At 62.3% G+C, this 55,701-nt stretch carries 53 protein-coding genes and 3 pseudogenes (1 of these 56 only partly in view); 25 read left to right on the top strand and 31 right to left on the bottom strand.

The genetic code is table 11. The annotated features are described in order from the left end of the window. The 3 genes and pseudogenes from GU927_RS17710 to GU927_RS17720 all read right to left on the bottom strand — a co-directional run. A pseudogene (locus tag GU927_RS17710) lies at positions 1-237 on the bottom strand (YHS domain-containing protein); the annotation flags it as partial. A 114-nt stretch (positions 238-351) separates the two neighbouring features. Next, a complete protein-coding gene (locus GU927_RS17715; RefSeq protein ID WP_125327890.1) occupies positions 352-738 on the bottom strand; it encodes a DUF302 domain-containing protein in 387 nt (128 codons plus the stop codon). A 207-nt stretch (positions 739-945) separates the two neighbouring features. Further along, positions 946-1,449 carry an EF-hand domain-containing protein gene (locus GU927_RS17720; RefSeq protein ID WP_125327889.1) on the bottom strand — a complete coding sequence of 168 codons (504 nt, stop codon included), beginning with the start codon at positions 1,447-1,449 and terminating at the stop codon, positions 946-948. A 184-nt stretch (positions 1,450-1,633) separates the two neighbouring features. Between GU927_RS17720 and GU927_RS17725 the strand changes: the two genes are divergently transcribed. Beyond that, a complete protein-coding gene (locus tag GU927_RS17725; protein WP_125327888.1) occupies positions 1,634-2,356 on the top strand; it encodes a response regulator in 723 nt (240 codons plus the stop codon). After that, entirely contained in the window at positions 2,353-3,756 is a 1,404-nt protein-coding gene (locus GU927_RS17730; RefSeq protein WP_232489264.1) for an ATP-binding protein, read from the top strand. The genes GU927_RS17725 and GU927_RS17730 overlap by 4 nt, the downstream gene beginning before the upstream one ends. A 77-nt stretch (positions 3,757-3,833) precedes the next feature. On the opposite strand, the gene GU927_RS17735 is transcribed toward GU927_RS17730, so the two are convergent. Further along, the gene (locus GU927_RS17735) at positions 3,834-4,901 is read right to left on the bottom strand and encodes a hypothetical protein (RefSeq protein WP_161763792.1); all 1,068 of its coding nucleotides are present in this window, start codon (positions 4,899-4,901) and stop codon (positions 3,834-3,836) included. 226 nt (positions 4,902-5,127) lie between these two features. On the opposite strand from GU927_RS17735, the gene GU927_RS17740 reads away from it, so the two are divergent. The 7 genes from GU927_RS17740 (at position 5,128) to GU927_RS17770 (ending at position 13,112) form a co-directional block, all read left to right on the top strand. After that, positions 5,128-6,012 (top strand): recombinase family protein, encoded by an 885-nt coding sequence (locus GU927_RS17740; RefSeq protein ID WP_161763793.1) that lies wholly within the window; start codon positions 5,128-5,130, stop codon positions 6,010-6,012. A gap of 293 nt (positions 6,013-6,305) precedes the next feature. Further along, positions 6,306-7,451, top strand: coding sequence for a plasmid partitioning protein RepA (gene repA, locus GU927_RS17745; RefSeq protein WP_161763794.1), 1,146 nt, complete (start codon positions 6,306-6,308; stop codon positions 7,449-7,451). Then, positions 7,441-8,370, top strand: a complete 930-nt coding sequence (locus tag GU927_RS17750) for a ParB/RepB/Spo0J family partition protein (RefSeq protein ID WP_161763795.1) — start codon at positions 7,441-7,443, stop codon at positions 8,368-8,370. The genes repA and GU927_RS17750 overlap by 11 nt, the downstream gene beginning before the upstream one ends. A 203-nt stretch (positions 8,371-8,573) precedes the next feature. Then, complete coding sequence (locus GU927_RS17755; protein WP_217765719.1) at positions 8,574-9,686, top strand: helix-turn-helix domain-containing protein; 1,113 nt, start codon at positions 8,574-8,576, stop codon at positions 9,684-9,686. A gap of 126 nt (positions 9,687-9,812) precedes the next feature. After that, on the top strand, positions 9,813-11,984 hold the full coding sequence (locus tag GU927_RS17760) for a ParB/RepB/Spo0J family partition protein (RefSeq protein WP_161763797.1): 2,172 nt from the start codon (positions 9,813-9,815) through the stop codon (positions 11,982-11,984). A gap of 99 nt (positions 11,985-12,083) precedes the next feature. Continuing rightward, positions 12,084-12,557: a hypothetical protein gene (locus tag GU927_RS17765; protein ID WP_161763798.1), complete on the top strand. Its 474-nt coding sequence runs from the start codon at positions 12,084-12,086 to the stop codon at positions 12,555-12,557. 390 nt (positions 12,558-12,947) lie between these two features. Next, on the top strand, positions 12,948-13,112 hold the full coding sequence (locus GU927_RS17770) for a hypothetical protein (RefSeq protein ID WP_189382791.1): 165 nt from the start codon (positions 12,948-12,950) through the stop codon (positions 13,110-13,112). A gap of 644 nt (positions 13,113-13,756) precedes the next feature. Here GU927_RS17770 and pcaF read toward each other — a convergent pair. From pcaF to GU927_RS17810, 8 genes are all read right to left on the bottom strand, one after another. Further along, complete coding sequence (gene pcaF / locus GU927_RS17775; RefSeq protein WP_161763799.1) at positions 13,757-14,956, bottom strand: 3-oxoadipyl-CoA thiolase; 1,200 nt, start codon at positions 14,954-14,956, stop codon at positions 13,757-13,759. 23 nt (positions 14,957-14,979) lie between these two features. Then, on the bottom strand, positions 14,980-15,906 hold the full coding sequence (locus GU927_RS17780; protein ID WP_161763800.1) for an electron transfer flavoprotein subunit alpha/FixB family protein: 927 nt from the start codon (positions 15,904-15,906) through the stop codon (positions 14,980-14,982). A 1-nt stretch (position 15,907) separates the two neighbouring features. Continuing rightward, positions 15,908-16,669, bottom strand: coding sequence for an electron transfer flavoprotein subunit beta/FixA family protein (locus tag GU927_RS17785; protein WP_161763801.1), 762 nt, complete (start codon positions 16,667-16,669; stop codon positions 15,908-15,910). Between the two features lie 68 nt (positions 16,670-16,737). Then, on the bottom strand, positions 16,738-17,493 hold the full coding sequence (locus GU927_RS17790) for an SDR family NAD(P)-dependent oxidoreductase (protein WP_161763802.1): 756 nt from the start codon (positions 17,491-17,493) through the stop codon (positions 16,738-16,740). An 87-nt stretch (positions 17,494-17,580) separates the two neighbouring features. Beyond that, positions 17,581-19,218, bottom strand: a complete 1,638-nt coding sequence (locus GU927_RS17795) for a flavin-containing monooxygenase (protein ID WP_161763803.1) — start codon at positions 19,216-19,218, stop codon at positions 17,581-17,583. Between the two features lie 114 nt (positions 19,219-19,332). Beyond that, positions 19,333-20,235, bottom strand: coding sequence for an alpha/beta hydrolase (locus tag GU927_RS17800; protein ID WP_161763804.1), 903 nt, complete (start codon positions 20,233-20,235; stop codon positions 19,333-19,335). A gap of 207 nt (positions 20,236-20,442) precedes the next feature. Further along, complete coding sequence (locus GU927_RS17805; RefSeq protein ID WP_161763805.1) at positions 20,443-22,518, bottom strand: 3-hydroxyacyl-CoA dehydrogenase NAD-binding domain-containing protein; 2,076 nt, start codon at positions 22,516-22,518, stop codon at positions 20,443-20,445. 8 nt (positions 22,519-22,526) lie between these two features. After that, complete coding sequence (locus GU927_RS17810) at positions 22,527-24,023, bottom strand: NAD-dependent succinate-semialdehyde dehydrogenase (RefSeq protein WP_232489265.1); 1,497 nt, start codon at positions 24,021-24,023, stop codon at positions 22,527-22,529. Positions 24,024-24,156: 133 nt separating this feature from the next. Here GU927_RS17810 and GU927_RS17815 point away from each other — a divergent pair, with 133 nt between their 5' ends. The 6 genes and pseudogenes from GU927_RS17815 to GU927_RS17840 form a co-directional block, all read left to right on the top strand. Further along, positions 24,157-24,948 carry an IclR family transcriptional regulator gene (locus tag GU927_RS17815; RefSeq protein ID WP_161763806.1) on the top strand — a complete coding sequence of 264 codons (792 nt, stop codon included), beginning with the start codon at positions 24,157-24,159 and terminating at the stop codon, positions 24,946-24,948. Between the two features lie 14 nt (positions 24,949-24,962). Beyond that, complete coding sequence (locus GU927_RS17820) at positions 24,963-26,126, top strand: acyl-CoA dehydrogenase family protein (protein ID WP_161763807.1); 1,164 nt, start codon at positions 24,963-24,965, stop codon at positions 26,124-26,126. Between the two features lie 17 nt (positions 26,127-26,143). Further along, positions 26,144-27,298 (top strand): iron-containing alcohol dehydrogenase, encoded by a 1,155-nt coding sequence (locus GU927_RS17825; protein ID WP_161763808.1) that lies wholly within the window; start codon positions 26,144-26,146, stop codon positions 27,296-27,298. Then, positions 27,298-28,500, top strand: a complete 1,203-nt coding sequence (locus tag GU927_RS17830; protein ID WP_161763809.1) for a CaiB/BaiF CoA transferase family protein — start codon at positions 27,298-27,300, stop codon at positions 28,498-28,500. Before GU927_RS17825 ends, GU927_RS17830 begins: the two co-directional genes overlap by 1 nt. 53 nt (positions 28,501-28,553) lie before the next feature. After that, a complete protein-coding gene (locus GU927_RS17835) occupies positions 28,554-29,435 on the top strand; it encodes a helix-turn-helix domain-containing protein (protein ID WP_229825873.1) in 882 nt (293 codons plus the stop codon). Positions 29,436-29,588: 153 nt separating this feature from the next. After that, positions 29,589-29,729, top strand: a pseudogene (locus GU927_RS17840) (IS5/IS1182 family transposase); the annotation flags it as partial. A gap of 104 nt (positions 29,730-29,833) precedes the next feature. Here the strand turns inward: GU927_RS17840 and GU927_RS17845 are convergent. Further along, positions 29,834-30,154 (bottom strand): H-NS histone family protein, encoded by a 321-nt coding sequence (locus GU927_RS17845; protein WP_161763810.1) that lies wholly within the window; start codon positions 30,152-30,154, stop codon positions 29,834-29,836. A gap of 425 nt (positions 30,155-30,579) precedes the next feature. Between GU927_RS17845 and GU927_RS17850 the strand changes: the two genes are divergently transcribed. Beyond that, positions 30,580-30,984 carry a single-stranded DNA-binding protein gene (locus GU927_RS17850; protein WP_161763811.1) on the top strand — a complete coding sequence of 135 codons (405 nt, stop codon included), beginning with the start codon at positions 30,580-30,582 and terminating at the stop codon, positions 30,982-30,984. 55 nt (positions 30,985-31,039) lie between these two features. Here the strand turns inward: GU927_RS17850 and GU927_RS17855 are convergent, their stop codons facing one another. Continuing rightward, positions 31,040-31,636, bottom strand: coding sequence for a hypothetical protein (locus GU927_RS17855; RefSeq protein ID WP_161763812.1), 597 nt, complete (start codon positions 31,634-31,636; stop codon positions 31,040-31,042). Between the two features lie 39 nt (positions 31,637-31,675). Here GU927_RS17855 and GU927_RS17860 point away from each other — a divergent pair, with 39 nt between their 5' ends. The 4 genes and pseudogenes from GU927_RS17860 (at position 31,676) to GU927_RS17875 (ending at position 35,801) form a co-directional block, all read left to right on the top strand. Next, complete coding sequence (locus tag GU927_RS17860; RefSeq protein WP_161763813.1) at positions 31,676-32,581, top strand: hypothetical protein; 906 nt, start codon at positions 31,676-31,678, stop codon at positions 32,579-32,581. Positions 32,582-32,718: 137 nt separating this feature from the next. Further along, positions 32,719-33,918, top strand: coding sequence for a DUF932 domain-containing protein (locus GU927_RS17865; protein WP_161763814.1), 1,200 nt, complete (start codon positions 32,719-32,721; stop codon positions 33,916-33,918). Positions 33,919-34,044: 126 nt separating this feature from the next. Continuing rightward, positions 34,045-34,386 (top strand): annotated as a pseudogene (locus GU927_RS17870) (JAB domain-containing protein); the annotation flags it as partial. A 63-nt stretch (positions 34,387-34,449) separates the two neighbouring features. After that, positions 34,450-35,801 (top strand): IS3 family transposase gene (locus GU927_RS17875; RefSeq protein WP_161763815.1). Its coding sequence is split into 2 segments (ribosomal slippage): positions 34,450-34,786 and positions 34,786-35,801, totalling 1,353 coding nucleotides; the frame shifts between segments, so codons are not numbered across the junction. 36 nt (positions 35,802-35,837) lie between these two features. On the opposite strand, the gene GU927_RS17880 is transcribed toward GU927_RS17875, so the two are convergent. From GU927_RS17880 to GU927_RS17890, 3 genes are all read right to left on the bottom strand, one after another. Beyond that, a complete protein-coding gene (locus tag GU927_RS17880; protein ID WP_232489267.1) occupies positions 35,838-37,088 on the bottom strand; it encodes an AAA family ATPase in 1,251 nt (416 codons plus the stop codon). A 403-nt stretch (positions 37,089-37,491) separates the two neighbouring features. Continuing rightward, on the bottom strand, positions 37,492-37,824 hold the full coding sequence (locus GU927_RS17885) for a type II toxin-antitoxin system RelE/ParE family toxin (protein ID WP_140847785.1): 333 nt from the start codon (positions 37,822-37,824) through the stop codon (positions 37,492-37,494). After that, positions 37,824-38,114 carry a hypothetical protein gene (locus GU927_RS17890; RefSeq protein ID WP_140847803.1) on the bottom strand — a complete coding sequence of 97 codons (291 nt, stop codon included), beginning with the start codon at positions 38,112-38,114 and terminating at the stop codon, positions 37,824-37,826. Before GU927_RS17890 ends, GU927_RS17885 begins: the two co-directional genes overlap by 1 nt. Before the next feature lie 274 nt (positions 38,115-38,388). On the opposite strand from GU927_RS17890, the gene GU927_RS17895 reads away from it, so the two are divergent. Further along, positions 38,389-38,751, top strand: coding sequence for a bactofilin family protein (locus GU927_RS17895; RefSeq protein WP_112312858.1), 363 nt, complete (start codon positions 38,389-38,391; stop codon positions 38,749-38,751). A 6-nt stretch (positions 38,752-38,757) separates the two neighbouring features. On the opposite strand, the gene GU927_RS17900 is transcribed toward GU927_RS17895, so the two are convergent. Both GU927_RS17900 and GU927_RS17905 read right to left on the bottom strand, forming a co-directional pair. Next, positions 38,758-39,072 carry a WGR domain-containing protein gene (locus tag GU927_RS17900; RefSeq protein WP_112312860.1) on the bottom strand — a complete coding sequence of 105 codons (315 nt, stop codon included), beginning with the start codon at positions 39,070-39,072 and terminating at the stop codon, positions 38,758-38,760. A gap of 42 nt (positions 39,073-39,114) precedes the next feature. Then, the gene (locus GU927_RS17905) at positions 39,115-39,324 is read right to left on the bottom strand and encodes a hypothetical protein (RefSeq protein ID WP_126976287.1); all 210 of its coding nucleotides are present in this window, start codon (positions 39,322-39,324) and stop codon (positions 39,115-39,117) included. Positions 39,325-39,448: 124 nt separating this feature from the next. Between GU927_RS17905 and GU927_RS17910 the strand changes: the two genes are divergently transcribed. After that, a complete protein-coding gene (locus GU927_RS17910) occupies positions 39,449-39,874 on the top strand; it encodes a hypothetical protein (protein ID WP_112312862.1) in 426 nt (141 codons plus the stop codon). Between the two features lie 39 nt (positions 39,875-39,913). Here the strand turns inward: GU927_RS17910 and GU927_RS17915 are convergent, their stop codons facing one another. Continuing rightward, positions 39,914-40,588, bottom strand: coding sequence for a hypothetical protein (locus tag GU927_RS17915; protein ID WP_126976285.1), 675 nt, complete (start codon positions 40,586-40,588; stop codon positions 39,914-39,916). Then, complete coding sequence (locus tag GU927_RS17920) at positions 40,585-41,349, bottom strand: ParA family protein (RefSeq protein ID WP_161763816.1); 765 nt, start codon at positions 41,347-41,349, stop codon at positions 40,585-40,587. The genes GU927_RS17915 and GU927_RS17920 overlap by 4 nt, the downstream gene beginning before the upstream one ends. 1,057 nt (positions 41,350-42,406) lie before the next feature. Between GU927_RS17920 and GU927_RS17925 the strand changes: the two genes are divergently transcribed. Genes GU927_RS17925 through GU927_RS17935 form a run of 3 tightly spaced genes read left to right on the top strand, consistent with a single transcriptional unit; the run spans position 42,407 to position 46,612 of the window. Further along, positions 42,407-42,880: a plasmid mobilization protein gene (locus GU927_RS17925; protein ID WP_161763817.1), complete on the top strand. Its 474-nt coding sequence runs from the start codon at positions 42,407-42,409 to the stop codon at positions 42,878-42,880. Beyond that, on the top strand, positions 42,877-44,754 hold the full coding sequence (locus tag GU927_RS17930) for a relaxase/mobilization nuclease domain-containing protein (protein ID WP_125327845.1): 1,878 nt from the start codon (positions 42,877-42,879) through the stop codon (positions 44,752-44,754). The genes GU927_RS17925 and GU927_RS17930 overlap by 4 nt, the downstream gene beginning before the upstream one ends. Positions 44,755-44,764: 10 nt before the next feature. Then, positions 44,765-46,612 (top strand): type IV secretory system conjugative DNA transfer family protein, encoded by a 1,848-nt coding sequence (locus GU927_RS17935; protein ID WP_161763818.1) that lies wholly within the window; start codon positions 44,765-44,767, stop codon positions 46,610-46,612. Between the two features lie 195 nt (positions 46,613-46,807). Here the strand turns inward: GU927_RS17935 and purU are convergent, their stop codons facing one another. From purU to GU927_RS17985, 10 genes are all read right to left on the bottom strand, one after another. Beyond that, entirely contained in the window at positions 46,808-47,704 is an 897-nt protein-coding gene (gene purU, locus GU927_RS17940) for a formyltetrahydrofolate deformylase (protein WP_161763819.1), read from the bottom strand. A gap of 14 nt (positions 47,705-47,718) precedes the next feature. Continuing rightward, positions 47,719-48,591, bottom strand: coding sequence for a bifunctional methylenetetrahydrofolate dehydrogenase/methenyltetrahydrofolate cyclohydrolase FolD (folD, locus tag GU927_RS17945; RefSeq protein ID WP_161763820.1), 873 nt, complete (start codon positions 48,589-48,591; stop codon positions 47,719-47,721). Between the two features lie 202 nt (positions 48,592-48,793). Continuing rightward, entirely contained in the window at positions 48,794-49,855 is a 1,062-nt protein-coding gene (locus tag GU927_RS17950; protein ID WP_161763821.1) for a Gfo/Idh/MocA family protein, read from the bottom strand. Positions 49,856-49,858: 3 nt separating this feature from the next. Then, positions 49,859-50,677, bottom strand: a complete 819-nt coding sequence (locus GU927_RS17955) for a 3-methyl-2-oxobutanoate hydroxymethyltransferase (protein ID WP_161763822.1) — start codon at positions 50,675-50,677, stop codon at positions 49,859-49,861. A gap of 18 nt (positions 50,678-50,695) precedes the next feature. Further along, positions 50,696-51,877 (bottom strand): NAD(P)/FAD-dependent oxidoreductase, encoded by a 1,182-nt coding sequence (locus tag GU927_RS17960; RefSeq protein WP_161763823.1) that lies wholly within the window; start codon positions 51,875-51,877, stop codon positions 50,696-50,698. A gap of 3 nt (positions 51,878-51,880) precedes the next feature. Next, entirely contained in the window at positions 51,881-52,654 is a 774-nt protein-coding gene (locus tag GU927_RS17965) for a TIM barrel protein (RefSeq protein ID WP_161763824.1), read from the bottom strand. 1 nt (position 52,655) lies between these two features. Beyond that, positions 52,656-52,964, bottom strand: a complete 309-nt coding sequence (locus tag GU927_RS17970; RefSeq protein WP_161763825.1) for a MocE family 2Fe-2S type ferredoxin — start codon at positions 52,962-52,964, stop codon at positions 52,656-52,658. Between the two features lie 10 nt (positions 52,965-52,974). Next, the gene (locus tag GU927_RS17975; RefSeq protein WP_161763826.1) at positions 52,975-53,934 is read right to left on the bottom strand and encodes a sugar phosphate isomerase/epimerase family protein; all 960 of its coding nucleotides are present in this window, start codon (positions 53,932-53,934) and stop codon (positions 52,975-52,977) included. Further along, complete coding sequence (locus tag GU927_RS17980; protein WP_232489268.1) at positions 53,931-54,953, bottom strand: Gfo/Idh/MocA family protein; 1,023 nt, start codon at positions 54,951-54,953, stop codon at positions 53,931-53,933. Before GU927_RS17980 ends, GU927_RS17975 begins: the two co-directional genes overlap by 4 nt. Before the next feature lie 90 nt (positions 54,954-55,043). Further along, positions 55,044-55,701, bottom strand: the 3' portion of a protein-coding gene (locus tag GU927_RS17985) for an ATP-binding cassette domain-containing protein (RefSeq protein ID WP_161763827.1). Its footprint extends 161 nt past the window's final position; 658 of the gene's 819 nt are visible here — the last part of the coding sequence; the start codon falls outside the window, past its right edge — the gene reads right to left on this strand; the stop codon is at positions 55,044-55,046.

Below are 55,701 nucleotides of genomic sequence, written 5' to 3' on the forward strand. Positions count from 1 at the left end.
ACGGCCGGAGGCGTAGAACCACGGATCGGCCTGAAACTTCGTCTGACATTTGCTAGAGCAGAAATGGAAGTCCTTGCTGCCAAACGCCTCGGTCCGCGTGTCAGGTTTCAACGTGACGGTCATGCCGCAGACTGGGTCGATGGAAGTTGGCCCAGTTCCACTTTGTGGGGCGTCTTGGCTTTCAGGCATGTCGGGGTCGGGATGGGCATGGCTGCCGTGCGGATCGGTGGATTTCATAGCGTTCTCCTGTCGCGGTCAGCGCCGCGCGAAGGCAGATGCAAAGGCCTACCGACTCACGATGCGCCTTCCCATCATTGGAAGGTCAAGCGAAGATTGCAGTTGCGGGTGCAATCAAATTGCCGCAACAACTTTGGCCAGTAGGTCGCGCACCTGACCAGCGACAGCATGCAAGGCGGGATTGTCGATGGCCTGCATCGACGCCACCGGATCAATAGCACTCACCTCGACACCGTCTTTGACCTCGCGCAGGATAACGTTGCAGGGCAGCATGGCACCGACGCGCGGTTCCATCCCGATGGCTTCCAGTGCCATCTTCGGGTTGCATGCCCCAAAAATGCGGTAGGCTGGCATATCCACGTCCAGCTTCTTTTTCATCGTTGCCTTGACGTCGATTTCGGTCAGTACACCAAAGCCGTTTTCGGACAGCGCGGCACGGGTTCTGGCGTCGACCACGTCAAAATCAGCACCTGTGATCAGGCGGTTGATCGTATAGTCCATCAGGTTTCCTTTGAGCTATCTACGCAGGTATTTGACCAGCGCCGCAATCGCGAGGCCGACCAGCACAAGGGTGACGATCATCCAGAGCCAGCCGAAGCCCATTCCAAATCCCATACCGTAGCCGTTCATCTTCGTGGCCTCCTGATCTGTGTTGGGATTCCTCCCGCTAACCGGAGATTTGCCCAGTTAGCGGGAGAATAAAGCGCGTCAGTCGTTGTCCATCATCCCATGACCCATGCCCGGCATGTTGCCCTCCTGCCCGCCCATGTGGCTTTGCATCATGTCTGCCATGGCGGCCATTTCAGCCTCCGTCACTTGCGCATCCCCATCGGCGTCATGCATCTGGAAGGCACGCACGGTCATTGGTCGGGTATGGGCCGCATGCATCACCGCGAATTCCTCCAGCGACAAAGTACCGTTGGCGTCGGTGTCGTAGGTCTTGATTTCAGCCTGAATTCCGGCTGTCATTTCCTCGGGGCTGAGCGTGCCGTCTTTGTTGGTATCGAATGTGGCCATCGCATAGCTCTGGCCGCCGGCCATCATTCCCATGGCGCCACCCATCATACCGCCATGCTGGCCCATCATGCCCATGCCTCCGTCCATCATGCCATCATGCTGCATCTGACCCTGCTGGGCGACGACCGGTACGGCGACAGCGGCCACGCCAAGGGCGGCAACGGTAGCGAGGGCGAATTTTGTCGAACGTTTCATTCTGTCTCTCCTGGATCAGATTGCGATGGGTCCAATCTGGGAGTGAGGTGTCCCACAGGTTTGTCAGCGCGACGCCTGTTTTGTATCAAACTGTCGCAAGCGAAGGTCCTGAGAGAGGTTTGCGACAATCTTCTGTCCGCAGCACCACCGCGTTCAGCTAGGGTCGACATCAGGAGACAATAAAATGACCCAGCCGCCGCGTATTCTGATCGTCGATGACCACCGCGATATCCGCGATGCCCTGGTGAAGTATCTGGAAAAGAACGGCATGCGCGCGACTTCTGCCGCCAATGCCGTCGCAATGGATGCGGCGATGAAGGTGGGTCAATTCGATCTGATCGTGCTGGATGTGATGATGCCGGGCGAAGATGGCCTCTCGGTCTGCCGACGTTTGCGTGCGCAGGGGGCCATTCCGATCTTGATGCTGACAGCCCTGGGTGATGAAACTGACCGTATCGTGGGGTTGGAGGTCGGGGCCGACGACTATCTGCCCAAACCCTTCAATCCGCGTGAGTTGCTGGCCCGGATCAAGGCGATCCTGCGCCGATCCGACCGGGGGGGCGTCGTTGGTGGCAGCCTTGCCGGGCACAGATTGGCCTTCGACCGATGGGTGCTTGATACCGACCGCCGGACCCTGACCGACGACGATGGCATCGAGGTCGCACTCACAACTGCAGAATTCCGTCTGCTGACGGTGTTTCTGGAACGGCCGCGCTTCGTGCTCAGCCGCGAACAACTGCTCGATCTTACATCGGGTCGCGCCGCACAGGTGTTCGATCGCACCATCGACAACCAGATTAGCCGCCTGCGCCGCAAGATCGAGGCCGATCCGGCCAAGCCTGTGCTGATCGCAACTGTCTGGGGTGGTGGCTACAGCCTTGCCGCAGACGTGAGTGCAATGCCGTGAGCGCGCGCTTCTCGATGTTGCGCAAGCTCTTCCCGCAATCTCTTGGCGGGCAGTTGCTGATCATGTTGCTTTTGGCGTTGGCCATCACACAGGGGCTTGGCCTGTTGCTGCTGACAGACGAGCGGAACCGGGCGGTCCGTGCAGCCCTCGGGCTCGAGGCGGCAGGGCGTGCCGCGAATGTTGTCTTGCTTCTGGATGGCGCCCCCACCGATCTGCGCATGTCGATACTCCGCGCGGCAAATTCTCCGCTTGTCCGGTTTGAAGTCGGGCCCGAGCCTGCAGCGTCCCACAACAGCGCCGAGGCGGACATGGTTCTGCGTCAGATCCGCCAGATCCTTGGCGAGCCGGAACGGGAAGTTCGCGCCGATGTTCATGCGCTGTCCCTCGCGTCCCTGCCATTGCCAGAGGGAGTACCTGCGTCCATGCGCCCGATGCATGAGGCGATGATGGCGGGGCGGACCGACCCCATTGAGCTGACGCTGTCGATCCGTCTTGCGGCGGGCGACTGGCTGAACGTGCGCACGATGTTTTACCGCCCTGCCCTCCAGTTGACTCCGCAGGCTCTGCTGCCGGTGGTGTTGATGGCAGTCGCGGTAGCTTTGGTGGCCTGGTGGACTGCGCGGCGCGTCGTCGGCCCGATGCGTGCTCTTGCTGTTGGTGCGGACCGCTTGGGCCGTGGGCTTGATGCCGATCCGCTGCCGATGACGGGACCATCCGAGGTGCGCGAGACCACGCAGGCCTTCAACCGGATGAAGGCCCGACTGACCCGCTTCGTGAACGAGCGCACGCACATGCTCGCCGCCCTGAGTCATGATTTGCGCTCACCGCTTACAGCAATGCGGCTCAGGATCGAAATGCTGGACGAAACCGAGGATAGCGTACGCCTGAAGGCATTGGTCGAGGAAATGCAGGCCATGGTCGAGGCGACCCTGGAATTCGCACGCGGGGTTGCGCGGACAGAACCCGCCGCTGAAGTCGATCTTGCCGTCCTGCTGGCTGATCTGGTCAACGATGTAGGGGGAGAACGAGCCAATCTTGCCCCGTCGTCGCCTCTGCCCATCACCGTCCGCCCGCACGCCTTGAACCGCGCTCTAAGGAACCTGATCGACAATGCTGTCCGCTATGGCGGGGTGGCGATGGTAAAGCTGGACCGAACGCCGGGATTGGCCGTCATCACCATCGCGGACAAGGGCCAGGGATTGCCCGAAGACCAGCTTGAAGCGGTCTTTGAGCCGTTCGTACGCTTGGAAGGGTCTCGCAGCCGAGATACCGGCGGCGTTGGCCTCGGCCTGGCAATCGCCCGCACGATCATTCAGGCACACGGCGGAACAGTCGTGCTCCGCAATGTGCTGGCAGGTGGACTGGAAGCAGTTGTATGTTTGCCTATAGGTGATGCGTGATCTCATCTAACAAGATCGCCCAACATTCTTGGGCTATCGAAGCCAACCCACAAAAAAGCTGTGGTCAAATCTGGCATCTAAACCGCTGCACGCCACATCCTGAAACGCCCTTGGCCAGTCACCTCGCAGATCAGCCCGTGCGCCTCCATCCAAGCCAGGTTTCGCTGAACAGCCGCACGACTGGCGCCGCTCAGAGTCTCGGCCATCGGCGCAGAGACCAAGGGCCATTCGGTCAATACAGCGCGCAAAGCCGGAGGCGTACGGCCAGACAAAACTGACATAGCCGTCTCCACCCGAGTGGACCATATTTCGAGATCGTCGAGGTGCCGCATCGCTGCGAGGCATGCGTTGTCCATTCCGTCCAGCCAGCGGATCAACCGCTCTGCCGGAGGTCCGCCGGCCCGAAGCCCCCCTGCCCCACCCATTGCTACCGGTGCGAAGATTCCACCCTTCCCTTCTGCTGCAGCAATCCGGCCTGCCGTGACCGCAGCCTCCATCCGGTCACCATGCTGACCAAGACCTGCCAAGCTCCAAAGGTGAAAGCCCAGACAAGCCCGGGTGATAGGGTGAAAATGTCGGGCGGCTCCCATGAAGGCGAGCCAACCATCGGCGCGATCAGTGAAACGCTCGGCGTCATCCGCTATGTTCTCAGAGTCCCGCCGGTCGAGAAAATCGGCTAGCCCAGCTTCGGGGCCAGGCCCCCCAGTAAGACGTCGAACAGCCCATCCAACGCGTGACAACGCCCCAGAGTCTTCCTGAGCGCCAGACAGACGAAGCGCGATCCAGAGTGCAAGTCGGTCAGGGCTGACCCGGTCACCAACGAACCAGCTTAGCTCTGCAGCCTCGATCAGGGCTAATCTGTGCCGCCAACCCGATGGCCCGCGTCTCAGACGGTCGTCAAGCGCGCCCAATCTCCCGGCTACTCGTGCGAGGCGGGCCGCACAACCCGCTTCGGCCCGGGCCCATGCCGCAACGACTGAGGTTTCGCTGGGTTCAGGTCTTGGGCCTGGAAGCAGATAATCAGGTTCCTCATCCATCGGTCCTGGCAGGAACCACAAGTCGTCTTCGGACGCCTGCTCTCTTCCCTCGGGATCGCCGAGGGCTTCGTCAGGACTATCAGGCAGAACAGAGAGGTAGGGCTTCATATGTGCAAAATACGACTATTATGCAAACTACCCAAGGGTTTTCTGTGGGGCTGCATTTGCTCCTTATATAGTACGCGCGCGCGGTGTCCGTGGAGAGCGCTCAAGTCGAGTTCAGCGCATGGAAACCAAGGGGTTTCCAGCGATCAGCACCACACAGCGTGCCCTTGCATTCGTTTACAAACGGTCGTTTATTGATGGTATATGAAATTGCAAACGGCCTGTTTTGATGCCCCTGATCGGCTACGCGCGCGTCTCGACCGAGGATCAAACCCCCCTGCCCCAGTCGCAGGCCCTGAAATCCGCGGGCTGCGTCGAGATCCACGAGGAGCAGGCCTCGGGCGGGAACCGCACGCGGCCAGTGCTGGCCCGCGTGCTGGACCGGATCGGCAAAGGCGACACGCTGGTCGTCGTGCGGATCGACCGCCTGGCGCGGTCCCTCTCGCATCTGCTGGAGGTGATCGAGCGGCTTGAGGCGAAAGGTGCCTACTTCCGCTCACTGACCGATCCCATCGACACGTCCTCGCCGCAGGGCAAATTCACCCTGCAAGTCCTGGGCGCCGCGGCCGAGTTCGAGCGCGCTCTAATCCGCGAACGCACGAAGGCGGGGCTGGCCTCGGCGCGCAGCAAGGGGCGGGTCGGTGGCAACCCGGGTCTGCGCGCTCGCGATCCCGCGGCGCTTCGCAAGGTGCGGCTGGCGCGCCAGCACGGCTACATGGAACGGCTGAACGAGACGGCCCAGCACTGGGTGCCCCATGTCCGCCGCCTGCGGCCCGACATGGCCTGGGAGGATGTGCTGCGCATCATCAACGGCCCCCTGCCCAATGAGCGGCATTGGACGCAAAGCCGCCTGCTGCGCGCCGTGAATGCCTACGTCCGCGACGGCTTCCTGCCCGAAACTGTGCTGGGCCGTGCCGGCCGACGCGAAACCGACGACCGCCTGCCCGCCATCGTCGCCGCAATCAAGGGCGCGGATCCCGACATCACGCTTCAGGCGATCTGCACCCGGCTGGAGGCGATGCGCGAGCGCACGCCCCGTGGGCGGACAAGCTGGCAGCCGTCATCCGTGAAGATGCTGCTGGAACGAGCCGAGAGGCTGGGGTTGCTTGAGTGAAGTTGCGGGAATCGACCGCGCGATTCTGAAGATCGTCGTTACGTAGGCGTCCACAATACATGTTGTGGCCACGACATCCCGGGCCACGAACTGTTGAAGTGATCTACGAACAGGGTCACCCAAAGCATTGATACTTAACAGCTTTATCTCGTCAGAAATAGGCCGCCTCAACGCCCTTAGGTCGTTCAACAGTTCGGGCTGGATTTAATCGCCAAAACTGTTAAGGTCTGCAAAACAATAAAGACTTGAGGGCAGTGATGAGCGGGATACGGGCCTCTCAAAGATTCGACGTCATGTCCAAGCGGCTCGGTAGCCGGTTGCGTGAACATGCGCAGGAAACCTTCCCACCGGATGCCCAGAAAGGTCTCCGTCGTTTCGCGATGCGTGAAGCGGCTGATCTCCTTCGGATCAACCAGAACACCTTCCGCCACCATGTGTCAAACCTCGAGGGCTTTCCCGAAGGCATCCTTGAGGGTGGCAACCGCCGCAGCTTCTCTGCCGGAGAAATGGTCGAGGCCCAACGCGTCCTTCTTGAGACGGGTAGGATCAAGCCCGATGAGCACCCTCACAGAAGAGCCGGCGAACCGTGCCAGGTCGTGACAATCTTCAACCTGAAGGGCGGGTCCGCAAAAACGTCGACCGTGGCTCATGTTGGTCAGCTGCTGGGCCTTCGCGGCTATCGGGTCCTGCTGATCGACCTCGACAGCCAGGCAAGTCTGACGAACCTGTTCGGGGTGACCCCTGAACTCGATCCGGACATGCCGACCTCCTACGATCTGATCCGCTCGGAAGGTCCCCTGCCCGCCTCCGATATCATTCGCAAGACGAACTTCCCGACAGTGGATCTGATCCCGGCCTCCATGGACATCATGGAGTACGAGTTCGAGGTCGCTTTGAGCTTCAGACACGGCGCCACCACCTTCCACAGTCGGATCCGTGAAGCGCTTGAGCCTGTCCTGAGCCGATATGATGTGGTGATCTTCGACACCCCGCCGCAGCTGAACTTCTCGGTGATCTCCGCCCTCTTTGCTTCCACTGGGGTCCTGATCCCGCTCAACGCGTCCATGCTTGATGTGATGTCTCTGGCAAGCTTTCTCGGCATGGCGAGCAACCTGATGGGCGTCGTCGAGGCGCATGCTCCCGAGCACGGCCTGAACTTCGTTCGGGTGCTGATCACCCGGTACGAGAACACCGACGGTCCACAGGTCCAGATCTCGTCTCTGCTTCGGACGGTCCTTGGCGATGCGGTCCTTCCGGCCGAGTTCCTTAAATCGACGGCGGTAGGCGACGCTGCAAACACCCAACAGAGCATCTTTGAGGTCGAACCTCGCGACGTGAACCGCAGAACATACGAGCGTGCGATCGAGTCCGTTTCACGCGTGACCGACGAAGTTGAGCGCGAAATCCTCAAGGCATGGGGGCGTAGCCATGGCGCGTAAGGTCTTCGGAGATTCCCTCAAGAACGCGATGGGTAAAGCGTCAACGTCGGATGAGGATGCGGATCTCGATCTGAAGCGCACGAGCCCAACTGTAGCTCGAGCGCAAGCATCGGTGTTGGAAGAAGACAAGCACGCCACGCGCCTGATCGACCCGAGCACTGTTCGGATGTCCGCGGTCATGGATCGTATCGATCCGAGCGATGGCCTCGAAGAACTTGTGTCCTCGATCCGAGAACACGGACAAAAAGTTCCCATTCTTGTCCGCCGAACCCAGGATGGCGCACTTGAGATCGTCTATGGGCGCCGCAGGCTTCTCGCCTGTCGTGAGCTAGGTCAGAAGGTGCGGGCCACGGTCATGGAAATGACCGAAGAGGAAGCTCTGATCGCCCAAGGCGTGGAGAACAATGCCCGCCAAGACCCCTCGTTTATCGAGAGGGCTCTGTTCGTCGCCGGGATAATTCGAGAACTTGGGAAAACAGACGAAACGCGCAAGAACGCCCAGACCATCGCCTATCGGGCACTCCAGATCGATGAGTCTCTCGTCTCTCGGATGAACCGTATCGCGACGGGTATTCCAATGGAGCTGATTCAGGCCATCGGACCTGCACATGGCGTTGGTCGGAGGGTCTGGGAGAAGCTTTTCAGGCTGTGCGAGAAGGACGTCTCGAGAGCCAGGGAAGTTGCACGTGAAATCCCCCGCACATTGCCCGGTCCAGACCGACTTGACGCAGCGATTACGCTGCTCACGGCCACCAAGGCAACTACACCCAAGGTTGAGCAAGGTGAGCGCGTGAAGATCGGCCGCAAAGGCAACCGCATCACAATCGATGTGGACGCTGACCTTGCCCCGCGCGTCGAAGACGCCATCCGAAAGCTGATCGGGGAGCTTCTTGACCGCAGTCAAGACAACCCAGAATGACGACCCCGTGTCTTGACCGCGGTCAAGACATCAAAAGCAACGAGCAGAAAACGAAAGGAGGACGGGCTAGAAAAGGAAAGACCCCCCGAAAGCGGTGCTTCCGAAGGGCCTCAATCAGTCTCGACACCTGATTGATACCCCCAAAACGAATCGAGTTCAACACCGCTCGCGGTGACCGGGGAAGCTTTTTCTTCCGAAACACCATGAGACATGTCACTCAAGCACGAACCGCCTTGGCGGAACAGGCAGCTATTGCCTGCTCTAACCCCTACGAGCTTCTGGGGCCGGTGCGGGTTCTTCGGAAAGACCTGAACCTCACGAGCAACGACGTCACCGTACTGACAGCGCTCATCAGCTTTCTTCCGCGCAATCAGAGCCCCAACTCTGGTGAAACACAGTGCCAGCTGACCGTTGTGTTCCCTTCTAACGCCTCCTTATCAGAGCGCGCAAACGGCATCGATGAGAGAACGCTTCGCCGCTGCCTGGGGCGCCTTGAGGCTGCGGGACTCATCCAGCGAAAGAGTTCAGCGAACGGGAAACGCTTCCCTCTCCGCTACGGAGGCATCATCAGGGATGCGTTTGGGATCGACTTGGGTCCGCTAATGCAGAGCCACGACGCTCTTGCAGCCAGAGCATCGAAGGTCACGGAAGAACGTGAACGCCTGCGCTCCCTCAAGGCAGAAGCCTTAGCGCTGCGCGCGTCCCTCCTTCAAGACGAACAGCTCAATGACGCACGGTTGGCTTCACTGGAAACGATCCGAAACCTGCTTCGTCGAGCAACCCTGACTGCCGACACAGTCTTGCAAATCATCGCTGGTCTCCGCGAGCTCGGAGCCAACGCCAAGCGGAGCTACGGAGAGTGCCGCGATTCAAACACCCGTGCGAACCGAGTGCAATCGCAAGACCAAACCCTCGGCCGTGAGTACGCGAGCAAAATGTCCGCCAGGAACGGACAAAATGACCGGCAGATAGAGTCTGAAAAAAAAGAACATATAAAGAAAGACACGCACGTGAAGCAGACCAACGCTTCCCAAAGCATTGGGGCAGCGACCATGAACCGGGACCCTGCAAAAATGGCATGGACGGACTTTTCACATGTCGCGGACTTCTTCCCAGACCCGCCACGAACAGGCGAAGCCCTCAACCGCGTTCTCTTCGATATCGGTCGATTGCTTAGAATACACCAAGAAAAACTGATGCGCGGTCTCCAGAAAGCTGGGGCTGGACGGCTTTTGCTGATCTTGGACTACCTGTTGGGGAAGGGGGAAGCGATCAGGCAGCCCGAGGCATACTTTGAAACGATCCTGCGCGCATAGAGCATGCAGCTTACACGTCTTGACCGCGGTCAAGACCGACGAAGAGAGGGAAAGGTTGGGGGTTGAGGGGTGACGGGAAGTGAGATCGGGAGAGTGGCTTCCGACGCCCGTCGTGGAGAAGATCTGATGGCGAAAGCAACCCAGAACGTCGTCCTGTCCCCGTCGCGGGACATCCCCTTCAACAAGCTCGTGCTGAGCCAGTCCAACGTGCGGCGCATCAAGGCCGGCGTCTCGGTCGAGGAACTGGCCGAGGACATCGCCCGGCGCGGGCTCCTGCAGAGCCTGAACGTCCGGCCTGTGCTCGATGCGGATGGGGTCGAGACCGGTATGTTCGAGATCCCCGCCGGTGGCCGCCGCTTTCAGGCGCTGTCGCTCCTGGTGAAGCAGAAGCGGCTGGCCAAGACCGCGCCGATCCCCTGCATCGTTCGGGACGCCGCGTCCGAGATTCTGGCCGAGGATGACTCGCTGGCAGAGAACATACAGCGCGTGGCCCTGCACCCGCTCGACCAGTTCCGTGCGTTTCAGGCTCTGCGCGAGAAGGGTCAGGGCGAGGAGGCGATTGCCGCGGCCTTCTTCGTTACCCGGCAGATTGTGAAACAGCGCCTGAAGCTCGCCTCTGTGGCCCCTACCCTCCTGGATGTCTATGCCGAGGATGGCATGACGCTCGAACAGCTGATGGCCTTCACCGTGAACCCGGATCATGCGCGTCAGGTGCAGGTCTGGGAAGCAGTGAAGAACTCCTGGAACAAGGAGCCCTACGCCATCCGGCGCATGCTGACGGAAACCTCGATCCGGGCGTCCGATCGTCGTGCTGTCTTCGTCGGTGTCGATGCCTATGAAGCGGCAGGCGGTGTCGTGCTGCGCGATCTCTTCCAAGGTGATGACGGTGGCTGGCTCGAGGACCCTGCCCTGCTCGACCGGCTGGTTTCCGAGAAGCTTCAGGCCGAAGCCGATGCGCTGACCTCGGAGGGCTGGAAGTGGATCGAGGTGGCGACCGACCTGCCCTATGGCTACAGCCACGGCCTGCGGCGTCTGGCCGGTGATCCTGCGCCGATGACCGACGAGGAAAGCGCGTCCCACGCGACGCTCCTCGCAGAGTATCGGGCGCTGGAGGAGGAATACTCCGGCCAAGACGAGTACCCCGAGGAGATCGATGCTCGGCTTGGTCAGCTCGAGATGGCGATGGAAGCGCTTGAACAGCGGCCCCTGATCTACGATCCGGCCGAGGTTGCGCGGGCGGGCGTCTTCGTGACGCTAGATCGGGACGGCAGCCTTGCGATCTATCGCGGCTATGTCCGGCCCGAAGACGAGTCGCGCGAGGAGACCGCGGTACAGGAGGATGATGGTGCGGATGCCATGGGGCAGGGGGGTGATTTCGGTGTTTCCAACTGGAAACCATCGGCGACCTCCGCTGGCGCCACCGTCATAACCTCGGGCGGTCACCCGATCGGCGCGGACGCATCCGACGAGGAAGACGACGGGGCGCTGAAGCCGTTGCCTGAGCGGCTGGTCATGGAACTGACGGCCCATCGGACCCTCGCGCTGCGTGAGGCTATCGGACGGTCGCCGGACGTCGCGCTGACGCTTCTCCTCCTGAAGCTGGTCACGGATACCTTCCGCACCTCCTCTGCTTCGGGCAGCTGCCTCGAAGCCTCTGTCCGATACGTCTACATGTCGGCGCAGGCGCCCGATCTGAAGGACAGCGTCGTGGCCAAGCTCGTCGACGAGCGTCACGCAGCTTGGGAGGCTGATCTGCCCCTCGGCGATGATGCCGCGCTTTGGGACTATCTGACCGTGCTCGATCAGGGCAGCCGTCTCGCGCTCCTGGCGCATTGCCTCAGCTTCGGGATCAACGCGCTCCATGAGAAGGTGAACCCCTATGGGGCAGGCATCTCCGCCAGCGGTCTGACCCGCCGCATGGCACATGCCGATCTCGTGGCCCGCGCGGTCGATCTCGACATGGTCGAGGCAGGTTGGGAGCCGACGGTCGATGGCTATCTCAACCGCGTGCCCAAGGCCCGGATCCTCGAGGCTGTGCGCGAGGCGAAGGGGAAGGGGACTGCGCAGCTTCTCGATCACCTCAAGAAGGGTGAGATGGCCACAGAGGCTGAGCGGCTGCTCAAGGGCAGCGGTTGGTTGCCCGAGGTCCTGCGCCGGGCTGATCTGGCGGCAGGCGACGGCCTAAGGATTGCAGAAGGGCAGGGGGAGGACGCGAGCGCGCCCGATGACATCGATCTCCCCGCCTTCTTGACGGCTGACCTGGCCGGCGGCGACGCGTCGATGCTGGCTGCGGAATGATCTGAGCCATCCGGGGGCGGGGAAACCCGCCCTCACCCCCACAAAACACAGCAATATCAATATGATGAATGCGAGCACTCGTATTCAGGATGAGGAATCATGTCTGCAACAACCATCATCGACACAGCCCCTCTGGGGGCACTGATCCGCTACACCGACGGCAGCCCGAAGCCGCCGGCACGTTTCACCAAGAAGCTCGCGGCCTGGGAGCGCTCGAACGGCGTCGGCCGCCTCGTGAAGAAGGAACCGCCCAGGGCATATCCGACCTGGACGGCACCGGCCTCCTTCACGCTGCATGAAGGCAACTTCTCCTCCGACGGGGTCATTCTCGTCACCATCATGCGCAGTCATTCGGCGGACAGTCGTCTGATCTTCGAGGTGGCCGAGGAACCGAAGTCGGAGCAGGTCCGCGTGCTCCTCGACTTCGGCGGCAACACCGAGTTGCTGCATCTGGCGGAGTCCCTCACCGCTGCCGAGCTCTGGATTGCACGGGAGGGCTATCGCAACGCGCGGCTGGAAATCGTCGGTTATGAAGACGGCGATAGGGCAGGGGGCGCGGACCTGGCCGCCTGAGCCCTGACAATGCGTGAGGGGCCTGCCGAAGGGCGGACCTCTCACCGACCACTCCCTCTGCCCGCGATATTGCGCGGGCGCCAAGGCTCCATCCTTCGGGACGGATGATCGTCAACCAAGAGCCTGCCTAGGAGGCTGGCGGCTTTCGAAGCATCAGCGGGACAACCGGCTCCTGACGTTGGGGGACCATCCCCCGCTCGCCATTCCCTTCCTTGCCCCGAATCCCGTCTTCGAGATCAACCCGCAAAGGGGTCGGACTACGGGCAAGCCCGTGCCGCCGGGAGGATTCGGGCGAGCCGAACGCACCCGGTGATGTCAGCCAGTCTTCGGGCCTGCGGGGTCCTGTCGCGCGGGGGATGGTCCCCCGCCTCCAAGACAGGAGCCAAACAGATGTCCCGCAAAGATGCACACGCCTTCGCCGCCTCCCTCGCCGCCACGCTCATGGTCTCGATCGTCGTTTTCCGGGCAGGAGATGGAACCTTCGGCGCTGTTCCCGCCGATGAAATCGACGGCGACGAGGTCGTGATCGTCTCGGAATACGATCCCTTCGGGTGAGGCTTCGGCCTCACTTTCCGAGGGCCTGCCACGGCGCAGGTGCGCCTCCGGGCCTATCTCCGATAGAGTGATCGGCGGTGCCGATCTGAGGAAGGCTTATGTGCCACCAGCACAGATCTTGGGGCGCAGAGGGCGGAAAGCGGCTGTTCGCCGCGGTTAAGACGAATGGCATGTAAGCGCAGGAAGCGAGCCGATGGCAGGGTTGGCCGTGCGACCTTGCCTAAATTATTGCGCGACAATCTGGGTGAGACCGAGAACCTAAGTGGCATGGTTCAAGGGCCGTTGCGGATATCTGTAAGCCTTTCGCGCCTTCCTGATCGGTTGCCGAGCGTTACAGCAATGAGCGGGTTATCTTCAAACGAGCCGTTTATGATCGCCAAAATAGGTCACTGGCAGCGGTAGGATTGGTCTTTCGCGATTTTCTGAATTGCACGTAGATCAACAGAACTTGGGGATGGATGATAGGCAGGGTGGACGCACAACGACGCATGGAACGGGATGGTGACGTCCTTGCCCCTGACAATCTCGACCATGTGCAATCTCCCTTAGCGGCGACAATCGCGTGACCGCCACCCGGGAAGGCTGCCCCCTATGCACTTCGCCTCCTCAAGGATTCGATCTGACTGGACAGGAGAGCGGGCAACTCACACGCGTTCCAGCGCGATGGCGATGCCCTGCCCCACGCCGATGCACATGGTAGAGAGTGAGCGTCTGCCGTTGATGTGGCGCAATTCCAGCGCGGCCGTGCCGGTGATCCTCGCACCCGACATGCCCAAGGGGTGACCCAGCGCGATGGCCCCGCCGTTGCGGTTCACCCGAGGGTCATCGTCGGCGATCCCGAGCTGGCGCAGCGTGGCCACGCCTTGCGCGGCGAAGGCCTCGTTCAGTTCGATCACGTCGAAATCTGCCTGGGAGAGCCCCAGCCGCGCCATCAGTTTCTGGCTCGCGGGTGCCGGGCCGATGCCCATGATGCGCGGCGGCACGCCCGCGGTCGCCCCGCCGAGGACGCGGGCGATCGGCGTCAGGCCATGCGCGCGGGCGGCGTCGGCGCTGGCCAGTATCAGCGCCGCGGCGCCATCGTTGACGCCCGACGCGTTCCCCGCCGTGACCGAGCCGTTCGGGAACAGTGACCGCAGCTTTGCCAGCGCCTCGGCCGTTGTCGCGCGGGGATGCTCATCGCGGTCTACCACCAGCGCCTCGCCCTTGCGCTGCGGGATCGTGACAGGGGTGATCTCAGCCGCGAGGCGCCCGTTGACTTGCGCAGCCGACGCCTTGGCCTGGCTGGACAGTGCCATCGCGTCCTGCGCCTCGCGGCTGATGCCGTAGTCATCCGCCACGTTCTGCCCGGTCTGCGGCATCGAATCCGTGCCGTAGGCCGCGTGCATCGCCGGATTGATCAGCCGCCAGCCGATGGTGGTGTCGCAGATCTCGGCGTTGCGAGAAAAGGCGTTGTCGGCCTTGGGCATTACGAAGGGGGCGCGGCTCATGCTTTCGACACCGCCCGCGATGACTAGCTGCGCCTCGCCGGCGGCGATCTGGCGCGCCGCGGTCAGCACCGCGTCCATTCCCGAGCCACAAAGCCGGTTGATCGTGGTCCCGGTGACGCCGACCGGCAGCCCCGCCAGCAACAGCGACATCCGCGCCACGTTGCGGTTATCCTCGCCCGCCTGGTTGGCGCAGCCGAAGATCACGTCATCGACCGCCGCCCAGTCCACACCCGCGTTGCGGTCCATCAGCGCTCGCAGGGGAATGGCCGCCAGATCGTCGGGGCGCACCGATGAGAGCGCCCCGCCATAGCGCCCGATCGGCGTGCGGATGTAGTCGCAGATGAAGACGTCGGTCATGTTGGTGCTCCGAGTGTGGCAACTTACAGCTTCTCGATCATTTCCGGCACGGCGGTAAACAGGTCTGCGACCAATCCATAGTCGGCGACCTGGAAGATTGGGGCCTCTTCGTCCTTGTTGATCGCGACGATGACCTTCGAATCCTTCATCCCGGCGAGGTGCTGGATCGCACCCGAGATGCCGACGGCGACGTAAAGGTCCGGAGCCACGACCTTGCCGGTCTGCCCGACTTGCCAGTCGTTCGGCGCAAAGCCCGAGTCCACCGCGGCGCGCGAGGCACCGACAGCGGCGTTCAGCTTGTCCGCGAGCTTCTCAATCAGCGCGAACTCGGTCTGCGAGCCCACGCCACGTCCGCCCGAGACCACGATCCCGGCCGACGTCAGCTCGGGACGGTCGGGGGACGCGACCTTATCCTCGACCCAGGCGGACAGCCCGCTGTCGACCGAGGCCGAGACCTTCTCGACCGGGGCGTTACCGCCCTTGCCCGCCGCATCGAAAGTCGCGGTGCGGATGGTCAGCACCTTCTTCGTATCCGAGGTCTTGACCGTGTGGATCGCGTTCCCGGCATAGATTGGCCGGTCGAAGGTCGCAGCGTCATGCACCGCCAGCACTTCCGAGATCACCATGACGTCCAGCAGGGCTGCCACGCGGGGCAGGACCGACTTGGACAATGCGCCCGAGGCGGCGACGATGTGCTCGTAGTCACCGGCCAGCGACACGACCAGCGCGGCGGTGGGCTCGGCCAGGCCATGCGCGTAGGCCCCGTCCTCGGCCAGTAGTACCTTCGCCACGCCTTCCAGCGTCGCGGTCTCGGCCGCAGCGGCCGCTGCATCGGGATCCGCGACCAGCACGGTCACTGGACCCAGCGATTTCACCGCGGTCAACGCCTTCGCCACCTGGTCGGTCGCGAGTTTCCCGTCAGCAACGTCGGCAAGAAGAAGAACGGCCATCTCAGATCACCCCTGCTTCGTCTTTGAGTTTTGCGATCAGCTCGGCCACCGAGCCGACCTTAACGCCCGCCTTGCGGCCCGCCGGTTCCACGGTCTTGACGACCGACAGCCGCGGGCTCACGTCCACGCCGTAGTCGGCAGGCGTCTTGGTCGCCAGCGGCTTGGCCTTGGCCTTCATTATGTTCGGCAGCGAGGCATAGCGCGGCTCGTTCAGGCGCAGGTCGACGGTGATGATCGTCGGCATCTTGACTGTGATCGTCTGCAGACCGCCGTCCACCTCGCGGGTGACCTTGGCTTGGTCGCCGTTGATCGACACTTCCGAGGCGAAGGTCGCCTGGCTCCAGCCGAGAAGCGCCGATAGCATCTGGCCGGTGGCGTTCATGTCGTTGTCGATCGCCTGCTTGCCGCAAAGGACGAGGCCCGGCTTTTCTTCCTTCACCACGGCCGCCAGCAGCTTGGCCACGGCCAAGGGCTCGATGTCCACATGCAGGTTGTCCGTCGCCTCGATCAGGATGGCGCGGTCGGCCCCCATCGCAAGCGCGGTCCGCAGCGTTTCCTGGGCCTGCTTGACGCCGATGGAGACGACCACGACCTCGGTCGCGATGCCCTTCTCCTTCAGACGGATCGCCTCTTCCACGGCAATCTCGTCAAAGGGGTTCATCGACATCTTCACATTGGCCAGATCGACACCCGTGCCATCCGCCTTCACGCGGACCTTCACGTTGTAGTCGATCACCCGTTTGACAGGCACCAGAACCTTCATGGGAGAGCTTCCTTTCTCACATCCCCTGTCCGCCCGGTCGTGCTGGGCGGACAGGGCAGTCATGTGCGTCAGTTTGCGGTGTAGCCACCGTCCACGACGATCTCGGCGCCATGGACGAACGAGGCTTCGTCCGAAGCAAGGAACAGCACCGCGTTCGACACTTCCTCGGGCTTGCTCGGACGCTTGAGGAGCGTGCAGCCCAGGATCGCCTGCCGCGTGGCCGGATCGGCGTGCAGCAGATCCTTGGTCATCGGCGTGTCAATGACGCCGGGGTGGATCGAGTTCACCCGGATCCCGGTATCTGCCAGATCGACGGCACAGGATTTGGTCAGCATCCTCACAGCACCCTTGGAACCGATATAGGCCCCGGCCATTGCCGCACCGACGATGCCGTAGATCGACGAAATGTTCACGATCGAGGCCTTGTCCGCTTCCTTCATCAGCGGCACGGCCGCGCGGATGCCCAGATAGACGCCCTTCACGTTGACGTTCATCGTCAGGTCGAATTCCTCGGGCGTTGTTTCGTGCAGGGGCTTCAAGATCAGCACGCCCGCGTTGTTGACAAGGATGTCCAGCCGCCCGGCCTTGGCACGCACAGTGGCAATGGCGTTGGCCCAGTCGGCTTCGCTTGCCACGTCATGCTTGATGAAGTCGGCCTTGCCACCTGCTGCCACAATGCCCTTGGCAACCGCCTCACCCGCCGCCACGTCGCGGTCGGTGACGAAGACATGCGCGCCTTCCCGCGCCAGAAGTTCGGAGTGGGATTTGCCCATCCCCATTGCTGCGCCCGTCACGAGGGCGACTTTTCCCGATACACGTCCCACAGACTCTCTCCCTTATTGCTGTGTGGTTTTCTTGGCGCATGGCGGGCCGGGCACAATCCTGCCCGGCCCGCCGCGCGTTCCGTAGCTTCAGGCGCTTGCCATCTCGCGGTCGAAGATCATGGTCTGGTAACCACCATCCTTCACCGCGTTGATCGCGTTGCGGTAATTGCCGATGCCCGCCATGTAGAACATCACCGCGTTCTTCTTGCCGGGGATGTTCGCACCGAAGATCCAACTTTCGGCTTTCGGGAATAGGGTCATGTCCGCAATTGTCCGGCAGAGCGTGACCCATTCGTCCCGGGCGGCCTCGGTCGGCTCGATGGCCTTCAGGCCCTTGCCCTCCATCATCTCGATGGTGTCGGCGATCCACTCGACCTGCGTTTCGATGCTCGGCGGCAGGTTGGTGAAGGGGCCATTCGGGCCAAGGATCATGAAGAGGTTCGGGAAATCCGTCTCCATCATGCCCAGATAGCCCAGGGGGCCGTCCTTCCACTTGTCGCGCATGGTGACGCCGCCGCGGCCGCGCATGTCCATCTTGACGTAGTTGCCGTCCACCGCGTCAAAGCCAGTGGCGAAGATCACCACATCCAGCTCATGCTCCGCGCCACTTTCCAGCCGGATACCGGTCGCGGTGAACTCGGCGATCGGGTCGGCCTTTACATCGGCGAGGGTGACGTTGGGCCGATTGTAGACCTCATAGTAGTTGTTCCCGCACAAGGGGCGCTTGGCATAGATGTCGCGCGGCGTCAGCGCCTTTGCGGTTGCGGGATCCTTCACGATTTCCTTGATTTTCTTCTTGATGAAGTCGGCAGCCGCGTCATTTGCGATCTGGCTGGTCGCAATGTCGCAGAACGTTCCAAACATGAAGTAGAAGCCGCCGCCGCGCTGCCATGCGGCCTCGAACACGCGTTCGCGTTCTTCAGGCGAAGCGGTTTCCGCAGGCACGGTGCTTTCCTCGAAGCCGAAGGCCACGACCGAGGATTTCACTTGTTTCCAGATGTCGTCGTAGTTGGCCTTTTGCTGGGCGATCGTCGCCTCGTCCTGGGGCGTGTTGCCGATCGGCACGACATATTGGGGCGAGCGCTGGAATACCGTAAGATGCCCGGCAATCGGAGCGGTCGCGGTGATGACCTGAACCCCGGTCGAGCCGGTGCCGATCACGCCGACGCGCTTGCCCTTGAGTTCGACACCCTCGGGCCAGTAGCCGGTGTGCAGCATCTGGCCCTTGAAGCTGTCAATGCCCTTGTATTTCGGCGTGTTCGTCGCGGACAGCAGGCCAAGCGCCGTGATCAAGTATTTCGCGGTGACCGTCTCGCCCTTGTCGGTTGTCACATGCCACAGCCCGGTTTCGTCATTGAAATGGGTCGCGGTGACACGAGTGTTGAACTGGAAGCTGCGGCGCAGGTCGTAGGTGTCTGCAACCTCGTTCATGTAGGCGCGGATTTCGGGCTGGGTAAGATAGCGGGTCTTCCAGCGACCCTTTTGCAAAAGCTCGCCGCTGAAGGAATAGCGGTAGACGAAGCTTTCGGTATCCGACAGCGCGCCGGGATAGCGGTTCCAGTACCAGGTGCCACCCACATCGCCTGCACTGTCGAAGGCCTTGACGTTCAGGCCCTGTTCATTGCGCAATTTGTAGACGGAATAGAGACCGCCGAAGCCCGCACCGATGACGACAGCATCGAAATCGGCGCCCTTGGTCTTTGTGGTTTCAACAGATTTGGTCATGATACTCCTCCCAGAGCATGGCACTGCCGCCCCGCGAAAAGCGGGTGAAAGGCCGGTTGACTGTGATGATATTTGTTGCTGCCCCGCGCCAGCTGGCGGCGCGGGGCAGTCGGATCAGAGGGCGCGATACCAAGCGGCGATGCGTGCCAGTTCCTGATCGGCCTCGGGGGCGCGGCCCGACAGGGCCGGGAAGACGTGCTGCATCCCCGGCACCACCGAGAGTGCGACGTTCACGCCCTGCGACTTGGCCTTGGCGGCCAGCGACTCGGAATCGCTTTGCAGCGTCTCGGCCCCGCCGCAAGTGATGTAGAGCGGCGGGAAGCCGGTGAAATCGTTTTCCAGCGGGTTGGCCAGCGGGTTCAGCGGATCGGTCGCGCCGCCGAGGAACATGCCGGCCATCGCTTCAAGGATCGGCTTGCCGACCAGCGCATCGGTGGCGGCGTTGGTTTCCAACGTCTTGCCGCGCAGCGCCATGTCAAGCCAGGGCGAATAGGCGATGACCGCACCCGGAAGGGGCAGGCCAAGGTCGCGGAACTTCAGCACCGAAGCGATGGCGAGGTTGCCACCCGCGCTGTCGCCTGCAGTCAGAATGTTCCTCGCCTCGAACCCTTGGGCCAGCAGCGCTTTGTAAGCGGCCACGGCATCCTCGATCTGGGCGGGGAAGGGGTGTTCCGGCGCACGGCGATAGTGCAGAATGCAGGCGGTCACGCCCAGCACTTTAGCAAGATGGCCCGCCATCTTTCGGTGGCTGTCGGCCGAACCAACAGCAAACCCGCCGCCATGAGTATAAACGATCACGCGCTTGGCGTCGGCGCCCACGGGCAGGGCCCAGATCGCCTCGACCCCGCCGACATGGTCGCTCTTGTAGGTGACGTTCTCCGGTTCCAGCGCGGGCTGGCCCCATTCGTCGAACATGCTGCGCAGGTTGGCGATGGTCAGGCCGGGGTTCGCGACCATTTGGTCGGTCCAGCTCTGATAGAGCGCACGCAGTGTATCGGCTTCCTTGCTGATTGCCATTTTATCCTCCAATGGTGGTGTTCCTGCCTTTCCTCGCCTCCGTCCGATCCTCCATCGGCACAGGGGGGCACGGAATATCCCTGATCACGAGACGCTACAGCCATTGGCGGTACCGCGTATTGAACGTGCTTGCTTGCCGCGTAGCATCTTCTTGCTGTTTCGCGCCCCCAGTGCGGCGCGGGGGCGGTCCGGGCTGGGGCGCGGGGATCAGGCGTTGGCCTTGGCGGCGTTCAGGCTGTCCAGGGTCAGCCCCTTTGCGGCCAGACGCGCCAGCAGCGGCGGCACCGCCCATCCCTGCGGATCGGCCGTGGCCAGCGCCGCATAGCGCGCCAGCAGGTCTTTCGCCCCAAGGCTGTCGGCATGATGCATCAACCCGCCGCGCCAGCGCGGAAAGCCGTAGCCATGCACCAGCGCCAGGTCGATGTCCTGCGGCCGTTCGGCGATGCCTTCGTCAAGGATGGCACAGGCCTCGGCGATCATCGCCAGGGTGATCCGCTCGACGATCCCCTCTGCGGTAAAGCTGCGCCGCGTCTTGCCCGCTTCGGCCGAGACCCGGTGGATCTCCTCCGTCACCAGTGCCGACACCACGGGCTTGCCCTCTGCGCCGTAATCATACCACCCCGCGCCGGTCTTACGGCCAAGGCGCTTGTGATCCTCGACCAGCCGTTCCACCAGCGGGACGTGACGCGGGGTGGCGCCAGCGTTCTGCCGCCGGATGTTGGCGTAAGCGATGTCCAGGCCGGACATGTCCTGCGCCTCATAAGGCCCCATCGCCATGCCGAAGCCCTGCATCGCGGCATCGATCTCGGCCGGCAAGGCGCCCTCGACCAGCAAGAGGTTCGCCTCCTGCCGGTAGCGCGTCAGGATGCGGTTGCCGATGAAGCCGTCGCACACACCCGACAGGACCGGAACCTTGCCTAACCGCCGTGCCAGCGCGAAACCCGCGCCAAGTGTTTCGGGCGAGGTGCGCTCGCCCTTCACGATCTCCAAGAGCTTCATGACATGGGCCGGGCTGAAGAAATGCAGCCCGAGGAACCTCGTCGGGTTCTTTAGGTCATCGGCGAGGCGGTTCACGTCAAGGTATGAGGTGTTGGTGGCCAGGATGGTTTCTGGCGGCAGGGCGGCCTCAAGCTCGGCAAAGATCGCGCGCTTGACGTCAAAATCCTCGAATGCCGCCTCGATGGCCAGATCGGCGGGTGGCAGGTTGTCGTATCCGGCTACGGTGGTCAGGCGGCCGTGAACGGCTTCGCCGTCGATTGCAGACAGCGTGCCACGGGCGACCCCCTGATCAACCAGCTTGCGAAGATTGTCCTCGGCCCGCCCCGCCGCCGTCGCGTCACGCTCGACAATCGTCACCGCGATGCCTCCGGTTGCGAAGGCGTAGGCGATGGAGGCCCCCATGTTGCCGCCGCCGACGACAATGGCCGTCGCTATATCGCGCGCCGGTCTGGGATAGTCGCGCCCACGGTTGCCAGCCGCCCGTTCGGTAAAGAACACATGCCTGAGCGCGCGCGCCTGAGCCGAGGCGCGCAGGTCCAAAAACGCCGCCCGTTCTCGCGCCAGCCCTTCGGCCAGCGGCAGCGTGGCACTGGCCGCGACCAGACCCACGGCGATTGGCGGCGCAATCTGGCCGGTCAGGCGCCGCTTCGCATGAGCCAGCATAGCGGCCACGGCGTCCTCATCCACTTGGGGCGCGGGTTGCTCGTCCGGCCCTCGCGCTGCGGCAAGTAGAGCGTCGTCAATGGCCAGCGCGACTGCCAGCGGGTTGTCCGCAAGCTTGTCGACCAGCCCCAGCGACAGCGCCTTGCCTGCCGCGATGGCCTTGCCGGTCACGATCATGTCCAGCGCCGCCTTGACGCCGATCAGGCGCGGCAGCCTTTGCGTCCCGCCTGCGCCCGGAACAATGCCCAGAACCACCTCGGGCAGGCCAAGCTGCGCGCCGGGCGCGGCGATGCGGTATCGGCAGGCTAGCGCGATCTCCAGCCCGCCGCCCAATGCCGCCCCGTTGATCGCGGCGATCGTCGGGATCGCCAGCCCCGCAAGATGCAGCAGCACATCGTTCAGGTGCGGTTCGATCGGCGGCAGGCCGAACTCCCTCGCATCCGCACCCGCGACAAAGGTGTTGCCCGCGCCGGTGACGATCAGGCGGGTCGCGCCCTGTGCCATCGCCGCGTCCATCCCACGCATCAGTCCCGCCCGAACCTCGGCACTGAGCAGGTTCAAGGGCGCATTGTCGAAGGTCAGGATGGCCGCGCCACCACTCAGGTTCAGATCAACGGACATGTTAGACCTCACTGGACCGGCGCGGAATTGCGCGAGATGAACTTGGTGGACAGGTAGCCGTCAAACGTCTCGGTCCCGCCTTCGCTGCCATAGCCACTGTCGCGTACGCCGCCGAACGGCGTTTCCGGCAGGGCGAGGCCGAAGTGGTTGATGCTGACCATCCCCGCTTGCAAGCCTGCTGCTGCACGGTCGGCCCGTTCCAACGAATTGGTGAAGATGTAGGAAGCAAGGCCGAAGGGCAGGCCATTGGCGCGTGCCAACCCGTCCTCGATCTCGCGGAAGGGCGACACGACCGCGACCGGACCGAAGGGCTCGTCGCGCATCAGGGCGATGCTGTCGTCGGGCGTGTTGACGATCGTGGGCGCGTAGAAACTGCCGCTGTTGCCGATCCGGGTGCCCCCGGTCAGCACCTCGGCGCCGTTGTCGCGCGCATCGGCCACAAGCCTTTCCATCGCCGTCACCCGGCCCGCATGGCAAAGCGGTCCCATCTGCGTGCCCTCGGCCAGGCCGTCACCGACCTTCACGGCCTGAAACGCCGAGACCAGCTCCGCAAGGAACCGCTCGTGAATGCCCGCCTGCACAAAGAATCGGGTGGGCGAGACGCAGACCTGCCCGGCATTGCGCAGCTTGTTGCCCGCCAGAGCCCGCGCTGCCGCTCCGGCATCCGCGTCATCGAAGACCAGCACCGGCGCGTGGCCGCCCAGTTCCATCGTGGCCCGCTTCATGTGCCGCCCGGCCAGCGCGGCTAGATGCTTGCCCACCTCGACCGACCCGGTGAAGGTGATCTTGCGCAAGACCGGATGCGCGATAAGCGTTTCCGAGATGAAGGCCGAGTTGCCCCAGACGAGGTTCAGGCAACCCTCGGGCAGACCCGCCTCCTGCAGGAAGCGCGCGATGGCAAGGCAGCCTGCCGGGGCTTCGGCCGGGCCTTTCAGGATCATCGTGCAGCCCGACGCCAGCGCGGCGGCGACCTTTCGCACAGCCTGGCTCAGCGGAAAGTTCCAAGGGGTGATGGCAAGGCAGACACCCACCGGCTCGCGCACGACCAACTGCTGCACCGTCGGATTGCGCGAAGGCACGATGCGGCCATAGATGCGGCGACATTCCTCGGCGTGCCAGTCGACGTGGTCGGCGGACGCGCGCACCTCGACCAGCGCTTCGGCTAGCGGCTTGCCTTCATCCAGCGTGATCCAGCGGGCGATCATCGCATCGTTTTGCCGCAGAAGATCGGCGAACCGGCGCAGGATCGCGCCACGATCGGTGGGCGAACGGTCCTTCCAAGTGGCAAAGGCCGATTCGGCGTGGCGCACCGCACGCTCCAGATCCTCGGCCGTGGCCTGGGGAATTCGGCCAATCTCGACCCCGTTGGCCGGGTTGATGACCGCCCGATCGCCGGTAGTTGCACTCGCCAGCCAATCCTTGCCGATGAGGTGGCGGATTTGCGGGTAATCCAGATTATTCATGATGTTCACGTCCTCGCTTGGCAGCGCCACCCGCTGTTCCATTGATGCAAGCGGGATAAGGCGGGCAGCTTCTTTATTCCGCTATGCGGAAAAATATTCCGCAGTATTGACGTGGACCATATCTTTGCTTTAGAGATCATTCAATACGCAGCATCTGTCCTTGAGGAGGGACACCGTGAGGCCAAGGAAGGAGAAACCCGAGGATGACGAACAGGACCGCGACTTCGTGGTGGCCTTGGCGCGCGGCCTGGAACTTCTGCGCGCCTTCCGGCGTGAGGGCGAGGCGCTGGGCAACCGCGATCTTGCCGAACGCGCGGCGCTCAGCAAATCCACCGTCTCACGGCTGACCTACACGCTGCACAAACTGGGGTATCTCAGCTACAACCCAGACACCGCGCGCTACGTGTTGGCGCCCCCGGTGCTGTCACTGGGCTTTTCCTGCCTTGCTGGGATGCCCCTGCGGCAACTGGCCAAGCCTTACATGCAGGAACTCGCCGATTACACCGGGATGCCGGTGGCAATGGCCAGCCGCGACCGCCTGTCGATGGTCTATCTGGAACGCTGCAAGGGCACCAATGCGGTGACGCTCGCGATCGAAGTCGGCGCGCATATCAAGCTGGCCACCACCGCAGTCGGCCGGGCCTGTATCGCCGCCCACCCCGAGGACGAGCGCGCCCGGATGATCGACGAGGTGCGCGAGCACGAAGGCGAGAACTGGCCAAACGTCCAGCCCGGTATCGAAAAGGCGATCGAGGATTACCAGACCCGTGGCTACTGCACCTCCTATACCGAATGGAAGCGCGACGTGAACGCGGTGGCGGTGCCCTTCATCCCACGCGACGGCTCGCCCATCGTCGCCTTCAACTGTGGCGGCCCCTCGCAGACCCTGACGCGCGACTGGATCGAAAGTGATGTCGCGCCCCGCCTTATCAACGTTGTCCGCCACGTGGCGGCCGTAGCCCCCTGACCCCAGAGAATACCATGGCCCTAGACTCCGATACACTCGCCCAGTTCCTCGACGCGCTCGACCGCTTCGTCAAGGAACGCCTGATCCCGAACGAGGCGCTGGTCGCCGAAGAAGACGCGATCCCGCCCGCGCTGGTGCAGGAGATCCGGGAAATGGGCCTTTTCGGCATGTCGATCCCAGAGGAATACGGCGGCCTTGGCCTTTCCATGTCCGAAGAGGTGCAGGCCGCCTTCGTGCTGGGTCAGACCTCGCCGGTGTTCCGCTCACTGGTCGGCACCAACAACGGCATCGGGTCGCAGGGCATCATCATCGACGGCACCGCCGAACAGAAGGCGAAATACCTGCCCGCGCTGGCTTCCGGCGAAATGATCGCCTCCTTTGCGCTGACCGAACCGGATGCTGGGTCGGACGCAGGCAGCTTGCGCACCACCGCCCGCCGCGATGGTGACCATTTCGTGCTGAACGGGACCAAGCGCTATATCACCAACGCGTCGCGCGCCGATGTCTTCACCGTTTTTGCCCGCACCAATCCCGAGACAAAGGGATCGTCCGGCGTCAGCGCCTTCATCGTCGAGGCCGGAACGCAAGGCCTGTCGCTGGGCCAGCCCGACAAGAAGATGGGTCAGAAGGGCTCGCACACCTGCGACGTGATCCTTGAAGATGTCCGCGTCCCCGCCGCCAACATCATTGGTGGCCCGGCGCGGGAAAACCAAGGCTTCAAGACCGCGATGAAGGTGCTGGACCGGGGGCGTCTGCATATCTCGGCAGTCTGCGTCGGGGCAGCCGAACGGCTGATCCGCGATGCGCTGGCCTATGCGATGGAGCGCCGCCAGTTCGGCGAACCGATTGCCGAAAAGCAACTGATTCAGGCCATGCTGGCAGACAGCCGCACCGAAGCCTTCGCCGCCCGCTGCATGATCGAGGAAACAGCCCGGCGCAAGGACGCCGGGGCGAACGTGTCCACCGATGCCGCCTGCTGCAAGATGTATGCCTCGGAAATGGTGGGCCGGGTGGCCGACCGGGCGGTGCAGATCCACGGCGGCGCAGGCTACATGGCCGAATATGCCGTCGAACGCTTCTACCGCGATGTGCGCCTTTTCCGCATCTACGAAGGCACCACCCAGATCCAGCAGGTTCTGATCGCGCGGAACATGATCCGCGATGCTGCTGCCGCCTGACCGAACCGGAGCCCATGATGGATTTCAACTTTCTCGCCACCCCCAGCATCGTCTGCCAGAGCGGCGGCCTCGCCCAGCTTGGCAGCCTGACCAAAGGTCTGTCAGTCACCCGCGCCTTCGTGATCACCGACCCCGGCATCGTCGCCTGCGGTTTTGCCGGTGAGGCGGTCGCGGCACTCAACGGCGCAGGCATCGCTGCCGAGATCTTTGATAAAGTGCAGGCCGACCCACCCATCGCGGTTGTCGAGGCCGCAGTTGAGGCCGCGACTAGCTTCGGCGCCGACGGCGTCATCGGTCTGGGCGGCGGCAGTTCGCTCGATACCGCAAAGGTCGTGGCGGTCGCCGTGGCCAGCGGCCAGCCGATTGCCGACATGATCGGCGTGGACCGCGTGAGGGGCCAGCGCCTGCCACTGATCCAGGTGCCGACCACCGCCGGAACCGGGTCCGAGGTGACCTGGGTTTCGGTGCTGACATCGGAGAGCCACGAGAAGAAGGCGGTCTATGCGCCGCAGCTTCTGCCCGACATCGCCCTTCTGGATGCCAAGCTCACGCTCGGGATGCCACGTTCGATCACTGCGGCCACCGCACTGGATGCGATGGTGCATGCGATCGAGGCCGCAACCAGCCGCACCCGCAAGAACCCTATTTCCGACGGTCTGGCCGACAAGGCGCTGGTCCTTCTGGGCCAGAACCTGCCCCGCGTGCTGGATACCCCGACGGACCTTGAGGCGCGCGAAGCGATGTTGCTGGGCGCCACTCTGGCCGGGATGGCCTTCATCAACGCCAGCGTCGGCGCGATCCACGCGCTGTCCTATCCCCTTGGCACCGGTTTCCACGTTCCGCACGGCCATGCCAACGCGCTGGTGGCAGGCCCGGTCCTGCGCTTCAACCTGCCCGTCGCCGAGGCGGAATACGCCCGCCTGTCGCGTCTCCTTTTGCCTGCCCGCCATTTCAACTCCGACGCGGCGGCGGCCCTTGCCCTGATCGAGGAAATGGAGCGGATGCTGAAGGCCAGCGGCCTCAAGGCCCGCCTGTCCGAGGTTGGTGTGACCGAGGCCGCCATTCCCGGCATGGCAAACGAGGTCGTGACCGGTATCAGCCGGCTGCTGGCCACCAACCCGCGCGACATGACGGCCGACGACGTGGCCTCCCTTTACCGCGAGGTGTTGTGATGCCCGGCGCGCTTGACGGAATCCGCGTCCTTGACCTCAGCCGCGTGCTGGGCGGCCCCTATTGCACCCAGACGCTGGCCGACCATGGCGCCGAGATCATCAAGGTCGAGCCTCCGCAAGGGGACGAGACGCGCGGCTGGGGCCCGCCCTTCAACGACGGGCTTTCCGCCTATTTTTCCGGCGCCAACCGCAACAAGCGCTCCATCGCCATCGACATCGGCAAGCCCGAGGGGCGCGACGTGATCCTGCGCCTGCTCGAAGGCGCCGACGTCCTGGTCCACAACTTCAAGTCCGGTGCTTTGGAAAAATGGGGTCTCGGCTATGATGCGGTGCTCAAGAACCGTTTTCCCCGCCTGATCCTTTGTCACGTCACCGGCTTTGGTGCCGATGGCCCGTTGGGCGGCTTCCCCGGCTATGACGCCGTGGTGCAGGCGATGACCGGCCTGATGAGCATCAACGGAAACCCGGCCAATGGCCCGACGCGGATGGGCACGCCCATCGTGGATATCGGCACAGGACTCATCGCCTGCAATGCGGTGCTGGCGGCTATCATCGAACGGTTCCGCTCTGGGCTGGGCCAAGCAATCGAAGTGCCACTTTACGACTGCGCCATCAGCATGATGCACCCGCAAGCTGCAAACAGCCTCATGTCGGGAAAGGTCCCGGTTGCCACCGGCAACGGGCACCCCAACATCGTGCCCTATGACATGTTCGAAACCCGAACCGGCAAGTTATACCTCGCCGTTGGCAACAACGGCCAGTTCGCCAAGCTCTGCGAGGTGCTAGGCCTGTCCGACGTCCCGCAAGACCCCCGCTTTGCCGACAACGCTGCCCGGCTGGCCCACCGCGCCGAAATCACGGAAATCCTGTCTGCGCGCCTTGCGGAGAGCGACGCCCGGGCGCTTGAACCCGCGCTGCTGCGCGCAGGTGTCCCGGCAGGCGTGGTGCGCAACGTGATCGACGCGCTTGACCACCCGCATACCCGCCATCGCGGCATGGTGGTGTCGGTCGGCAGCTACAAGGGCACTGGCGTTCCGGCACGTCTGTCGCGGACACCAGGCGAAGTCCGCGCCGCCCCGCCCCGGTTCGCACAGCATAGCCGTGTCCTGCTCAAGGAGGCGGGTTTTTCGGAACAGCAGATCGACGATCTGACGCAGTCGGGCGTCGTTCTTGAGGAACGGACGGACACGGTTCAGAGATGACGCGCAAAGCCGGGCCGCCAACTCGGCCCGACCGCCAATAAAGGGGGAGCCAGATGCAGAAAGCACTCGTGACGCCAGACCGGATTCCTGAGTGGATTCCCGGCACAATCACGATGGACAGTTCCGGCCGGGACTGGAAGGGCATCACGATGAAAGGCTACCACTACGATCGCCAGGACGCGGCCATCCCCGCGATGCGCGATTACATGATCGTAGCCTACGACGGAAATCCGACGACCATGCTGCGAACAAGTGGCGGATCAAGGCAAAGCGCGCCCGTTGGCAGGGGCAGGATCTCGCTTTTGACGCGGGCCGAGCAATCCACGTGGTGCTGGGCAGAACCGATCAAGGTTCGGCATATCTACATCGGTCATGACTGCCTTGAGGACACGGCACAGACCGTGTTTGGCCGCAGTCCGCAATCCGTCGAGATACAAGATCAGGTTTCGGCCGAGGATCCGGTTCTGCTAAACTGCTTCCACATGCTTGAAAACGAACTGCGCAACGGTGGCATGGGGCAGCGCCTGATGATTGACGCGCTGCGCAACCAGATCGCGGTGCATATGCTGCGACGCTATGCCCGGATCCGGCTTGCCGATGAAAGCGGCTCCGCCTTCAGCCCGACTCAACGCAAACGCATCATAGACCTCATCGAAGACCAGCTCAGCGAAAACATCAGCCTTGACGATCTCGCCGCTGCCGTCGGCCTCAGCCCGTTTCACTTTTCCCGCCAGTTCAAGGCCGACTTCGGGATCGCCCCATACGCCTTTGTAATCCAGAAACGTGTCAGCAAGGCACAGGAGATGCTCCGACGCGGGCGCCTTCCACTTAAGTCGGTCGCGCTGGACTGCGGTTTCTCCGACCAAAGCCACCTTTGCCGTACATTTCGCAAGATAGTAGGTGTGACGCCAGCCCAGTACCAGAACAGAGCATGACTTTCGCCGCGAGTATCATTTGCAGGTCTTGACCTTCTGCGAGCACAAACGATGGCGGACCTCTGTTGGGCTCTGACTTGCCCCCTCCACCAAGTCAGGACCAATTGATCATTCGCTCGCTGCGTCACTCGGACTCCGTGAGGAGACTGACCGATAAGCAACCTTTTCTGGCTGACAGACGCACAGATGGCGCGGTTTCAACCTTTCTTTCCAAAAGGCTATGGCAACCCCCGCGCCTTCATAAATCGCAATGGTGTGCTCTGGTGTGATACGCGTCGGGAGTATGGCCCAGCATTTGGATCGATCTGGAGGCACCGGGGATCACGTTTTCCACATAGCCGCCGTTGGCTGTGATCCGCACGAAGGGCTGCTAAGGGCCGAAAGCGTAGGTCAAGCCTTCAACTGATGGCCAGGTCGCTCGCGGTCTTTCCCGCATCCAAAGCCTTCACGAACCACTGCGGTTTCCGCCCCCGGCCGGACCAGGTGAGCGCCGGGTTCTCAGGGTGCCGGTATTTCGCCGCGGCAGGCGCACGGGAGGATTTCGTATCGGTGCTGACAAGTTCGGCCAAGGAGTAGCCCAGATCCCGGGCGAGCGCTTCTACCTTGGCGCGGGCTTCCGCCTTCTGCCGGTCCTCATAGGTGGAAATCGCCTTGGCGATGTCCTTCTGCATTTTCTTCAGCTCGCTGAGCGACAGTGCCTCGAGATCGTAATCAGCCATTTGTGCGGTCCGTATCCGAATGTCCCGGTATCGATCGCCCGTCGCGGCAGGGCGCCGCAACTCCCGGAGGGCAGGGGCAGGGGTGGCATAGGCTGGTGATCTCCGTTTTCGTCGCCGGTGAGGTGCTGAACTGGGGGGGCAGGCTGTCCCGATGGGCAAGGTGATAGGGTCCGGCATGGGCTCCCCGCACATCTCTGGCTTCTGGGCCATCCCTTCGACTGACAATCCCCTAATCCCGTTCTGGCTCTCGCGCGCAACCCCGCTTCAGTCCGGGCCGTGTTGCCCCTTTGGGGCTGCCCGCTCCACCCCGGTCCTCTGGGGGTTTCCGGCGTCCGTTCCGTCCACCGTGCACGCGTCACCCGACGGGCTTTTTCCGGGTCTTGTCGAAGGGACGGTCCCGAAGACAGGAGCAACAGGAGCTTACCATGCAGAACATCGTCATCCTCGCCGGCAACATCGGTCAGACCCCCGAAGTCCGCACCACCCAGGGCGGCACCAAGATCACCAACTTCAGCCTCGCCACCTCCCGCCCCCGCCTCTCGGAAGGTCGCGTGCTGCGCGACGAGAATGGCTACCGGGTCATGGACACCGAATGGCACCGTATCACCTGCTTCAACGGTCTGGGCAAGACGGTCGCGGAGCATTGCGAAAAGGGCATGAAGGTCCTCGTCCACGGCCGCATCCACTACACCAAGTGGATCGACAGCATGGGGAACGACCGCTACGGCTGCGAGATCATCGCCGAGAAGGTCGACTTCCTGAGCCGCCCGAAGTCGGCCGAGAACGAAAGCCCCGAGCTGGTCGACCGCGACGACGAGATCCCGTTCTGAGGATCGGGGTCTCCCCCTGGGGCCCGGCGGGGAAACCCGCCGGGTCTGTTAAACTTCAGCCTAGCGTCTTTATCGCCGCCAGCTTCTTGTCGATCCTACCGATGTGGTGGTCCCAGTCATCTGCCCAGCCCTCTGCGTTCGCTTGCTTGCAGAGCACCCTCGCCAAGGTCCAGTTGCCGCGCTTCTCTTCGATGATGCGAAGCTGCCGGTAGCCCGCGTGGGCCGGGATGAAGCCCCAGTTCTTGTCCTCGCGGAAGAACCGGACGACATTAGCCCCGAGGCCGATCTGGCGCTGGAAACTCTTCACGGCCTCGTCCAAAGCGAATGGATCGTGATCCCGCCACCGGTAATAGAACGCACCTCTGACCGCAAAGTAGAAGTGCAGGTCAAGAACCGGGACGTTCTCGTTTACCAGCGTGTCAGCCCGATCTAGCAGCTTGTACCCCAGATGGCGCAGGTGCTCCTTCTTCAGGTATTCCGCCAGCGTGCCGAGGCTGTTGGGGTTGGTCGACCGCGCAAGGCTTTCCGCCGTGCCTCCGCCTAGTGGCGCGAAGACCCCTTCAATGGTCGCGCGCACCTCCTGCGTGAAGGCGTCCGTCCACCAGTCACCGTTCGGTTTCGATTCGGCTTTTCGACGGATGAATGGCAGCATCCTGTTTCCCTGTCCCACCACCGTGGGTAGCATCGCATCATGCAAATACCTGACGACATCACACCCATTCTGCGCGAGATCGACCAGTCGCTCAAGGAGAAGGCAATACCGCCACACTCGCGCCCCATCATGGCGGTGATCGAGTTCGGAAAAAGGTTCCGCATCAGTCTTCCCATTGCGAAGCTCCCGCCCGGTGCACCGGCAGAACTGGTCGCCACCAGCGTATACACCGACCGCATCCACCGCTGGTACGAAGAGGTCTACGGCGATCTGATCAAGACCGATTTCTCAGAGGAGGCCAAGGTCGCGGTCCTCGCGGATGGGGACATCTGGGAGATGCGAATTCCGTTGAGCTACGGGATGACGGTTATTGGGGTGAAGCGCGAGTTGCCGAAGGAGACCGGCAACACGATCGGGACGAAAGTTCTGGACCTCAACGCTTGCGCCTCCCTTACTGGCATCACCGAGGCCCGCCTTCAGCACTTCTCGGATGATGACCTGAACGAGGTCTATGGGCTTTTCGTGGTGGGCCTCGACGTTCGCAAGGCATTCGACCGTTTCCGCAAGGCCGACCCTATGTTCGCTGCCGCCGAGGATGACTGGGCTGCCGCCGTTGCGAACATGACCAGTCAGTCACCGAACTGGGGACACGCGAGATGGGCATCTCTTCAGATGACCGAGAAGTTCATGAAGGGCCTGATCACGCTGGTTGGGGACGTCCCGGTCAAACGGGTTCACGACCTGACGGCGTTGCACGACGCACTCGCCTTCTCTGCCGCGGGCATGAACCTCAAGCACCTCCTTGCGGACATCCAATGCGGCGCTGGTGTCCGCTATAACGACCCGAAGATGCCATCCACGCGCCAGCAGGCCTACGCCGCGCACAAGGCCAGCCTGCTCGTCGTACGTGTCTTGGGCGACGTCCAATACAGCCAAAACCGATGACCACCCGCAGGCCTCGGACACTGCCGCTTTGCTCTAATTCGCCATTGTGAACCCAAGAGTGAGAGGAGTGCCGGTTTCCCGGTGACGGGTTGAGGGCAGGGAGAGTGGCTCCCGGCGCCCGTCGCGGGAGATAGCCGATGGGCGTTGTGGAAGTTCTGGATCCGGTTGCACCGACGCGGGCTGGTGGCTGGAAAGTGGATGTGAGCCGGGGTGAGCGGAACGGGCGAGTGTCGTCCGAATGGTTCAACCGGCCGGATGACGAGCGGTATCTGTCGCTCGACGATCTCTGGGCCAATGTGAAGAGCCGCTCCGAGCGCAGCCGCAGCAGGGTGGTGCAGACGGTCGACATCCGAGTCGAGGCGGCGCGCGACAACCCCGAACGGTTGCACCTGATGCTGCCGAAAGCGCACGAGCCGGTTGCACCCACGCACTGGGCCTTCGGCCAGCTTGCCAGCATCGTCGGCGCTCCGGCCTCCTACCTGCGGCAGTTGCCCGCGCCGCTGGCGGGGATCAACCTGCAGTATGGCCTGACCAATCACCGCGCAGAGCAGGTGAAAACCTTCGAGACGGAAGACGGCCGCACCGAACTGCGCGCCGTGACCGGTCCTGACTATGGCCGCATCCATGACCATGAGTTAGTCGAGGCCGTGCAGCGCATCGCGGGCAATGGCACGGGCGACACGCGCTGGAAGGTGCCGGGCGTGCTCGACTGGTCGACCGGGGTCTACAACCCTGATGTAGAGATCAGCCGCGACACGACCACCCTCTATGCCTCGGATCGCGATGTTTTCCTGTTCCTAGTCGACGATCACAACCCGATCGAGGCGGGCCGGCTGCCGGACGGCTCCCCCGATCTCTACTTCCGGGGGTTCTACTGCTGGAACTCCGAGGTGGGGGCCAAGACCCTCGGCATGGCGAGCTTCTACCTTCGGGCCGTGTGCCAGAACCGCAACCTCTGGGGCGTCGAGGATTTCCAGGAGATCACCATCCGCCACTCGAAATACGCCGCTTCCCGCTTTGCCCATGAGGCGGCCCCGGCCCTGACGCGGTTCGCCAATTCCTCGCCGCAGGGGTTCGTGAACGGTATCAAGGCGGCGCGGCAGCAGATCGTGGCACGGACAGATGAGGATCGGGATGACTTCCTGCGGAAGCGTGGCTTCTCGAAGGCCGAATCCGGAAAGATCATCGAGAAGGTGCTGATGGAAGAGGGCCGCCCGCCCGAAAGCATCTTCGACTTCGTGCAGGGCATCACACGGCTAGCACGCGACAAAACCCAGCAGGATGCCCGCCTCGACATGGAAGGGCGGGCCAAGAAGCTCCTCGACCGGGTCGGCTGACGCCGGGCCCGAAAACGCGACCGCTCGCACGCGCGGCGGTCGCGCCCCTTTCCCTTCCAGCAGCACGCCACTGGCTCCGCCCCGAAAGGGTAGGGGGCTTCGATGTGCGCAATCAGCGAGACACCCATGACCCCCCACGAAGAAACCATCGTCCTCGAGGCCCGTGACATCCTCGGCCGCTACCTCAGCCAGAACCCGGTCATCGGCAGTTGGCAGGCGCTGATGGACTATTGCGCGCTGACCGTCCGCGGCCCGATCGAACGCTTCCACGTCCTCTACCTCGACCGCAAGAACCGCATCATCTCCGATGAGCTCTTGTCGACCGGCACGGTCGATCACGTTCCGGTCTACCCGCGCGAGGTGATCAAGCAGGCGCTGATGCTGAATGCCAGCGCCCTGATCCTGATCCACAATCACCCGTCAGGCGATCCCACACCGTCGGAATGTCCGGCATCACCACCCACGGAACAGTTTGGCGTGATTGCGTAGCGGAGGGTTTGTGGCTCATCTTGACCCCAGTTGGAGTTTAAGATGATGAAGAAACCGGTGACGACCAAGGCCCCTGCCGAGCAGGTCGTGAAAGACATCCGGCGCGCGACGCGCAAGTTGCATTCGTCCGAGGAGAAGATCCGGATCGTTCTGTCCGGCCTTCGTGGCGAGGATAGCATTGCTGAGCTTTGCCGCAAGGAAGGCATAGCTCAGAGCCTGTATTACAGTTGGTCAAAGGAGTTTCTTGAGGCCGGCAAGAAGCGGCTGGCTGGTGATACTTCTCGTCAGGCCAACACCGGCGAAGTGAAGGGCCTGCGCGCCGAGGCTTTGGCGCTGAAGGAACTGGTGGCCGATCTGAGCCTCGAAAACCGCCTGCTCAAAAAAAACATGACCGGGGCTGGGGGAGAAGGCGAATGAGGTATCCCGCCGCTGAGAAGCTTGAGATCATCCGGCTGGTGGAGCAGTCGCATCTGTCGGTCCGGCGCACCCTTGCCAAGATCGGCATCCCGCCCACCACGTTCTACCGGTGGTATGACCGCTTCGTCGAACACGGGCCGGAGGGGTTGGAAGACCGCCCTTCACGGCCTTCCCGGGTCTGGAACCGCATCCCTGAGGCCGTGCGGGACCAGATCGTGGACTTGGCGCTGGAAGAGCCGGAGCTGTCGCCGCGCGAATTGGCAGTCCGGTTCACTGACACAGAAAAGTATTTTGTGTCAGAGGCTTCCGTATACCGCTTGCTCAAAGCGCACGACCTCATCACCAGCCCAGCCTATATCGTCATCAAGGCGGCAGATGAGTTCAAGGACAAGACGACGGCGCCAAACCAGATGTGGCAAACCGACTTCACCTACCTCAAGGTCATCGGCTGGGGCTGGTTTTACCTTTCTACGATCCTCGATGACTACTCGCGCTACGTCGTCGGCTGGAAGCTCTGTGGCAACATGCGGGCCGAGGATGTCACCGACACGCTCGACATCGCCCTGACCGCGTCCGGCTGCAGCAGCGCAAAAGTTCTGCACAAACCCCGGCTTCTCAGCGATAACGGCTCGTCCTACATCGCAGAGGGTCTGGCCAGATACCTCGAGGATAAAGGCATGAAACATGTCCGCGGCGCCCCGATGCATCCCCAGACTCAGGGCAAGATCGAACGATGGCACCAGACCCTCAAGAACCGCATCCTGCTCGAAAACTACTTCCTCGAAGGCCAGCTTGAGGCTGCCATCGCCGCCTTCATCGAGCACTACAACAACCACCGCTACCACGAGAGCATCGGCAACCTGACCCCGGCTGACGTCTACTTTGGCCGAGGCGAAAACATCCTAGCCGAAAGGAGGCGCATCAAACACCAAACCATCCAAAACCGTCGCTTGAACCATCAGCGTCAAGCGGCATAGCCTGAATCCGATGAGCCAATGACCTCCGCTCCAAAATCAGGCCGCCTGTTCCAAATCATTCGACGACGGACACTGAACATGCAGATGCGCCTCCGGCTCCTCGATCAGCACGAGTTGCAGGGGTTCGATGCCACGATCGTCCGGGGTCACCACCTGTGATTTGAACTTGCCTACCTGCATCCAGTCATCGCGGAAACGCATGAGCTGAAACACCATGGAGATCAGGTTCTGGAAGCCCAAGCCATTGTAGCTTTCGGGCAGCTTCACCCCGGACTTGTCGCCGGAAAGATCGTACTGCACAGCCGCTGGGTGATCGAGCCCGTCAATGGGCTTGACCTGCGTGGAAATGGATAGTTTTGGATTGTTGAGTCCGCCGGGATAGCCGAGTGCTTCCAGCTCCTCAATGGCATTGGCAAAGCCAACCTTGAGGCGGGCATTGAAGGTGGTCTCAGCATCATGAATCGCTTCCAGCGCCTTGACGTCGTCCGGCGTGGGGTCCTTTTCGGGGTCAATATGTTTGCGAAAGTAGGGCTGTATTTGGCTGGCGATCTTACGGCTGGCTGCGTTCATCGACTCATCGTCGTCGCCACTACTGTCCCCCGCATCTGCGAAACCGCGTTGCGCGTTGATCTCTCGAATGTGGATGAGGCCAGCAAATGGATTCGCACCGATCCCCTCAGACAAGGGCGGCAGTGGATGCGGCTCCACCGGCCCTGTCATAGCGAAGTTCGCAGGATCCAAAAGATAAGCATTGAGCTCGAACAGGTCCCTTAGGCGCTTGTCCAGGAATTCCCGCATGTCGCGTGGCCAAAGCGCGAACCCACTCGCCGTTGCGCCGCCGGGTTGCAGCTTCTGAGCAGCCTCTCGCGCGGCCAGGTATTGCGCTTTGATGTCTACCCCCTTCTTTGGCTCAACGCGCAGGCGCACCCCGAGCAGGCCGCCAGTCCATGTAAGTGTGGGGATCAGATGCGCGACATGGTGGAACTCTGACGTGTCGGCATGGAGCCAGACGTCGAGGAACGGAAGTTGTGCCAAGAGCGGGCTGAGATCCGCCTCGGCCTCATGTGTCCAGGCTTCCGCTATTTGTTCGATCGCGGCCCAGTTGGAGGCGGTAACATCGCGCGTGTCGATGCCACCGCGATCCTTGAGGAATTTGCGCAGCGCCTTCATGGCCGATGTCTTGCCGCTATTGTTGGCCCCAACGAGCAGAGTCTGCTTGTCTGACAGGTCCAAACGGGCGCGCCGCAATTTGCGAAAATTGAAGACTTCAATGCGTGTGAGTTTCATAATATTGGTGCTCCCTCGCAGGAATTGCTGCGCTAGTGTCAGCATACATTCTTGTTCTGCGGGTTTGTAGCCGCGCTCAACCGTCAGGGTTCCTGACAGTCTGCATGGGTCTGGTTATTCGCTTCGCGGACTCATAGGGCAAGGTGGAAGTCGCACAGTGGGTAGTGGGCTGTCATCGATCTTGAGGCGCAACGCCGGAAGCCTTGGTGTCTAGTCTTTTGGTCGCACCCGTCGTCTGGGTTGCTGCCTCCTGAATGCCCAATTCCTCTTATGCGTTTGCAGCGAATGACCACTTGCCGCCCGCCGCGGCGATATAGATTACATAATCAAAATTATGCGTCATAGCTTTGTAGCCGCAAAGTAGAACTGTCGCACACGCCCTTCTCGCCACGGCGCACCTCAGTCATCCGCTGAAGGACTTCCTCGCTTCGCCTTCGGTCATCCAGTCCTGCCCACCGAAGGCAATGAGTGCGACGAAGACGCAGTTCTTGTTGAGATCGGCGCGGAACACGACGGTTAGACGATGGCCGCGTCCACCATGACGGACCAGCCATCCGTCCAGCGGTGGCGCCAAGCGAACGCCTGACATCGGGTTGGCAGAGATGTCGGCAATCAGGTCGTCGACCTCATCAAGGCGCCTGCCGGCGGCGTCGAAGTCTCCGCCGGTGACGTCGACGATGTGATCCACCAACGCGGCAAGGTCTTGGTCTACCAAGGGATGTCGAACGATGCGCATCAGGCAGTGGTGCCACCGGCAGCCTTTGCAAGTCGAGCAAGATGCGCGCGCGCGCCTGACGTGATGCTTTCGCCCGTTCGAACGGGTTCCCAGGTATCAGGGGGAAGCGCGAGGCGCCGCTGGACTTCGGCTTCAAAGAGAAGACGCTCCCGCTCCCGCGCTGCCCGCGCGCGTGCCATCTCGCCAGAGACCGCAGCGCTTATGTTCGGATACTCGCCGCTCTCGACCAGCTCTCGGGCGAAGTTGAAAGCTGCATCCGTGAAGCTGACACTCTGTTTGTGTACGCCCATCATCGTCTCCGTCGGTAGTCCATTGGAGCACCATAGCCTTCCCGCTGAATGTTTTCAACAATTGGAAGCGGGCAAGGGTCTGGATGTCATGGCTGAGCGATAGACGCAGAATCTATAGCTCACGAGGGACGACCGGCAGACGATCCTTGCCGGACGAGTTGTGCAATGCCGAGTGCTGCCGCGCTTCTTCGCCGATCACGGCGCCGCGTGTTGCCCTTTCGTTTCGCTTCTGGTCCAGTCATGCAGCACGACGTTGAGCTAAGGCGGCACCAAGATGAATACCCCAAATGGCGACCTCGACCGTTGGCCGGACCCGGCCGTCGCAAACGCTCGCCGCAGCGTCTTCGCGCAGGACCTTGTCGTCGAAGGTGATGCCACCTCCAATGGACCGATCGAGGTCCAAGGCAATGTCGTTGGCTCACTGCGGGCGCCGGAGATCACCGTGGCTGGTTCAGGTCGTGTTGAAGGTTCCGTGGTCGCCCACGACCTCGTCGTGCTCGGGGTGGTTTCCGGCAGGGTCTCAGCGCGAAACGTTCAGCTCGCACCGAGTGCGGTCGTGCAGGCCGACGTCACCCATGAGCAGATCGCCATCGAGGCCGGTGCCGAGCTGGAGGGCAGGCTTCAGCGTAAGGCCTGACAGATCTCACACCACAAGGTCTGGCGGCAGCATTTGGCCAGCAGGCAGATAGCCCCGCCGCATCTTCTGTCGAAGAGTTTGAGATGCCGCCCTCTCCGCTTCTTCCACGGTGGCGCAAGTCTCGAGTCTTGTCCGTCCGTGCGTTCCGATCCGGCCCCAGGTCCGCAAGACGGAGACGTCTCCGAACAGCGTCGCCGCAACATCGATGCAGTAGAATCGCGCCATCTTGTGCTCAGGGTCGATGCGGTGCAGATGTGCCAGAGCCAAGGCGGTCCTCCTCTGCACAGACTCCGCCTTATTGCTCTCCAAGTCTAATTGCATTTCTGAATCGATCCGGGCGGTCCGATTCAGAAAGCTGATGGGTCATGGTGACGGATCGCCCGGTGTTCCCTCGACAACCTCGACCCAGAGGACGCCACGCAGGCTTTCTTCCGGGACCAGCCACACGGTCCTGAACCGGCCATTCACGGTGCGGTGCCGTTCTGCAACGAGTTCCCGGTCTCCGCGGTCGATCCGCCACAGGCGACGATCGATGGTCGGGCTTTTGGAGCTGCTTCTAGCGACCTCTTCCATACCGGCCTCCTGTCATCCGTTGACGGCTAGCGGTCATGGACATGAACTCTGTCAGAACATATCTAACGACATCAGAAGTGGTGCTTTGCTGTCGCCACGCGAACCACGAAAGGCTTTCCTGTCGATGCATGTTCTGTCCCCCGTTCTGGCTGTTTCCGCGCTTGCGGCGATGTCTGTTCCCGTCCACGCGCTCGACGCCTGGACGATAGGTGTCGAACGTGGCCTGCCGACCTACGCGCTCACCAGCGAAGCGGGTGAGGTGCGGCTTGTCTGCGATCCGGATCGCGTCTTTGGGCCAACGCCCAACGGCGCGTTCGTGGTTCGCTTTGTCAAAGACGCCGCACCGGACATGGTCGTCGTTCTCGCAAAGTCGGGCGAACAGGCCCGCCTGCCGGTCAACAACGGCATCGCCGCACAGGCATCGGTTGACGCAGCGGACTGGTCGAAAATGGTGGCTACCTTCCGCTCGGGCGGCGAGTTCGCGCTCGTTACAAGCGCCGACAGTCTGACCTTCGAGACAGCGCCGCTGCCCGATCTTGCCTGCGAGTAACCGGAGGCAGTTCATCGAATTCTGTTGCATTGTCCGGGTCTATCTGACGCGTCGCGCCTCGATCAGCAGCGACGCAATCGCGGCGAGGAAGGCACCAACGATCGTCGCCCGGGCCTCGATCAGCCAAGGGTCATCAAGTGCCGCATGCATAGCCCGGATAGCGGAGCTTTGGGCGTAGACGGTCATCGGTTCGCCGACCGCCATGTCCGATGCTGCCATGGCAAAGATGCGCCTCGCCTCATCGACATGCGGCGCAAGATCATCTTCCGCCAAGAGCCGCCGCAGTTCGGCCCGGGCTTCCTTGGCAAAGGCGCGCAGCATGTAGGCTGGGGTCACGTCGCCCGCGCCAGGGATCTGCTCAAGCTGCTTCTCGATTGCCAGCGGCAGCCGAAAGAGGACCACCAGCTTCTCTTTCCGGGGCCTCGCCAACCCACTGGCAGCACATTCGGGCGGCGAAGCGGGGGACTGCGGCCGACCACTCTCCCCTTCCCTCTTCCCGGCAAACTCCGGGTCGGCCAAGTGCTCCGTCGTCATGTCGGGAAGCTGGGCCTTGCCGCACTCGACATTTCCTCCCTGCTCCGGCGCACGCCGTTCGGCAAGAATGCGCGACTGCACCTCGCGCGATGACCGCAACCGTGCGGCGGAGTTCTGCAGACCTGGTTCTTCCGCTGCCGGGGAGGGTGCGACACGTGCAGGAAGGCGGAAACGGCTCATGCAGGGATCACCTCGTCGATCCCGGTCAGGACAAGTTCCGCAACTACAAGCTGGCGTGTGATGGCATCCGCCACCAGCCGACCGCCGGGTGCTTTGGCGTTGGCGCGGGCCGCCGGTCCAAGGGGGCCGTGATAGCCCAGTTGTTCGAGGATTCTCGAATGCGGAACGATCACGTCGAGATGGTCGAGACGCAGGATCTCTTGCAGCACGTCTTGGTCGCGCTTTGGCAGTTGAGCCATCCCCCCTTCCCGGGTTGCGGCGTCGATGATCTTCGGCCCCGCGTCCATGACGAGGACCCGGACCGCGGGGAACCGCTCGCCCTCGGCAATCGAGGCGCGGAGGTCGTCCATCCAGAGGACGGCGCGATGGGTCATTTCCCATTCGGCGTAGACGGGGCGGGCTGGGATCAGCACCAGATCGGAGATCAGGCAGAAGTCCTCGGTGTCGGTGTGGGTGCCAGGCCGGGTGTCGATCACGACGAGATCGACGCCGCGCGCTTCCTCGGCCTCGAGGAGCGACAGAAGCCCTTCAACACTTTCCGGTGGCGAGAGGATCGCCAGGCTCTCCGGCCAGTCGGGCTTTTGCGCACTCTCCCACGTGGCCAGTTCGAAACTGTCGCGCCAACGGCCGAGTTGAGCGTTCACATCACCGTCGATCAGGGTGACGCTGCGCCCGAGGTTCAGTGCTGCAGATGCGAGAAGCATGGCGGTCGTGGTCTTGCCCGAGCCGCCCTTGGTCTGCACGATGGTAATGACTTGCATGAAATGACGCCTCCACAAACGGTACTCGATACACCTTGCACCGACGCCCGGCGTTCTTTCATGACGCTGCGGAAGGCAGTGCACCGCGGGCAAGCCAAGATCCAGCGAAGCCGTTGTAAAGGCGTCACTAATCCGACCGACGTGCGGTGCGCCGTTTAGGCATAAGGTTGCAGAAACGTCAAATGGCATGTGCTGGAAGTTGTAACACACCGCCGAAGCCTTCATGTTTCCTAAGGATTCCCGCAGCCGTGATGCTGCGGCGCGGCGTCCGAGCACTCCTTCGGCCTAGCCGCAATCGAGGCTATCTGCCTTCCGGCCCGTATGACGGTTTGCATGTCTGCATGCCTGCATAGGTGACAGGCCGCATGCCTGCGTTGGAACCTGTCCGCACGGCTGATCCGAAGGCAGGGTGACATCAGGCCTCTGTCTAGGGACGATCCCGAATATGACCCGCCAACCGGATGCATGCCGGACAATCTGCCTGCTTGCCTGTCGGCCTGCTTGCCAGTTCGCCTAGTGACGGGTTGACGCTACGCCGATCCAGCCTGTGGCTTCATGCCCAAAGCCATTCATCGTCGGCCATCTTCCGCAATGGGCAGGCCTTGAAGCATCTTGAGGCCCCTTCCCCGGCCCCCCTTCTCTTCCCGGGCAGCCCTTCCTTCAGACTGTCGTGCCCGTCCCAACAGCCCTCATGGAGGGACCGCACACTTCTGCAAAGCCCAAGGTTTCAAGGCGCTCGACCACTTTGGTCTCGCGTTGCACGGAGGCCTGACGGCCGGGGCGCAGGGACGCAGTCGGCGGGCAAGCCGCCGACCCCTGACGCCATATTGAGTCCTCACCGGCTGTCCGGTTTCCGCACGCGGGCTCCTCTTCAGAGGAGCGGAAACCGGCCGGTGAGGACGGTTGGCAGGAACGGTGGTGTGTGGTACGTGATGCGCAATGACTTCAAAACATATGTAATGATGCAATGCCACGCTCACGCCTTACCTCTGCTGAGACTGCCGCCATCAAGGCGCGGCTCCTCGCTGGCGAGAGCGTCGCGTCTGTGGCGAGGTCAATGGGGCGTTCCCGCCAGGCGCTGTCACGGATCAAGGGCAGCCTTGACCGGAAGGAGGTGCGGCGGCTTTCGGTGAAGCTCAACATCCGCATCACGGAAGACGAGCATGCAGCCTTTCAGGCGGTTGCCGAGGCAAGCGGTCTGACGGTTTCCGAGGCAGTCCGGCATCTGGTCAGACAGGCAAGCGATCGTCTGGCCATCCAGGCAGACGAGCTTGATGCCATCGCTTCGGCCAGGCGGGAGCTGTCGGCCGTCGGCAACAACCTCAACCAGATTGCCCGACTGGGGGCGGTCGGGCGTCTGACCTGGAATGCCCGTGATGCTGCCCTGGTGCGCAAGGTTGGAGCGCGGGTCGATGACCTTGTTGAAGAAGTCGTCCACCTTCTCTCGGCGCTTCGGGCCAAGCAGGGACTTGGTGATCAAACCTCTCCTTTCGTTGTAGCGACTGATCCCTCTGCCGAGGCATCGAAATGAACCGGTCTCCTTCCGTCGAGGATCTGGTTCTCGGTCATGTTCTCGACGACCTGCGTCGTGGGCGAGGAAGCGGCGAGGGTGCCGCGTCCCGTCTCGGCACGCGCAAAGAACGTCAGACCCGGGCGCTTCTGCGAAACGCTGGTGGACCACGCGGCTGGCAGTCGGTCGTCAAACGCATCGCTGGTGGGAGTGCTCGCACCCCGCAGGAGCTGAAGCGCCTTCTCAACTATGTGGCCCGGGAAGAGGGGGTGCAAAGCACCTGGTGCAATCTGGCGGGCTATGAACGCGACTTTGACCCTGCCCGAACGGAGCGGACAGCAGATCTCTGGTCTTCGACCTGGACAGGCGCGCCGCGACGGGGACATGCCGATCACATCGTCCTGAGCTTCCCGCGTGGGGTGGACGCCGAGCGCGCCGAGGTGATCGCCCGGGAATGGGGGCAAGCGGTGTTCGGGTCCGGTGAATGTGGGGATGTCTGGCGCTACGTCGCGGCCCTTCACAAGGACACCGACCACTTGCACGCACATTTCGTGGTCGACAAGCATGGCATCGAGGAAGGCCGGTTCCTATCGATCTGTCGGCATGCCGCACTGAACTTCGATGTGATGCGAGAGCTTCACGCCGAAATCAGTCAGTCGCATGGGCTGAACATCCTCGCCTCTTCGCGCCTTTCCCGCGGCATCATCGAGAACCCGCCGCGCCAGTCCGAGCTACGCGCATCGCGAGACGGTGGGAAGTCCACGCCCCCTCCCCCGCCGCCGCTGTCCGACGGGGAGCGGAGCCGACGGCTTGCCACATTGCAGGGCTTCGCCCGCGAATACGAGACCCTTGGCGACCTCGCCGACCTTGCCGCCGCAACCGGCACCGAGGCGAGTGCCGCTTCCTACCTTTCCCGGCTGGCCCGGGCGCTTGGCGCGTCCGCCGCCGCACTCAGACAAGGAGTTCCTTTCATGCCCGACCACTCGCTTCATGCCGAAGGCGATCCCGCCGCGCGGGTTGAGGCTGCGCGCAACGAGATGATCGCTTCGGCCACTGAGGCTTGGGAGGCAATTCGCGCCATGGAACCTTCAGCTGAGCGGGTCGATCTTGAACGGAGCTTTGCCGAACAGGCGCGCGCCTCGATGAAACTCGCGCCAGACAGCATCCTCCTGGCAGAGCATGCCCAAATTGCCGACCAGAACATCGATCCCTACCACAACCCGACCCTCGCCTCGCTTGCACGACTGGAGCATGGCCAGACCGAGGGGGTTTCCCTCGATGAGGGCCTGCGCGCAACCCTTGCACATGTTCGCGACGAGATCGGCGAACGGCTGACGGCGCTGTTCTCGATCCGGGAAGACGAGCTTCGCATAGCAGGCACGTCCGTCGAGGAAATGGTCGCCCGCTTCAGTTTGGCCGAGCGTAGCGAAGGCCAGCGGGCGAGCTGGATCACGGAGCAGCCGAACACGATGCAAAAGGTGTTCTGGATGGAAACGGAGCGCGCCCTCGGCCAGGAGGTTCGGGCAGAAGTCGCCGCTTTCAACTTTGCGCCGGAGTTGACGGAGGCCATTGCGCGCGACCAGTTGCTCACCGTCGATCGCCATATGAAACTCTCTGATGTGCCCGCGCTGGAAGCCATCGTCGACCGCCTGCACGACACCCTGAAACCCGAAGATCTCGACCGCGTCCGGTCCGGCGATCTCGCCCCGCTCAACGAGCAGGTCCGAGATCCGGCACTCAGGGCGGCCGTTGCGCATGAACTGAAAAATGAGGGCGACCTTGGCGCGACGAGCGAGGTTGGACCCTGGGCAGACCTGGCACGTGCACAGAATCGCGCCGCCGAGCTGGGGCAGCGCGACCGCGCCGTCGAACGCGACACCGGGCACGAACTCTGAGGACAGACCTATGCTTTCGAATCTCGACACCGCCTGGCGGTATCCGCTGGCGCTGCTTCTTGGTCTGCTGACCGGTCTTTATATCGGCGGCATGCTTGCCACGATCTATGTGATCACGGCCTTCCGGGAGAGCCTCGACACCCTGAGCCCCATAGGCCCTTGGTTCCTTCGATACGCCTGGGCAGATCTCGCTGCGCGGCCTTCGGTCCTGCAGGGCGCACTGATCATCACCGGCGCCGTGACCGTCGCCATGATGCTTGTCGGTCTCGCCGGGGTGCATCGCGGCCGCCTCAACCAATATGACGATGCGCATTTCCAGTCCCGTAGGGAGTTGAAACGCAACCACATGGTCGGGACCCTCGATCAGAACGGTTTCATCTTCGGCAAGCTCGGTCTCCCGAAATCCGACGCGCCCTTCGTGATGGCGCCGCCGGACCGCTTCCCCCACGCGATGATGATTGCACCTACCGGCCGGGGGAAGGGCGTCGGCTTCGTCATCCCGAACCTCCTCCACTTCTCAGGCTCGGCGATCATCCTCGACGTGAAGGGCGAGAACTTCGCCAAAACCTCGATCCACCGCAAGCACGGCCTAAAAAACGGCATCTGGTACTTCTCGCCTTTCGACGATGACCGAGGATCGCATAGCTTCAACCCCCTCGCCCGCATCGCCGCCCTGCCCTCTGCCGAGCGTCAGTACACCGCGCTGAACTCGATGTCCGATCTCTTCCTCATCCCCGAAGGCGAAAGCGCGCAGAGCTTTTTCAATGCCGGCAAGCGGCTTTTCATCGCTTCATGCCTTTACGCCATCGAACAGCGGCGCCAGACCTTGGGCTTTGCCGGTGAGATCATGGCCGGGGGTGGCGACAAGAAGAAGAGCTACACCGCCATCGCTGAGACGACCAACATCCCGATCGTCTCCCGCACATTTCTCGAGATGGCCGACGTCCCGGAAAAGACCCTCGGGGCTTATGTGTCCGTCATTCAAGGATCTGGTCTCGAACTCTGGAACGACCCCGCAGTGGACCGTGTGACCTCGGCAAGCGACTTCGACTTCTCGACCTTCCGCCGCGATCCCCAAAGTCTCTACATCGTCGTCCAGCCGGAGCACCTGAAAACACTGGCACCCCTCGTCCGCCTTCTCTTCGCGGATGCCATCGCCTCTCTCCAGCGCCGCGAGCCGGGTCCAGATGAACCCCATGCCGTTATGTTCCTGATGGACGAGTTCGACCAGCTCGGCCGCCAGCCCCTGGTTCTCTCCTCGATCAAGACGATCCGCAGCTTCGGGGGGCGTTTCTTCATCATCTCCCAGACCATTCCAGGCCTCGACGACATTTATGGCGAAACGGGGCGGCGATCCCTGCAGGGTGGCGCGGGCGTGCAGATCTACATGACCCCGCAGGATGACCGCACAGCCGAGGTTCTGTCGAATGCCTTGGGGCGTTCCACCATCACTGCCGTGACCGAGAGCCAATCGCGGGTTCGGGCGCTCGAGGACAGTGCGAATGTGAGCCGGCGTTCGGAGGAGCGGCCGTTGATTTCGGCAAACGAAGTGCTGCGGTTTCCGCTGGATGAGGTCCTGGTTCTGCCCGAAGGGCAGTATCCGATCCGCGCGCGGCACATCCGATACTATTCGGATCGACACTTTGGGCCGATTGATCGGGCAAGGAACGGGAGGTCGCTGTCAATGGCGTTTGGTGCGAGCATGGTTTCGGGCAAAGTAGCGGTCGGCAAACTGTCAGGTCTGTCGGCGTCACAAGGGGCCACTCCCGACGCTGCTAGTCTAGAGCGTGCGGCGGAGGGGTTTAAGAAACTTTCCGCTGGCGCACGAGTTGGTCGCACGCTCCCGGTTCGTGCGTGAAGAAAGCGGTCCGTTATGCCCTGATCACCTTCGGCGGTGCTATCGCGCCAAGCTCCGAACCACCGGTCGAGTGGCAGTAAGTCGTTCGCAAAATGAGGCTAGGGTCGACCAATCTTGGTGCATTTAGTGGACCGGGCAGTCGAGCGGCGCCCTGCCCGCTAGGCATAAAGGGGCAAATCTCTGTGTCCTCCATGCTCAACCCATACGCTCCGAAGCGTAGGAGCCTGGAGACGCTGGAAAGACTAATGTTCTATGGCCGTTTATGAATACCCGTCCGTTGACATGTGCGTGGATCGCCCGTGCCAGAACCTGAGATTCAACATCGCGCCCGAGGCTGACGTAGTCCTCGTTCGACTGTGCGTGAGTAACGCGGATGGTGTCCTGCTCGATGATCGGACCTTCATCTAGGTCGGCCGTGACGTAATGCGAAGTAGCCCCGATGAGCTTCACGCCCTTTTCAAAGGCTTGCTTGTAGGGATTTGCGCCCTTGAAGCTGGGCAAGAAGGAATGGTGGATGTTGATGATCCGACCTGAGAACTTCTGGCACATCTCGTCCGACAACACCTGCATGTAGCGCGCCAACACGATCAGTTCCGCGCCGCAATCCTCCACGATCCGCATCTGCTGCGCTTCGGCCTCAGCCTTGCTCTGAGGGGTCACCTTTATGCAGTGATAGGGAATGTCCTGATTTACGACAACTTTCTGATAATCCATGTGGTTCGAGATGACACCCACGATCTCCACGGGCAGCGCCCCGATACGCGAGCGGTAGAGAAGATCATTCAGGCAGTGGCCAAAGCGACTTACCATGACAACAACTTTGCGCTTGGCCGCTTCATCGAAGAAGGAAAAGTCCATGCCGAAGCGGTCGGCAATTGGCGCGAAGCCACTTTTAAGGTCGGCAAGGCTCCGCCCCTCTTCTGAAACAAAGCTGGTCCGCATGAAAAAACGCCCCGTCCCAACATCGTCAAACTGGGCAGAGTCGGTGATGTTGCCGCCACTTTCTGCCAGATAGGTGGAGATCGCTGCGACGATCCCGCGGGTTGAGGGACAGGTGACGCGAAGGGCGAAACGGGAAGGAGAAGTGTTCATGGTAGGTCCTGTTGTCAGGCTTTTGCCGGGAGCTTGCGGCGAAAGGCGGTCAGTGTGTTCTGAAGCAGGCACGCGATTGTCATCGGACCCACGCCGCCGGGCACCGGGGTGATGGCCCCAGCGTGGCCTGCCTCAGCAAAGGCCACATCCCCCACAAGGCGCGTGCTGTCTCCGTCTGGGATGCGGTTGATCCCAACGTCGATCACGGTCGCACCGGGCTTGATCCAGTCGCCGCGGATCATCTCGGGTCGTCCGACCGCTGCGATCAGGATGTCGGCCGTCCGGCATAGGGCTGGCAGATCGCGCGATCCGGAATGAGCGATGGTCACCGTACAGTTTGCACCGAGCAGCAACTGCGCCATCGGCTTGCCGACGATGTTCGACCGACCGACGATCACGGCATGCAGGCCCGACAGGTCGCCCAGATGGTCCTGCAACAGGAAAAGACAGCCAAGTGGCGTGCAGGGCACCAGAGCGTCCTGTCCGGTCGCCAGCTGTCCGGCGTTGACCACATGAAACCCATCGACATTCTTGGAAGGATCAATCGCAGCGATGACGGCGGAGGCGTCCAAATGCGCGGGCAAAGGCAACTGCACCAGGATTCCGTGCACGTTCGGATCGGCGTTCAATTGCGCGATCAGGCCCAGCAGCACGTCTTCCGACGTTTCTGCGGGCAGGCGATGCTCGAAGGATTTCATACCTGCGGCGATGGTCGCCTTGTGCTTGGCACCCACATAGACTTGGCTGGCGGGGTCATGGCCCACCAGCACGACGGCCAGACCGGGTTTCAACCCGGCTTCGTCGAACAAAGACCTTACTTCGTCCGCGATCCGCGTGGTCATCCGGGCGGCAAAGGCTTTGCCGTCAATGCGTTGAACCGGCGCCATAGGATCAAACCGCGCCCATTTGAGAATTGTCTTCAACACGTGGGAATAGACGGTGAAGGCTCATTTCGGTCTCCTTGGATGATGCGGCCCTTAAACGGCTCTTGAAAGGGGTGGGCTGACTTGCAGTCAAGTGGAGCGTGAAGGCGGACCTCCGACGGTGCACTCGGGCTGCAGTCTCCACGTTTGTTACAGGTGCCAATTCCTAGACCGTCCCTCCTGGTCGGGCCTGCGGTGACGCGAGAGTGATCGAGCGGCTCTCGGCCGCGCTTTGGCGCGCCGCGTCCAACACCGCCAGTGTTCGGGCGCCTTCATCGGCGGTTACAGGCGGGGCCGCGCCAGTTCGGACAGCGGCTGCAAAGGCCTCGTAATAGTCGTGATACCGGCCCTGTTCGGACGGAATGCGCTGTTGACCCGACGCACTGTAGAGAGTTCCCCAGTTCGCCTCAGGCTCACGCCCCCAACCCTCAAGATCATCGACCGGGCGTCGTCCGGCGAAGATGTCTTGCGCCTGAACATCCGTAGTTAAAGAGACATAGGCACCCTTGTCGCCATAGGCGCGCAATTCGCGGCAGTCGAGGTGGTTCAGTTTACTGGCCGACAAGTGGCTATGGGCACCGCTTTCGTGCCGCAGAGTGATGGTGAAGCCAACATCCGTTCTCCCGCCGGGCATGTCGACATGATCCAACTGCGCGTCCACGGCCGATACGGGGCCGAGCAGATAGATCATCTGATCGACGACATGACTGCCCAAGTCTCGCAAAAGGCCGCCCGTTGGCCCCTGCTCGACGGTTTGCGGACTGTCCTGATCCATGCGGCTTTCGATCCGCCAGACCTGGCCCAATCGTCCGTCGTCGATGAGCTTTTTCAGGGTCTGCAGATCTGCATCAAACCGGCGGTTCTGATAGACGCCAAGAACCACACCTTTTGCCCACGCGGCACGGTCCAGCTCCAGCGCCGCTTCAGAATTGGGGGCAAAGGGCTTATCTGCAATGACATGCAAACCGGCGGCAATTGCCTCCAGCACCAGTTCGCGCCGTGTTTGGGGTGGAGTGGTAATCGTCACGGCGTCACAGACACCAGCAGCAATCAGCGCAGAAAGGCTGGGGTAGATCGGGGTGTCAGACCAGTCGGCACGGGCTTTGGCAACGGTTTCCGGCGCCCGCGCAACGATGGCGGTTAGGGTGCAACCTGTTGCCGCCGCAATGAAGGGCGTGTGGAAATGCTGCCCGCCCGTGCCATAGCCAACCACCCCGATCTTGAGCATCGGTCAGCCTTTCACAGATGACAGGAAGGCGTCGAACTCGTCGTCCTTGATCGCGACGGTATGTTCAGGCCCGGGATACCCGCCAGCGTTGACATCGGCCTTGAACGCTTTGAAAGCCGCGATCCGCTCGTCTTGAATGGCCTTCAGCTTCGGCCCCATGTCTGCATAGACCTTGCCGTGACGGGGCTTGTGATTGACGCCGTAGCCGCAGACATCCTCGGTGAACAGGTACTGGGCGTCGGCATGTTTGCCTGCCCCCATGCCCAGCATGATCAAGCTGGAGTTCTCCGTCAGGTATTGCGCGACGCGGTCTGGCACCACCTCCAGCTCAGCCGCGAAAACCCCGATCTTTTCCAGCATCTGGGTATGGCGCCACAGTGCAGCGGCCTCATCCCCAGTCTTTCCGACAGCACGCCAGCCGGTCCAGGTGATATAGGACGGCACAAGGCCGATGTGGCCGACAACCGCCAGATGGTTGTCGGCAAGGGTTTTCTGTATGTCGTACGAAGCCGAGCAATAGAAGGCGTCGCCGCCAAGGGACGAGAACTTGAACGCCGTCCTCAGATATTCCTCGGCCGTTGTCAGGAAGGTGCCATGCAACGGGCCCCATCCGCCATAAGGCAGACCGACCTGCACAAAGCAATCGCCCGCCGCTTCGCGCATCTCGGCATCAAAGAAGCGGCCTTCAATCGACAGCATGTTGATGCCCGCCGCCGCCGCCGCGGCGGCCTCTTCCTTGGTCTGAACGTAGAGCATCGAGATCTTCTCGCCGCGCTTCTTCATCGCGCGCAGGTCCTGGACGAGGGGACGGTTGTGATACATGGGGCTTTCCTTTTTGGCTCAGGTGGCGGCAAGCAGCCGCTTCAGGTTTTGAGAGGGATCGGCCAATCGGCCCGCGTCGACGATTGTCCGCCGCTCGATGAGCTTCTCGAATATCCGGATGTCCTTGGACGTTGCATTGCCGGGCCCGATGCCTGCCGCTGCGACAAGGTTTTGCGTAGCGTCACACTGAAAGACGACGGTCGTGTCATCGCCAGTTGAACGGCTATGAATGGGCGCGCCCAGATCGAAGATCCCGGCGACCTGAAGGCTCAGATCGTATTGATCCGACCAGAACCACGGAACCTTGTTGTACGGAACCGACTTCCCCAGAATTGCCAGCGCGACATGCTCGCCCTGATCTTGTGCGGCCTTCCAGCTTTCCAGTCTGACCCGCTGACCACGCCAGTCAAAGTTGCAACAGTCGCCTGCAGCAAAGACGTCGGGCGCCGAGGTCCGAAAATCGCCATCGACGACGATCCCGTTCTGAACTACCAATCCGCCAGCTTCAGCTAGTCCCGTCTCTGGCACCGCGCCCACACCGGCGATCACCGTGTCAAATTTCATCGAGGACCCGTCGACCAAATCGATCCGGTCCGAACTCGCGCTGACGACGCCGGTTTCAAGTTTGAGGCTAACTCCTTCGAGGGCATGCCTTTCATGCAAGATTTTCGCAATCTGCGGCGGGACGGCGCGACCCAGAAGACGTGGACCCGCTTCAACGACCGTCACCTCTGCGCCTGCCTGGCGCGCCCGCGCCGCAAGCTCCAAGCCGATAAAGCCACCCCCGATGATGCCTATCTTTGCGCCGGGCGTCAGGCGCGACAGGATCACTTGCGCATCAAGATTAGTGCGCAGGGTTAAGCAACCCTCCATCCCGGGAAACAGCCTCGCCCGCGCGCCCGTCGCAAGCAGCAGGTTATCATAGGCCATGGCCTCGCCGCCTTTCAGCGAAACCAGACGAGTGCCGAGGTCGATGTTGGTCACGAATGCGCCCGGGCGCAGCGCTATTCGCTTGTCAGAATAGGCCTCCGCTGTTCGGATCGCTGCTATTTCGCCGGTCTTGGAGAGCGGCGGGCGTTCATAGGGCAGCGCGACCTCGGCCCCGATCAGAGTGACCTCTCCCACATATCCGTGTTCGCGCAGGGCAAAGGCTGCCCTCACGCCGCATTCTCCAGCACCGATGATGACGACACCGCTCATCATCTACACCGTGAACGCCGCCCGGAATGCCTCAAGCGCGGCTTCGGGCTCCTTGGCAGCGTATGCCTCCATGCCGACAGGGCCATTGTAACCCATAGCGTCGAGGGCGCGGGCGATGCTCGGCCAGTTCATCTCTCCTGTCCCGGGTTCACAGCGCCCGGGATTGTCGGCAACCTGAATTTCCCCGATCCAAGGCAGGCAGGCCTCTGCCCAGCGGATAACGTCACCCTCACCAATCTGCGTGTGGTAAAGGTCAAGATTAATGCGAAGGCGTGGTCGGTTGACAGCTGAGACAAGCGACAGAACCGCAGCAGTCGAATTGAACGGGCAGCCTGGATGTTCGCGCAGATTCAGGTTCTCAAGCGTGAAGGTCACGTCAAGTTCCTCGGCCAGGTCGCAGATGCGGTGAAGCGTATCGCGAGCCCTGATTTCCATCCCCGGGGCAAAACTGGCCAGATGGGGGATCGGCAGGCCAAGATCGCCCAACCCGGTGCCATGCAGGTTCAACCTTTGAACGCCCAGTCTCTTGCCGATGATCGCGGTTTCGCGCGCCGATTTCAAAAGCGCCGCGGCACCGTCCTTGTCGGTCAGCCTCCCCTTGAGATAGCCGTTCATGATCGTGAAGGTCGCGCCCGTGCGTTCCAGCGCCGTCACATCCCAGTCTGTCCAGTTCCACAGGCCGACGCCGAAGCCCATGTCCTTCAGGCGACTTGCCCGCCATGAGATCGGGCGGTCGCGCCATAGCATCTCCGCGCAGGCGGCAAGCTGAAAGGCCATTTCAGATGTCCACCAGCACGCGCCCGCCTTCAACCTTCGTCTTGTAGCAGTGCAGGTTGTTGCAGGCCGGCGGGGTCTCAACCTCGCCGGTGGTGAAGTCAAAGATCGAGGAATGCTTCGGGCATTCGATGGTGTTCTCCATCACCAGCCCATCGGCCAGATGGATGTCTTCATGCGTGCAAAGGCCATCGGTGCAGAAATAGCCATCTTCATGGTTGCGGAAGATCGCAAAGGTGCGGCCGCCGTGGTCAAAGCGGATCACGTCTTCGGCGTCGATATCGTCGGTCGAGCAGGCATCAATCCAGGCCATGTCGTCTCTCTCAGATTGCTTGAGGTTGGTAGTCGGCGGGGGCCTTCGGCATGACGCCCTGCAAAAGCGACACGGATTTCTCGAGCCCTTCCAGCGAGTTCAAGAGCACGTCTTCATGCTCGATCGACAGCCAGCCGTCATAGCCGCCCATCTTCAGCCGATAGCAGAACTGCCGCCACCATTCCTCGCCATGTCCAAAGCCAAGGGTGATGTAGCTCCAGCTGCGGGCGGGAATGTCCATCAGGCTGCCGTTCTCCAACAGGCTGGTGGTGGCCTGCACGGGAGCGTTGAGGAAGGTATCCTTGGCGTGGACGTGATAGATGGCGTCGCCAAGTCGCTCCGCCGCAATCAGCGGGTCTGCGCCCATCCAGAACAGATGGCTGGGGTCGAGGTTGGCACCAATCACGGGACCAACGGCGTCGCGCAGTTTCAGAAGGCTGGGGACGTTGTAGACGCACTGGTTGCCATGAAGCTCCAGCGCGATCTTCTCGACGCCGTTTACCTTGGCCAGCTCCACGATTTCGGCCCAGAACGGAATCAGTTTTTCCTGCCACTGATACCGAAGGATTTCCTGCGTTTCGGGCGGCCAGGAGGAGACGACCCAGTTCGGCATCTGGTCATTGGGCGATCCAGCTGGAAGTCCCGACATGGTGCAGACGGTCTTGATCCCCATTTGCCCGGCGACGCGGATGGTATCGCGGAGGTCACCTCCCTGCTTCGGATCGGTGGGATGCAGGGGGTTCCCGTTGGCGTTCAGACTGATCACCTCCAGCCTGCGGTCGCTAAAGGCCTTGAGAAACGCCTTTTGACCAAACGTATCGCCCAGCATGGCCTTCAGATCGAAATGCGGGGCGGTGGACCAGCCGCAGGTGTTCACTTCGACGCCGGACACCCCCATGCGTGCAGCGTGGTCCAGCATTTCGGTGAACGACATGCCGCCGAGGCTGTCGGATACAAATCCCAGTTTCATGCGTAGAACTCCGGTTTGGCGATCATTTCGACGGCGAGCTTGGTCCCGGACGTAAGCGCGCGCGCGCCGGTCTCGGCAACCTGCGCTGCGGCATAGCCATCCCAGGCACTGGAGCCGATCTTGGTGAATTCGCCCGTGTTGACGAAATGCAGAAAGTCCCGGTTCTGCCGGACATATGCCTCGTGATACCGACTGCGCCAGTCAGCGTCATATCGGGTGGAAGAGGCCAGCCGCATGTCAGTGCGGGTATAGGCCACGTTGTTCATGGCAACCGACCCAGCCTCACCCACCAGTTCGGCGCGCACGTCATAGCCGTAGGCCGCGTTATTGTTGATCTCGATCGTGACCAACTGGCCTTCGGTGGTTTCCAGCACCATCACGACCGGGGCCACCCGCGCATCCGACCGCTTGGGCTGAAAGGCGGATATGCTGGTGTATTCACAACCCAGCACATGGCGGACCACGTCAAACTCATGCGGGGCCGAGTTGGTGATCGCCATCGCGCCGGTAAAATCGGCTGACGGCGTTTCCACGTTGCGGTGGAAGTTGTGCATCATCAGCGCGCGGCCAAGGTGGCCTTGGGTCAGCGCGGCTTTCATCTCGGCATAGGATTGGTCAAACCGGCGCATGAAACCGACTTGCACGAAACGGCGGCCAGCGGCCTGTTCGGCGGCCATCACGGCAAGACATTCCGCAGGCTTTTGCGACAAGGGCTTTTCACAAAGCACCGGCTTGCCCGCCTTGATGCATGCCAGGCTCAGCGGTGTGTGCGTGAAATCGGGGCTGGCGACAATCACGGCATCGACGTCGGCGCGGGCAATCACGGCCTCGGGAACACTGGCAACATCAGTGGCGCCAAGGCTGTCGGCGACGGACTTTGCCCGAGACTGGTCCATGTCGCAGACCACTTGCAGGGTCGCGCCCGGCAGGTCTTCAGCCACGATCCTTGCGTGGTCGGCCCCCATCAGGCCCGCGCCGATTACGGCAATTCTTGTTGTCATTCTTCCCGACTTGGACATCTTGCTTGGGTTGATCTGGGACCCGGGCCGGAGGGCAATCCGGCCCGGGTGAGGGAAGGCCATCGGGGAGGAGGCAGCCTTCCAGGGAGATCAGTGCGCGGGTGAGGGCGGGTGCCCGTCATGACTGGCCATGTAGCCTTCGATCGAGGCTTCCAGCGTGGCCATGGTTTCGCCGCCGGCCATCAGGTCGGTGATCTCTTCACGTGTCTTCTCGCCCTTGCGGAAATCTGATGCGACGGCACCACGGATGAGAACGGCGAAGTGGTCGCCCACAGCCATGGCGTGCATGACCTGGTGGGTGATGAACACCACGGCGAGACCGCGCCTCTTGGCCTCGTTGACAATGCGTAGAACGTGGGCGGCCTGCTTCACACCGAGTGCCGCCGTGGGCTCGTCAAGGATCAGAACACGCGCCCCGAAATGAACTGCGCGGGCAATGGCGAGTGATTGCCGCTCGCCCCCCGACAGGCCACCAACGAGGCGGTCCCCATCTGTGATGCGGGTGATGCCAAAGCTTTGCACGGCTTTCACCGCGACTTCGTTTGCAAACTTCCGATCAAAAACCTTGAATGGCCCCCATCCTTTCGTCGGCTCGACCCCGACGAAAAAGCTGCGGCCGATGCTCATCAGGGGAAACGTGCCACCAAACTGGTGCACGGTGGCGATGCCGCGATCTGCAGCCTCACGTGGCGTGGTCAAGCGAACTGGCGCACCATCCATCAGGATTTCGCCAGAAGTCGGCTGATGC

The organism is Paragemmobacter amnigenus, from assembly GCF_009908265.2.
Taxonomy (GTDB): Bacteria; Pseudomonadota; Alphaproteobacteria; order Rhodobacterales; family Rhodobacteraceae; genus Paragemmobacter; species Paragemmobacter amnigenus.

What these genes read in the sequence shown, in the direction of transcription:
- GU927_RS17795 (WP_161763803.1), bottom strand. Translation starts at nt 19,218, where the DNA reads ATGACCAAATCTGTTGAAACCACAAAGACCAAGGGCGCCGATTTCGAT.
- GU927_RS17830 (WP_161763809.1), top strand. Translation starts at nt 27,298, where the DNA reads ATGCCCGGCGCGCTTGACGGAATCCGCGTCCTTGACCTCAGCCGCGTG.
- GU927_RS17805 (WP_161763805.1), bottom strand. Translation starts at nt 22,518, where the DNA reads ATGTCCGTTGATCTGAACCTGAGTGGTGGCGCGGCCATCCTGACCTTC.
- GU927_RS17835 (WP_229825873.1), top strand. Translation starts at nt 28,554, where the DNA reads ATGCAGAAAGCACTCGTGACGCCAGACCGGATTCCTGAGTGGATTCCC.
- GU927_RS17810 (WP_232489265.1), bottom strand. Translation starts at nt 24,023, where the DNA reads ATGGAACAGCGGGTGGCGCTGCCAAGCGAGGACGTGAACATCATGAAT.
- GU927_RS17845 (WP_161763810.1), bottom strand. Translation starts at nt 30,154, where the DNA reads ATGGCTGATTACGATCTCGAGGCACTGTCGCTCAGCGAGCTGAAGAAA.
- GU927_RS17780 (WP_161763800.1), bottom strand. Translation starts at nt 15,906, where the DNA reads ATGGCCGTTCTTCTTCTTGCCGACGTTGCTGACGGGAAACTCGCGACC.
- GU927_RS17880 (WP_232489267.1), bottom strand. Translation starts at nt 37,088, where the DNA reads ATGAAACTCACACGCATTGAAGTCTTCAATTTTCGCAAATTGCGGCGC.
- folD (WP_161763820.1), bottom strand. Translation starts at nt 48,591, where the DNA reads ATGGCGCCGGTTCAACGCATTGACGGCAAAGCCTTTGCCGCCCGGATG.
- GU927_RS17725 (WP_125327888.1), top strand. Translation starts at nt 1,634, where the DNA reads ATGACCCAGCCGCCGCGTATTCTGATCGTCGATGACCACCGCGATATC.
- GU927_RS17955 (WP_161763822.1), bottom strand. Translation starts at nt 50,677, where the DNA reads ATGTATCACAACCGTCCCCTCGTCCAGGACCTGCGCGCGATGAAGAAG.
- GU927_RS17820 (WP_161763807.1), top strand. Translation starts at nt 24,963, where the DNA reads ATGGCCCTAGACTCCGATACACTCGCCCAGTTCCTCGACGCGCTCGAC.
- GU927_RS17740 (WP_161763793.1), top strand. Translation starts at nt 5,128, where the DNA reads ATGCCCCTGATCGGCTACGCGCGCGTCTCGACCGAGGATCAAACCCCC.
- GU927_RS17960 (WP_161763823.1), bottom strand. Translation starts at nt 51,877, where the DNA reads ATGAGCGGTGTCGTCATCATCGGTGCTGGAGAATGCGGCGTGAGGGCA.
- purU (WP_161763819.1), bottom strand. Translation starts at nt 47,704, where the DNA reads ATGAACACTTCTCCTTCCCGTTTCGCCCTTCGCGTCACCTGTCCCTCA.
- GU927_RS17950 (WP_161763821.1), bottom strand. Translation starts at nt 49,855, where the DNA reads ATGCTCAAGATCGGGGTGGTTGGCTATGGCACGGGCGGGCAGCATTTC.
- GU927_RS17860 (WP_161763813.1), top strand. Translation starts at nt 31,676, where the DNA reads ATGCAAATACCTGACGACATCACACCCATTCTGCGCGAGATCGACCAG.
- GU927_RS17850 (WP_161763811.1), top strand. Translation starts at nt 30,580, where the DNA reads ATGCAGAACATCGTCATCCTCGCCGGCAACATCGGTCAGACCCCCGAA.
- GU927_RS17735 (WP_161763792.1), bottom strand. Translation starts at nt 4,901, where the DNA reads ATGAAGCCCTACCTCTCTGTTCTGCCTGATAGTCCTGACGAAGCCCTC.
- GU927_RS17895 (WP_112312858.1), top strand. Translation starts at nt 38,389, where the DNA reads ATGAATACCCCAAATGGCGACCTCGACCGTTGGCCGGACCCGGCCGTC.
- GU927_RS17760 (WP_161763797.1), top strand. Translation starts at nt 9,813, where the DNA reads ATGGCGAAAGCAACCCAGAACGTCGTCCTGTCCCCGTCGCGGGACATC.
- GU927_RS17930 (WP_125327845.1), top strand. Translation starts at nt 42,877, where the DNA reads ATGAACCGGTCTCCTTCCGTCGAGGATCTGGTTCTCGGTCATGTTCTC.
- GU927_RS17900 (WP_112312860.1), bottom strand. Translation starts at nt 39,072, where the DNA reads ATGCAATTAGACTTGGAGAGCAATAAGGCGGAGTCTGTGCAGAGGAGG.
- GU927_RS17920 (WP_161763816.1), bottom strand. Translation starts at nt 41,349, where the DNA reads ATGCAAGTCATTACCATCGTGCAGACCAAGGGCGGCTCGGGCAAGACC.
- GU927_RS17915 (WP_126976285.1), bottom strand. Translation starts at nt 40,588, where the DNA reads ATGAGCCGTTTCCGCCTTCCTGCACGTGTCGCACCCTCCCCGGCAGCG.
- GU927_RS17865 (WP_161763814.1), top strand. Translation starts at nt 32,719, where the DNA reads ATGGGCGTTGTGGAAGTTCTGGATCCGGTTGCACCGACGCGGGCTGGT.
- pcaF (WP_161763799.1), bottom strand. Translation starts at nt 14,956, where the DNA reads ATGACCGACGTCTTCATCTGCGACTACATCCGCACGCCGATCGGGCGC.
- GU927_RS17715 (WP_125327890.1), bottom strand. Translation starts at nt 738, where the DNA reads ATGGACTATACGATCAACCGCCTGATCACAGGTGCTGATTTTGACGTG.
- GU927_RS17765 (WP_161763798.1), top strand. Translation starts at nt 12,084, where the DNA reads ATGTCTGCAACAACCATCATCGACACAGCCCCTCTGGGGGCACTGATC.
- GU927_RS17855 (WP_161763812.1), bottom strand. Translation starts at nt 31,636, where the DNA reads ATGCTGCCATTCATCCGTCGAAAAGCCGAATCGAAACCGAACGGTGAC.
- GU927_RS17720 (WP_125327889.1), bottom strand. Translation starts at nt 1,449, where the DNA reads ATGAAACGTTCGACAAAATTCGCCCTCGCTACCGTTGCCGCCCTTGGC.
- GU927_RS17800 (WP_161763804.1), bottom strand. Translation starts at nt 20,235, where the DNA reads ATGGCAATCAGCAAGGAAGCCGATACACTGCGTGCGCTCTATCAGAGC.
- GU927_RS17770 (WP_189382791.1), top strand. Translation starts at nt 12,948, where the DNA reads ATGTCCCGCAAAGATGCACACGCCTTCGCCGCCTCCCTCGCCGCCACG.
- GU927_RS17785 (WP_161763801.1), bottom strand. Translation starts at nt 16,669, where the DNA reads ATGAAGGTTCTGGTGCCTGTCAAACGGGTGATCGACTACAACGTGAAG.
- GU927_RS17910 (WP_112312862.1), top strand. Translation starts at nt 39,449, where the DNA reads ATGCATGTTCTGTCCCCCGTTCTGGCTGTTTCCGCGCTTGCGGCGATG.
- repA (WP_161763794.1), top strand. Translation starts at nt 6,306, where the DNA reads ATGTCCAAGCGGCTCGGTAGCCGGTTGCGTGAACATGCGCAGGAAACC.
- GU927_RS17825 (WP_161763808.1), top strand. Translation starts at nt 26,144, where the DNA reads ATGGATTTCAACTTTCTCGCCACCCCCAGCATCGTCTGCCAGAGCGGC.
- GU927_RS17975 (WP_161763826.1), bottom strand. Translation starts at nt 53,934, where the DNA reads ATGAAACTGGGATTTGTATCCGACAGCCTCGGCGGCATGTCGTTCACC.
- GU927_RS17750 (WP_161763795.1), top strand. Translation starts at nt 7,441, where the DNA reads ATGGCGCGTAAGGTCTTCGGAGATTCCCTCAAGAACGCGATGGGTAAA.
- GU927_RS17755 (WP_217765719.1), top strand. Translation starts at nt 8,574, where the DNA reads ATGAGACATGTCACTCAAGCACGAACCGCCTTGGCGGAACAGGCAGCT.
- GU927_RS17970 (WP_161763825.1), bottom strand. Translation starts at nt 52,964, where the DNA reads ATGGCCTGGATTGATGCCTGCTCGACCGACGATATCGACGCCGAAGAC.
- GU927_RS17885 (WP_140847785.1), bottom strand. Translation starts at nt 37,824, where the DNA reads ATGCGCATCGTTCGACATCCCTTGGTAGACCAAGACCTTGCCGCGTTG.
- GU927_RS17935 (WP_161763818.1), top strand. Translation starts at nt 44,765, where the DNA reads ATGCTTTCGAATCTCGACACCGCCTGGCGGTATCCGCTGGCGCTGCTT.
- GU927_RS17965 (WP_161763824.1), bottom strand. Translation starts at nt 52,654, where the DNA reads ATGGCCTTTCAGCTTGCCGCCTGCGCGGAGATGCTATGGCGCGACCGC.
- GU927_RS17925 (WP_161763817.1), top strand. Translation starts at nt 42,407, where the DNA reads ATGGGGCGTTCCCGCCAGGCGCTGTCACGGATCAAGGGCAGCCTTGAC.
- GU927_RS17905 (WP_126976287.1), bottom strand. Translation starts at nt 39,324, where the DNA reads ATGGAAGAGGTCGCTAGAAGCAGCTCCAAAAGCCCGACCATCGATCGT.
- GU927_RS17980 (WP_232489268.1), bottom strand. Translation starts at nt 54,953, where the DNA reads ATGTCCAAGTCGGGAAGAATGACAACAAGAATTGCCGTAATCGGCGCG.
- GU927_RS17890 (WP_140847803.1), bottom strand. Translation starts at nt 38,114, where the DNA reads ATGGGCGTACACAAACAGAGTGTCAGCTTCACGGATGCAGCTTTCAAC.